Source organism: Variovorax humicola (assembly GCF_037889915.1).
GTDB lineage: Bacteria > Pseudomonadota > Gammaproteobacteria > Burkholderiales > Burkholderiaceae_C > Variovorax > Variovorax humicola.
Genome location: NZ_JBBKZV010000004.1, coordinates 225,470 through 282,168, shown reverse-complemented (window position 1 = coordinate 282,168; position 56,699 = coordinate 225,470). Strand labels below are relative to the sequence as shown.

Below are 56,699 nucleotides of genomic sequence, written 5' to 3'. Positions count from 1 at the left end.
GAAGAACTGACCGACCATGGACGATTCCTCCCAACCGATGCTGGATCTTCCGCCGCCCGACGACGGCAGCGGCATCACGCTGGCCGACTACGCACAGCAGGCCTACCTCGAATACGCGCTGAGCGTGGTCAAGGGCCGTGCGCTGCCCGACGTGTGCGACGGCCAGAAGCCGGTGCAGCGGCGCATTCTCTATTCGATGTCGCGCATGGGGCTCGGCTTCGGCGGCGCCAACGGCACCGTCGGCGCCAAGCCGGTGAAAAGTGCACGCGTGGTCGGCGACGTGCTGGGCCGCTTTCATCCGCACAGCGACCAGGCTGCGTACGACGCGCTGGTGCGCATGGCGCAGGACTTTTCGCAGCGCTATCCGCTGGTCGACGGCCAGGGCAACTTCGGCAGCCGCGACGGCGACGGCGCCGCGGCGATGCGCTACACGGAAGCGCGGCTGGCGCGGATCACGAGCCTGCTGCTCGACGAGATCGACGAAGGCACGGTCGACTTCGTGCCCAATTACGACGGCTCGACCCAGGAGCCGCGGCTGTTGCCGGCGCGGCTGCCGTTCACGCTGCTCAATGGCGCGAGCGGCATCGCGGTGGGCCTGGCCACGGAAATCCCGAGCCACAACCTGCGCGAGATTGCCGATGCCTGCGTGGCATTGATCAAGACCAACGGCAAGCTCAGCGAGGAAGAGCTGTTTGCGATCGTGCCCGGACCGGACTATCCGGGCGGCGCGCAGATCATCAGCAGCCCGATCGACATTGCCGACGCGTATCGCACCGGCCGCGGTTCGCTCAAGGTGCGCGCGCGCTGGAAGATCGAGGACCTGGCACGCGGCCAGTGGCAACTCGTGGTCAACGAGCTCCCGCCCGGCGTCAGCACGCAGAAGGTGCTGGAGGAGATCGAGGAGATCACCAATCCGAAGATCAAGGCCGGCAAGAAGGCCTTGAGCACGGAGCAGACGCAGCTCAAGGCCGCGATGCTGTCCGTGCTGGACGTGGTGCGCGACGAGTCGAGCAAGGACGCGGCGGTGCGCCTGGTGTTCGAGCCGAAGACCTCGCGCATCAGCCAGGAAGAGTTCATCACGACCTTGCTTGCGCAGACCTCGCTGGAAACCTCGTCGCCGATCAACCTCACGATGGTCGGCATCGACGGCAAGCCTACGCAGAAGTCGCTGAGGCAGATGCTCAACGAGTGGATCGCGTTCCGCGAGATCACCGTCGAGAAGCGCTCGCGGCATCGGCTCGACAAGGTGCTGGACCGCATCCACATCCTCGAAGGCCGGCAGCTTGTGCTGCTCAACATCGACGAGGTAATCGCGATCATCCGCGCGGCCGACGACCCGAAGGCGGCGTTGATCGCGCGCTTCGACCTCAGCGAGCGGCAGGCCGAGGACATTCTTGAAATTCGCCTGCGCCAGTTGGCGCGGCTCGAAGCCATCAAGATCGAGCAGGAACTCAAGGGCCTGCGCGAAGAGCAGAAGAAACTCGAGGACATCCTTGGCAGCCCGGCCGCGTTGCGCCGCCTGCTGGTAAAGGAAATCGAACAGGACGCCAAGACTTTCGAAGACCCGCGACGTACGCTGATCCAGGCCGAGAAGCGCGCCGTGGCCGAGGTCCGGGTGGTCGACGAACCGGTGACGGTGATCGTCTCGCAAAAGGGCTGGGTTCGTGCGCAGAAGGGCTGGGCCAGCGAGAAGGCTGCTGGCGCCAACGGAACGCCGGCCGAGTACAGCTTCAAGTCGGGGGACGCACTGTATGGCGCGTTCGAATGCCGTTCGGTCGACACGCTGCTGGTGTTCGGCACCGCCAAGGACAAGGCTGTGCGTGTCTACACCGTGCCGGTCGCTTCGCTGCCGGGGGCCCGCGGGGACGGGCAACCCGTGACGACGCTGCTCGATCTCGAAAGCGGCACGCACGTCGCGCACTACTTCGCCGGCCCGCTCGGCGCGAGCCTGTTGCTCTCGAACACCGGCGGCTACGGCTTCATCGCGACGGTCGAGAACATGACGTCGCGCCAGCGCGGTGGCAAGGCCTTCGTCGACGTGGGTGAGGGCGAGCAACTGTGCCGGCCTTCGCTGGTGGGCGGCGCCAGCGGCGCCGAGCCGATGCCGGCCGCGACGCATGTGGCCTGCGCGTCGACGGGCGGGCGCATCCTCACGTTCGAGATCGGTGAACTGAAGGTGCTGCCCAAGGGCGGCCGCGGGCTCACGCTGATCGACCTCGACGCCAAGGACACGCTCGCGGGCGCCGCGGCCTACACGCGCAGCGTCAGGATCGACGGCATCGGCCGCGGCGGCAAGGAGCGCGACGAAACGCTCGAGATCCGCACGCTGAACAATGCACGCGGGACGCGGGCGCGCAAGGGCAAGGCGGCCGATCTCGGCTTCAAGCCGGCCAGCATCGTGCGCGTGCAGTAGTCGCGCACTCCACGAAAATGACTGGAGACACAATCATGGAAGTCGGAGCCATCGCCATCGGAATTGCCGTTGTCAGCGGCACGGCAAGCTTCTTGATCGGCCGCAAGCTCTCGCGCAATCGGCGCGAGAAGAAGACGCAGCGGGAAGTGGCCGCTGTGCAGGCGAATGAGAGTCGACAGGTGCGCCGCGCGCGCGAGCGGCGGGCAAAGGACTAGATCAACTACCCCCGAAGCGCCTGCGGCGCCTCGCCTTCAAGGGGGCGATACCAGCGGCCCGTCGAAGCCGGTTCCGCAGTATCCCTGGCATCTGACGGTGCCGGTTTCATGCGTCGCGAAACACGCCCCCGCGTCATGGAGCCGATATGAGGCAACCTATTTCAGTCCGGCCCACCAGCGTACATTGGTTCGCGGCTGGCCCACGGTGATCACTTCGCCGATTTCCGGCGTCGCCAGTTCGATCTGCTTCGCTGCCGCCAGGTCGGCGATGCGGTCCATCGGCGCGTGCCAGGTGTGGAAGGCGAGGTCGAAAGTGCTGTTGTGCACCGGCAGCAGCACCTTGGCGCGCAGGTCTTCGAAGGCCTGGATGTCTTGTTCCGGCGTCATGTGCACCGATGGCCACCACTCGTCGTACTGACCGTTTTCGAGCATCGCCAGGTCGAAGCCGCCGAAGCGATCTCCGATTTTCCGGAAACCGTCGGAGTAGCCCGAGTCGCCGCTGTAGTAGATGCGTTGCGGCCCGCTCTGGATCACCCAGGACGCCCACAGCGTCTCGCTGCGGTCGGTCAGGGTGCGGCCCGAGAAATGCTGCGACGGCGTGGCAGTGAGTTGCACATCGCCGCGCGTCGCGGACTGCCACCAGTCGAGCTCGGTGATGCGCTCGGCAGGCACGCCCATCGACCGCAGCCGCCTGCCCACGGCGAGCGGCACGAAGAAGTGAGCCACGCGTTGCGCGAGGTATTCGATGGTCGGGGCGTCGAGGTGGTCGTAATGGTCGTGCGAGATGACCAGGCCGTCGATGGCGGGCAACTGCTGCAACGCGATGGGCGGCGCATGAAAGCGCTTTGGTCCCATGAAGGCGAAGGGCGATGCGCGCTCGCTGAACATCGGGTCGATCAACCAGAACTTGCCGCGCAGCTTGAGCAATGTCGACGAGTGGCCCAGGCGCACGACGTGGTTGGCTTGCCGGTCGAGCGCCTCGAGCTGCGCGGTGGTCAGCGGCCGCACGGGGATGGCATCGACCGGTTCGGTGTCGGTCTTGGTGCCGGCCAGGAAGCGCCACCAGATCCTTGCCGCGTTCGCCGTGGGCTGCGCGTCCGGGTTCGGCGCGTTCACGAAGCCGCAGCCTTTGAACTCGGGCGACGCGGAATACGGGGATTCGCACGCGCCGGTGTTGTCGGAAGCGGTGACGAGGACGAAAGCGGCGGCGAGCAGCAGGCGGGTGGCGATCATCCGCGCGAGCATAGTTCACCCGCCCACCGGCCAATCGTCCCAGTTCCACCACGCTACCGCGTGACCCGCGACGCATGAAACCAGGACGAGCACGGCGAAGTCTGTTCGTGGGCACCCGCGGAACCGGCTTTGCCGGGCCGCCGGGTGCGCCCCCTTGAGGGGCTCCGGCGACGCATGAAACCGGTGCAAGCGTTGCGAGGTCTGTTCGTGGGCACCCGCGGAACCGGCTTCGCCGGGCCGCTGGGTGCGCCCCCTGAGGGGGAGGCGCCGCAGGCGCATCGGGGGGGAGTCATCTACCCGCGGAACCGGCTTTGCCGGGCCGCCGGGTGCGCCCCCTTGAGGGGCTTCGGCGACGCAAAACCGGCGCAAGCACAGCGAGGTCTGTTCGTGGGCACCCGCGGAACCGGCTTTGCCGGGCCGCTGGGTGCGCCCCCTGAGGGGGAGGCGCCGCAGGCGCTTCGGGGGGGAGTCATCTCACATGAACATCACTTCGAAGGGCCATGCCGCGCGGGTGACGGCGCTGTTGCACAGGTTGGGGTCGCCGAGGATCGATGGGACGGACTGCAGTTGGGTCTCGAAGGCTTCCAGCGCGTTGCGCTTGCGGTCCAGCGCCTGGGTATCGAGCGGCAGCCTGCGCGCGCGGCGCCAGGGCAGGCGCACGTCGCCCGGCACGGCCCAGTGCCAGGCGCGCACGGGCGTCTCCACCAGCCGGGCGCCGGAGCGGGCGGCGGCGAACGCGCAGGCATGGCCGGTGGCCTCGTGGTCGGGCGGGCCGTCCATGCGCCAGGTGGTGAACACCACGTCGGTCGGGCGCAGAAGCGGCAGCAGCCGTTCGGCCAGCATGCGGCGCAGGATGTGCAGGCTGCCGTCCGGGAATCCGAGGCGCACCGGCTCGGCCGCCACGCCCAGCCGATGCAGTGCGCGGCGGCTTTCGATGGGGCGCATGCGGGTGCGGTTGTCGAGCGCCGGCGGCCAATGCGGCGAGTCGACCGGGGTGGCGATGCCGTCGGTCACGGCGACGACGCAGATCTCGCGCTCCTGTGCGGCCAGTTGCGCCAGCAGCCCGCCCACCGCCAGTACTTCGTCGTCCGGATGCGGCGCGACCACCACGGCGCGTGCGCCATCGGGCAGGAGTTCGTTGACCGTGGTCGAGGCAATGGCGGCGAGGCCGGGCCAGGCGAGCCAGTCGGTCGCGGCCGTTCCTTCGGCCGGATGGTTCTCGGGCATGGCGGCAGTCAGCATGGATCTCCTCTCGGCCGGTCAGCCGTTTGCGCGCTGCGACCGCCGGGACGGCCATGGTATGCGCGATACCCCGGGCACGGTAGGCGCGAAAGCTGGCCGCTTGCCCTACGCCATGTGCGCTATGGCGGCTGCCGGGTGGCGGCGGCACAGTCGGGCTCGGCCGTGAATGCACGCGGCGCGGTCGCGCCGCGGCGCGCAACACGGAGGTTTCGCCATGACCGACAAGCGCTATCCGATCATCTACGTGCGCGGCTACGCGATGACTGCGACGGAGCGCGACGAGACCACCGCTGACCCGTTCTGCGGCTTCAACGTGGGCTCGACGGTGTACCGGGCCACGGTCGACAAGAAGGCGGCGGCGCAGAAGTTCGTGTTCGAGTCGCCCGTGGTGCGGCTGCTGGCCGACTTCCAGTACATGAGCGTCTACCAGAACGGGCTCGACATCCTCGACGAGGACTGGAAGCCGCCGCCGGACGAGACCGGTGCGGATGTCGAAGGCATTCCATCGGCCTCGGTCATCATCTACCGCTACTACGAGACCGGTTCGGACCTGCTCGGCGACGGGAAGTCGCGCGACATCACCGCCTACGCGAAGGGATTGAACGACCTCATCCTGCGCATAAGGGATCTTGTCGCAAAACGCGAGGGGCCGCCCGGGCCGGAGGGCTTCCGCTGCTACCTGGTCGCGCATTCGATGGGCGGGCTGGTGGTGCGGGCCTTCCTGCAGAACCCGGCGCTCGGCGACGCCGTGGCGCGCCAGTGCGTCGACAAGTTCTTCACCTATGCCACGCCGCACAACGGCATCGACATCGGCGGCGTCAACGTGCCGAGCTGGCTGACGGTGAACGAGATCAACACCTTCAACCGCGACAAGATCGCCGAGTTCCTGGCCACGCCGAAGATCAACGGCCGCGTGGACTACCTGCCCGCCACGGCACTGGCACCCGAGCGCGTGTTCTGCATGGTCGGGTCGAACCGCGGCGACTATGAAGTGGCGATGGGCGCATCGCGCATGTTCGCGGGCCACGGCAGCGACGGACTGGTGCGCGTGGAGAACGCCACGCTGTGCTCGTTCGACAAGGACGGCAAGGAGCGGCCCGTGGCCACGGCCTACACCTACCGCTCGCACTCGGGCTACTTCGGCATCGTCAACTCCGAGGAAGCATTCCAGAACCTGGTGCGCTTCCTGTTCGGCGACGTGCGGGTTGACTTGTGGTTCGACGTCGAGAGCGTGACCTTGCCGCCGGACCTCCCGAAGGATGCGGATGTCGATGCGCTCTACCAGGTCGAGCTGCTGGCCGCGCCGCGCGGCAAGCGCTGGTACCTGAGCCGGCGCGTGGCCGAGGAAGACTCGCCCGCCTGCCGCACGCACAAGGAGCTGACCAACCCTGCAACGCCGGAGAAGCGGTCGATCTATCTGTCGACCGTGTTTCTCTCCAACAAGGCGCGCGTGAAGCAGGACCGGCCCACGCTGGCGTATGCAATGACGCTTGGCGTGCGCGTGCCCGACTACCAGGTCAACAGGAAGTTCTGGGTCGACGGGCACTACGAAGGCAGCTCGCTGTTTCGCGACACGCTGATCATCGAACTCTCGCCGCCCGCCGATGCCGCCTCCGCCGAGTGGAAGGTGAACTACGGCTGGCAAACCGACACCGCCGGCCGCGCCACCTTGCCGACGACGTACAAGGACGTGATCGACGGCAAACTGCAGTTCATCGTGCCCTTGTCGTCGAAGGGCGCAGCGCTTGCCGCGCCCAGCATCACGGGCAAGGTACGGCTCGCGGTGAGCGCCTGGAACTGAGACCGCGCGGCGGGCGCTTCAGCCCGGCGACCGCTGAAGCCGCATCGACACCGAGAACCGGTCGGCCGGATGCACGGTGACCGATGCCTCGAACATTTCGCCGTCCGCGTCGAAGTAGCGGCGAACGATCTTCAGCGCCGGCTCTCCTGGCTCGACCTGCAGCGCGGCCGCCATGTCGCGGTCTTGAAGGGTGAAGGCGCGGACGTCCTGCTGAATCTCCGCGATGTGCCGGTCGTAGCGCTCCTCGATCAATGAGCTGATCAAGGTGTCGGGAGACGCCTTGGCGAGTTCCGCGATGTCGGTGTAGGCGGGGTCGATGTAGACGTCGGTCCAGCCCACCGGCGCGGCGCTTTCGTCGCCGATCAGGCGCAGGCTCGAGACGCGCAACCACGGCGCTCCGTCGGTGCAACCCAGCTCGCTTGCCAGGTTGCCGGTCGCCGTCGTGCGGCCGACGGATTGCACCACCCGCAAATGCTCCGCGCCGAACTGCACGAGGTCATCCACCGATGCGAGCGACGGCCGGAAGCTGGCGCGAGGCTTGGCGGATACGACACGCGTGCCGACATTCTTGCGCCGCGACACCAGGCCGACTTGCTGCAACTCGGTGAGCGCGGCCCGCACGGTGTGCCGGCTGGTGCCGTAGTGCTTGCACAGCTCCAGCTCGGTGGGCAGCAAGGTGCCAACGGCGAAATGGCCGGAGGTGATCGCCTCTGTCAGATGGCGGGCGATGTTCGCGAAGGTGGCCTTCTGCGGTGTGGATTCGAGTGATGCGTCCATGGCCAGGGTAAACCCCAAATTGAAGTTATGTCCGGACATATTAAAGTTTCATATGTCCGGACATATTATCGTCCATCTTCCTCCGACTTCAAGAGGTTCCATGTCAACTCCTTCGCTCCCCATGGCCAGTACGGTCGTCGATTCCATCCTGTTTCGCGATGCCTTCGGCACGCAGAAGATGCGGAAACTGTTCTCCGATGGCGCGCTGATCCAGCGTTACATCGATGCCGAAGTCGCCTTGGCAAAGGCCGAGGCGCGCTGCGGCGTGATCCCTGCGGATGCCGCCGAAGTCATCGCACGCGAATCGAAGATCGAGCGCATCGACTTCGACCACATGCGCGAGGAGACCGACATCGTGGGCTACCCGATCCTTCCGCTCGTGCATCAACTGGTGGCGATGTGCGGCGAAGCGGGCCGGTACGTGCATTGGGGCGCGACCACGCAGGACATCATGGACACCGCCGTGGCACTGCAGGTGCGCGATGCGCTCGACAGCATCGATGGCGACATCCGCGAGCTGCGCGGCATCCTGGCCGCGTTGGCGAAGAAGCATCGCGACACGCCGATGGCCGGCCGCACCCACCTGCAGCAGGCGCTGCCCGTGACCTTCGGCTACAAGGTCGCGATCTGGCTGGCCATGTTCGACCGGCATCAGCAGCGCATTGCCGAACTGCGCCCGCGCGTGGCGGTGGTCGAATTCGCCGGCGCCGCGGGCACGCTGGCTTCGTTGGGTGACAAGGGCTTCGAGGTGCAGAAGGCGATGGCCGAGGAGCTCGGGCTCGGCGTGCCGGCCACGACGTGGCATGTGGCGCGCGACGGATTCGCGGAGGCGGTGAACCTGCTGGCGCTCATCACGGGCTCGCTCGGCAAGATCGCGCTCGACATCATGATCATGGCGTCGACGGAATTTGCCGAGGTGTACGAGCCCTTCGTCAAGGGCCGCGGCGCATCGAGCACGATGCCGCAAAAGCGCAACCCGATCTCCAGCGAGCTGATGCTTGCCGCGTCGAAAGCGGTGCGGCAGCACGCCGGCCTGATGGTGGATGCGATGGTGCAGGACTTCGAGCGCGCGACCGGCCCGTGGCACGCGGAATGGATCGCGATTCCGGAGAGCTTCATCCTCGCGTCGGGTGCACTGCACCAGGCCAAGTTTGCGCTCGGCGGCCTGATCGTCGACGAGGCGCGCATGGCGCACAACCTGGGTATCACGAAGGGGCTGATCGTGGCCGAGGCCGTGATGATGGGCATGGCCCCGCACATCGGCCGGCAGCAGGCGCATGACGTGGTCTACGACGCCTGCCGCACGGTGAACGAGAAGGGCGGCACGCTGGCCGAGGCACTCGCCGCGTTGCCCGACGTCACGCAGCATTTCGACCGCGCCACCATCGACCGCCTTACCGACCCGGCCAACTACCTCGGCCTTGCGCCGCAAATGGTCGATCGCGCGTTGGCGCTGTCCGCCGCAGCCAGCGCCTGAAGCGCGAGGAGACAGAACATGACGAACCCCTCCACCCTCGCACCGGCCGCGCCGGCACCGCTGAAGAAGCTCCCCTGGTACCGCAAGCTGGGCATGCAAGTGCTGGTGTCGCTGGTGCTCGGCATCCTGGTCGGCTTTGCCTTTCCGAAGTTCGCATCGCAACTCAAGCTGCTGGGCGACATGTTCCTGTCGCTCATCAAGGCCGGCGTCGCGCCGCTCGTCTTCCTCACCATCGTGCACGGCATTGCGTCGGCCGGCGACGTGAAGAGTGCGGGGCGCGTGGGATGGCGCTCCATCATCTACTTCGAGGTGATCTCGACGATTGCCCTGTGCGTCGGCATGCTGGCCGGCAACCTGCTGGGGATCGGCAAGGGCATGACCACGGTGGCCGGCGGTGCGGCGGCACCGGTCGTCAAGGCCGCGGCTCCCCAGGGTTTCCTCGAATTCATGATGCACATCGTGCCGGACAACTTCGTCGGCGCGTTCGCCAAGGGCGAGTTGCTGCAAGTCGTGGTGCTCGCCGTGATGGTCGGCATCGGCATCCTGGCGATTCCGGAAGGGCGCCGCGAGAAGATCAACGGTGGGCTCGACTACATCTCCGAAGTGCTGTTCTCGTTCATCAACCTGGTGATGAAGCTGGCACCCATCGGCACCTTCGGCGCGGTGGCTTATTCGGTGGGCAGCAACGGCACGGCCGTGCTGGTGGCACTGGCGCAACTGGTGCTGAGCTTCTATGCCGTCATCGCGATCTTCATCGCCGTGGCGCTCGGCCTCATCGCGAAGATCGCGGGCTTCAGCCTCTGGCGCTTCCTGCGCTACATCAAGGACGAGATCCTGATCGTGCTCGGCACGGCGTCATCCGAAAGCGCATTGCCGCGCCTCCTGATCAAGCTGGAGCGCCTCGGCTGCGCCAAGCAGACGGTCGGCCTGGTCCTGCCCACCGGCTACGCGTTCAACCTCGACGGCACCTCGATCTTCATGGCAATGGGCGTGATGTTCATCTCGCATGCCTACGGCGTGCCGCTGTCGATCGACCAGCAGATCGGCATCCTGCTGCTGATGCTGCTGACCTCCAAGGGCGCGGCCACGGTGTCCAGCGGATCGTTCGTGGTGTTCGCGGCCACCGTGACCTCGACCGGCATCCTTCCGGTCGAGGGACTGGCGGTGATCTTCGGCGTCTATCGCTTCCTGTCGATGGCCATCTCGACCTGCAACACGATCGGCAACAGCGTCGCGGTGGTGGTCGTCGCGAAATGGTCGGGTACCTTCGATTCGAAGGTCGCCGAGCGGCATCTGTATCCGGAGCGCTACCCCGCCACGGCAGTGGCCGACGCGCAGCTCGACGATGGCAACCTGCTGCCCGAAGACATGAAGGACACCAACCCGCATCCGACCGGCATCGACATGCACGCGCCGGCCCCCGCTCGTTGACTCACTTGGGGAACAGGAAGGTCACGACAAACCGAAAGCCCAGGTCCTTCGGCCCCGTGTCGGGGCTTTCGGCCCAGTAGCGCAGGCCGCCGGTCAGGCTGATCGGCCGGTTGCCCACCTTGATGAGCTTGCCCACCGTGACGTTGATGGGCACCGACCATTGCTTGTTCTTCCAGTCGTAGGCGATTCGGTGTTGATGCCATAGGTCCAGGCGTCCTTCGTGGTGTACGAGAGGAAGGGCTGGATGAAGGTGTTGCTGACGTTGGGCCTGGTGGAGTCGCCGCCGCCGGTCCAGATGTGATTGGCCAGCATGCCGACGGTCCATGGGCCGTCCTGCTTCAGCAGCACGGCGGTCGGGCGGCACCCCACTTGCGTGCGCTGAGGGCAGGGTCGGTGCCTGTGGGCAGGAACAGCACCGGGCCCACACCCCAGATCAGGTTGCCCGCACCGGGCTTCCTGGGCGAGAAGAAAAAGCTCTGCGTGATGTCGCCCAGGCCGGACTGGCTGGTGCCCGGCTGGACGTTGGTCTGGCTGATGACTGGCACGATGGTGCGGCTGATGACGTTCCAGTCGGCGTTGAGTTCGATCGGCACGACCGGCTGCACGTTCAGGACGTTCTTGTGGCCCGCATTGTCGGTGCCGTAGCGATGGTCGTAGTTGTATTGCAGCGGGACGCTGATGAGCGCGGAAACCGGGTTCGACAGCTTCTTGGCCAGATCTTCCGAATCCTGGGCTTGCGCCGCGCCGGCGATTGCAAGAAGCGACGCGGCCGTGAGCAAGGCACTGCAAGAAGGAATTGCAGGGCGTGAAAGCATCATTCGTCATCTTCCTCGGGAAAACGGAGCCGGAGAGTCTCGCAGGGCGGCGCGGCTTTGACCAGTCTCTTCAAGGTAGCCTGGGCCGGGTGTCCGTGCTACGGTGATGCTCCTCCAGACAGCCGGGGATCACCATGAAGCGACGCGATGTGTTGGTGCGGCAGAACATTCCGCGCGGCGGCGAGAGCCGCGTGATCGACTTGCGCGGCATGGGCAAACGCAGCATTCGCAGGATCGACTTCTGGTATGACACCAAGGCGTTGGGGGGCGGCAGGGCCGGATGTGACGGTGTTCGGGATGGCTTGAGGCCGATGGCCGAGGACGTCGACATGATCTTTCGCAGCCCCTGGCCCGACATCGAGATTCCCGAGCGGTCCGTCAGCGAATTCGCTTTCGAGCAGACGGCGCAGCGCGCGGGCGCCGTCGCGTTCATCGACGGGCCGAGCGGCCGCATGCTCACCCACGGCCAGGTCCTCGAGATGGCGCGGCGAATGGCCAGCGCGCTCCTGCGCCGCGGCATGCGCAAGGGCGATGTGTTCGCCATCTTCAGCCCGAACCTGCCGGAGTATGTTGTCGCGTTCCACGGGGTCGCCATGGCCGGGGGCGTGGTAACGACAGCAAGCCCGTTGTGCACGGCGGAGACGCTCGCCGAGCAACTCGGCGACAGCCGCGCGCGCTACCTGCTGACGATTCCAGCATTCCTCGGCGTCGCGCTCGAAGCGGCGAAAGCGTCGGGCGTGGAAGAGGTCTTCGTGTTCGGGGAGTCCGAGGGCGCGACCCCGTTTGCGGCGCTGCTGGCCAACGAGGCCGGGCCCATCCGTGTCGACATCGACCCGGCGCGCGACCTGGCCGCGCTCCCGTACTCGAGCGGCACCACTGGCCGCGCCAAAGGCGTGATGCTGACGCACCGGAACATGGTGGCGATGATGTCGCAACTGGAATCCCTCTCGGGCGCTCCCTCCGAAGACATTTCGCTGGCGGTGCTGCCGTTCTTTCACTGCTACGGGCTGCTGGCATTCGTCAGCATGACGGTCCGCCGCGGCCACGCATGCGTAACGATGCCGCGCTTCGACTTCGAGCAGTTCCTGCAACTCATCGAGCGTCATCGCATCACGTCGCTCATGGTCGTCCCGCCGATCGTCCTCGCGCTGGCAAAGCATCCGCTGGTGACGAAGTACGACCTGTCATCCGTGACGTTCATCAACAGCGGGGCCGCGCCGCTGGGCGATGCGTTGCAGATGGAGGCCGGCCAGCGCATGGGTGTCGAGGTTCGGCAGGGCTATGGCATGTCGGAATGCACCCTGGCCGCCACCAGCCGCAAGCGCGACAACGACCCTGCCAAGCCGGGAGCGGTCGGCCGGCTGCTGCCGAACATGGAGGCACGCGTCCTCGACGTGGCCACCGGTGTCGACCTCGGGCCGAACGAGCGCGGCGAACTGCTGGTACGCGGGCCGACCGTCATGCGCGGCTATCTCGGCAATGTGCAGGCGACCGATGCCGCGGTCGATGCGGACGGATGGCTGCACACCGGCGACGTCGTGGTCATCGATGACGACGGCGAGTTCTTCATCGTCGATCGCCTCAAGGAACTGATCAAGGTCAATGCGCATCAGGTCGCGCCGGCGCTTCTCGAATCGTTGCTGCTCACCCATCCGGCCGTGGCCGATGCGGCCGTGATCGGTATTGCGAACGAGGAGACCGGCGAAGCGCCCAAGGCCTTCGTGGTGAAGCGCGGCGACATCAGCGAGGCCGAGGTCATGGCCCATGTGGCGGGCCATGTCGAGCCTTATGCCCGGCTGCGCGCAGTCGAGTTCGTGGACGCGATCCCCAAGTCGCCTGCCGGGAAGATCCTGCGGCGCGAACTGAGGCAGCGGCCGTAGCAGCTTGTTGACCAGGCTCGCTACCGCATTCGGGTGCGAGCGTCGATCTGCTGGCGACGGTCCCGTAGCGACGACTCGGTGTGCGGGAACATCGGCTTTGCGGCGGTCGTATGAATCGGAGCCGCCGTCGCCGCGAGTTTCTCCGCACCTTTCGCCTTGCCGGCGCCCGCGGCAATGCGCCTGAAGGTGGACATCACGGTCTTCCTGTCGTCGTCGAAGTCGCCGTGATGCATGGCCTCCGATGCGCTCAGCGAACCGTCGGGTTCGGTGTTGGGCGTGAGCACGAGTTCGGCGCCGTGCGTGTTGAAGATCTTCCGCAACTCGGTGTCGAAGGCTTTCTCCATGCCCAGGATCGGCACGCCGTCGCGGAACAGCGGAATGCGCACCTTGTCCTCGAAGGCGTTGGAGACGAGGTAGAGCAAGGACTTGTTGTAGATCCTTGCGCAGTCGTCGTCACGCTCGGTCTTGTCCTTGAGCGCATACACCGCCAGCTTGCGCAGCATCTTCGATTCCATCGCCGGCACATAGAACTGCTTGAACAGATCGACCGTGCAGGCCGGCGCCCAGAGGGTGCAGGTCTCGATCGGCAGCCCGCGCGCTGCCAGAAGCTTGACGACCGGGGCGTGCAGGATCGAGCCGGCGCTGTGACCCACGAGATGGATCTCGAAGGCCTGGCCATTCTTCTCGGCGGTCTTCGCCAGTTTCTTCAGGTGGTCGGCGACCATGACCGAAGCGCGTCCTGCATCGGCGGCGCGCAAGGCGTTCTCCTTCATCTCGCTCCAGGCGGCCTTGCCGCTGAGGGCGCGCGCCAGCGGCTCGAGCGCATCGTCGAGCCGGTCCAGCATGAAGTCCTTGGTGGCGTCCAGGGCGCCCTCGGGCCTTCGACGGCTCACCGCATCCTTGAGGATGTTGGAGAAGGTGGTCCAGTAGTCGGTGCGCCAGATGAAGGCCAGCGGGTACACCTCGGCCTTCAGCAGTTCCGGCCGGTATTCCGCGAGACGCTGCACCGCGGATTGCTCGTTCACGAGCCCGCCATGCGCATAGAGAAGGACGCGCAGTTTTTTCCATCGCCCGGTTGCCGCGGGAATGTCCTGCTCGAAGACATGGCGGAGTTCGTCGGGCGTGGCGCCGTAGTCGCCACCCGGCTTCAACACGCCGTCGTTGCCGACGCTCACGATATGGGGCCGCAAGTCCGCGAAGGAATACGCCACGCTCTGGTCGGCGGTCGCCGAGTGCGCCGTTGCGGTGGATTGCTTTGCGCGCAGCGTGACCGGGGCGCCGAGACGCGCGACCCACACGTCGGTGCCGTTGGCGAGCCAGTCGTCGTAGGTGATGCGTGCGAAGCCGCGCCTGCCCCATGTTTCACCCCAGGAGTTCTGCAGCCAGAAGCCCTGGTCGTCATAGGCGACGATCGCGAAGGCATGGCCGCCGGTGATCGCTTCGGACTGCACGATCAGACCGTCGCTGCCGACGTTGTTCCATCCTTCGTGGACCGTGGCGGTTGCGTACAGCGCACCGACCTCGGCGATGGCCGCGTGCATGGCGACCAGGTCCTTGTGGTTGACACGGAAATAAGCGCCGAGCGGCCGACGCACGCTGTCGGCCACGCGCGCATTGGTCATTCCCTTGCGGTCGGCCTTGCCGGGCTTGAAGGGGTAGAGCGCCTCGGCGCAGATGCCGTGCTTGTGCCAGCCCTTCATTGCGCCGCGCGCGCTCGAACCGCTGTAGTCCTCGCCGGGCCATTCGTCGTAGCGGCGCGCGAGGTCGTACAGCATGCGTGGGCTGACCGGCACCTTGTCGGGTACGACCCGCCTGCGCTTCAGCAGGTAGTTCGCGACGGTCGCCAGGCCGAAGCCCGTGCATGCCCCTTCACTGCCCTGGTTCAGGATCGGCACTTCATGTTCCAGGTAGTCGCCCAGCGGGATATGGGTCGGCACTTCGATGAGCGAGGGCGTGTACATGAGGTCGCGGAAGTCGAGCGTGTCGGGCCGCACCGCCAGCGACTCGGGAGGCGGCGGCACGAAGGCCGGTGACGGTGGCTCGAGCCGGATCGCTTCGTCGCCGCGCAGCAATTCGTCCGCTGGTTCCGCGAACTTCGCGGCGGCCTTGGCCTTTGAAGGCGCGGCGCTCGCGGTCGGAAAGTCCGGGGCCAGCACGAGCTTGGCCCTTTCGTAGAAGCGGACGCGCTCGGCGGCGCCGTTCTGGCCGCCATTGATCCTGCGCGTGATCTCGGTGAAGTTGTCCGCGTCGGCGAGTTCGTTGAGACCTTTGCGCTTCCAGTAGAGCCCCGCCGTCTTGAATGCGACCTCCGGTGCGGCCGCCAGCTCCGGATGGTCGACGAGATCGATGCCGAGCAGGTCGCCGAACTTCTGGTAGTTGGCACGGCCGGTCAACTGGATCGGACCTCGGCCCTTGAAGCGCCTGCCATCGCCGGGCTGCGTGTTGCCGAGCGTCCGGGCCAGATCGCTCGGCGGCTCGTATCGCTTCTGCGCGGCCGTCGGGCCCCATATCTCCTCCATGAAATTGAACTCGCCCGACTCATGCGCCAGCTGCGCGATGAAGGCGGCCGATCGTCGCAGGGTGTTGATCTCGAACTCCTGCATCGCCGCGTTCAGCGGATCGAGATACAGGAGACGCTTCTGCTGCGAAGCGTGAAGCATGATCTGCGCGAGTTGAAGATCGGTCAGCATGGGATGCTCCTTTCTTGTGAACTCCCCGGGAGTTGTCTCGTCGCGGATATTGCATCTTGCGCAGGGGGAGGCGAAGAGGGCCTTATACGGTTTCGCATTCAAAGGTACAAGAGGTTGCGCTTGGACTCTGGGTGGGGCCGGGGTTTGGATCGTCGGGATTGTTTTTTTTGCTTGGGCGCGTGCCGCGGCAGAATGGCTACGGCTGAGACCGACGCGCCGGGCTGCCGGCACTCGGCCAAGACCCTTGCCTTGAACTCGGCACTGTGGACCGCTGGACGCTCACAGTACGCCAGCCATGATTTCAGGAGTGTGCTTGGCGAGTACGGCATCACCAGTTCGATGAGTCGCCAGGGCAACTGCTGGGACAACGCCTGCAGGGAGACTCTGTTCGGGTCACTGAAAGTCGAGCGGCTGCACGGACAAGGCTTCAAGACTAGACGCGAGGCCAAGGACGAAACAGTCGCCTGGCTGCTCTGGTACAACCGCACTCGACTTCACTCGACGCTGGCCGACGTCAGCCCGATGCAGTTGGAGCAAAACTGGTTTGCCAATCAACCACGGCAAGTCAACTCATGAGTTCGGCTATGGGATACGGATTCCAGGGGCAAGATCAACCGATGGTTGGCAAGCTCAAGGATCGCGCACGAGCCGAACGCTACAGCGCTCTTGGTGACGCCCTCGAACGCAACCCAGACCTTCTCCTCCCCAACCTCGACAAGGTACTTCCTTTGCCGCCAGCGCAACTGCCCAAGTGGGACGGCAACGAGCAGGCCCTGATCGATGCCGCCAAGGGCCTCGTGCCCGCGACCATCATCCAGCCCACCCCAGGCACCAACCGTACCGGCCGCGCCCACATCCCGGACGGCTACGTACTGCCGAGCAAACCCGTGCCCCTGCCGGAGGAGGACGCCGGCAGGCCCCTGGCGTATCTCGACGTGCCCGCCCAGGCTGAAACGACCGCCGCCCGCTTCACCGGCTACTGGCTCGCGCAACTGCTCGAACCGCGCGAATTCGAGAATGACGGATGGGATCGGGCGCAGGTGCCGCAACGCTACGCCCGGGGCGAAGCCTTCGCGCGCGACCGCGCCGCCATGGGCCTGAGCCCTTCGCACGGACGCATCATGTGGCACTACCTGGGCCTGCCCGAAAAGCGCCCGGCGCCCGGCATCCACCCGCGCATCGCCCAGGGCGTCGCACGCGCCAGCCGCATCCCCGAGCCCTGGGTGACCTGCACGGGCAACGTCCCATGCCCCAAGACCGGCATCTGGCGCGCCGACGTGGGCAAGGACCACCCGCATGCGCGTGTCTACAACCACTGGGCGCAGCAGGCCTATGTGGAGAAGGGCCAGCCCTTCCCCTCTCCGCGGGACCGGCACCTGGACATTTGCAGCGCATCGCGATCAGCGGCTGTACCTTCATCAACTGCACCTTCAACACCGGGCAGTTCAAGTCCAGCAAGCTCAGCGGCTGCACGTTCACCCGGTGCAACTGGATGGCACTGAATTTCGACGCGAGTCACTGGTCGGGCGTGCGCCTGCTCGAATGCACAGGCAGGGGTCTGAGTGCGGTCGATCTGCGCGGCGAGCAGGTGGATTCACCGGAAGCCAATTCGAAGACATGCGGTTCGTCAATGCCAGAATCAACTGATACCTTCAGCGACATGCCTGCCGCGAGAGGCAAAACGGCTCTGCGCGGTGCGAATGGCGCATCCCGCAGCGCAAAACGCACGTTGCCGACCGAACAGAACCAGCACGAGCACGAGCACGAGCACGAGCAGCCCAAGGTCATCCGACTCGCCTCCGAGCCCCCGCGGGATGCGCGCTTCGCCACCATCGAGGCCGCACAGAACCCGCTGCTCGAAGCCGCACAGCCCTTGCTTCAGGCACTGCACATGCCCAAGGAACTCAGCGCCGAGGCCATCGATGTCCTCCACCGCCTTCTGGTGCGCGAAGTCAGCACCTTCCAGATCCTGTGCGCCGAAGCCCAGGTCAGGCACGAGCACATCGTCGCGGCCAGCTATGCGCTGTGCACCGCCATCGACGAAGCGGCCAACCGAACCCCTTGGGGCGGCGGAGAGGGCGGCAACACCGGCATCTGGGCCGGACAGCAGCTCGCCCAGCACTTTCACGAAGACCCCTATGGGGGTGAGAAGGTCTTTCTGCTCATCGGGCGTCTGGCCGCCTCGCAGCAAGAGCATATCGACCTGATCGAACTCATGTTCTTCATCCTGGCCGTGGGCTTCGAAGGCCGCTACCGATCGGAGACCCATGGCCGGCGCCAGCTTGAGATCATCCGGCACCGTCTGTACGACATCGTCACGGCCGCGCGCGGCGAGGTGCCGCGCGACCTCTCCCCACACTGGAAGGGCGTGGGCGCGGGCAAGTTCCGGCTGCTGCGCACCGTGCCGGTGTGGGTCACGGTCTCGTTGCTGTCCCTGGTCCTGCTGGCGCAGTACTCCTGGTCCAAGTACCAGCTCATCCAGGCCAGCGACGAGGTCGAAGCGAGCTTCCGTGAACCTGCTGGGGTCAAAACGTGTCGCGGGCGGTCACTCTGGCGACGATGCGCAAGTCCGGGCCGAGCATCTCGACGGAGCGGAATTCCAATGGGAGCGCGCCTGCGAGTTCGGTCAAGGGGCCGGCTGCGTGAATGTGGCTGGCCATTCCCATGCCGCTGCCGATGAATTTCGGCGCCAGATAGACCAGCAGTTCGTCGACCAGGCCTTCGCGCACCAACGAGCCGTTGAGCTTGTGGCCGGCTTCGACATGCAGTTCGTTGATCTCACGTCGCGCAAGATTGGCCAGCATCGCGGCCAGGTCGACCTTGCCCTGGGTGTTGGGCAGGTGCGTCACCGTGGCGCCACGTGACTTGAGCGCTTCTTCTTTTTCGGGATTCGAGCGTGCGCCGGCATAGATCCAGACGGATCGACCGGGCACGAAAAGACGCGCATCAGGGGGCGTCTGGAGTTGGCTGTCCACGATCACCAGATGGGGCTGGCGCCCGGTTTCGACCAGGCGTACGTCGAGCAAGGGGTTGTCTTCGAGCACCGTACCCACGCCTGTCAGCACCGCGCTGGCGCGTGCGCGCCACGCGTGTCCGTCGGTGCGTGCGGCCTCGCCGGTGATCCATTGGCTGACGCCGTTGTCGAGCGCGGTCTTTCCGTCGAGCGAGGCCGCGACCTTGAGGCGAACCCAGGGCGTCTTGCGGATCATGCGGCTGAAGAAGCCGATGTTCAGTTCGCGCGATTCGGCGGCGCCGAGCCCGACTTCGACGTCAACGCCCGCCGCGCGCAACCGGTCGAATCCCTGGCCTGCGACGAGCGGATTGGGGTCTGCAATCGATGCAACCACCTTCTTGATCCCTGCCGCGATCAACGCATCGCAACAAGGCCCCGTCCGCCCATGATGGGAGCAGGGCTCCAGCGTGACGTACGCGGTAGCGCCGACGACCGAATGTCCGCGCGCCTCCGCATCGCGTAGCGCCATGATTTCGGCGTGTGGGCCACCGACGACCTGTGTGTGGCCCTGGCCGATGATTTCGCCGGCTCGGGTGGCGATGACGCAACCCACTGCAGGGTTCGGCGAGACCCTGGTTTGCGCTGCACGCGCCAGCGCAAGGGCCAGATCCATGGAGTGCTCAGAAAGGGGCATTGGCGAAAGATCGGGATGTGGAGAGGAGGCGGGCAGTTTGCGCTTTCAACGATTCCAGCACTCCGCCGTCAACTCGGCGGCAGCGCTCGGCGAAGACAGCGCGCGCACGCCGGTTTGCGTCAACGTGAACTCGCCACATTCGTCGCCCGCCTGGCCATTCTGCGGAATTGCCTTCAAAGTGTAGCCAGCTCCCGATTCGTCCGTGCCCTCGAGGCTGAGCGCGTAGGTGCGCGAGGGAACGTTCCTGAGCGCCGCGGGGAACGACGTGTCGACCTCGGAGGTCTTCAGGTAGCTGCCTCGCGCAGTGGCTACGCGCTCCAGCCAATGCGCTGCCTGAAGCAAGCCGGTGCGGGCTTCGGCGCGGTTGCCGCGCCGGATGTATTGCTGGTAGGTCGGCAGCGAGATGGCCGCCAGCACCCCGATTACCGCGACGACGAACATGACTTCGATCAGCGTGAAGCCCAGCCGCTGCCGCGTGCCGGGCGCGATGCGAGGACGAGTCATTGCAGTTGCCTCCACGCCGGACGCAGGCCGATATTCCCAAGGCGCTGCCTGTCGTCGCAAGACTGGCCAGACGCGCAAACGCCGATGACATCCCTGTCGGTCTTCAGGCCATGGCGCAATGACGATTCGATGCGGGACGCCGTCTTGCGACTGCCGATGGTGTCGATGATGGCGGAGTACCCGTAAATCTGCGACGTGGGCGCGCTTCCGGTGATGGCGTTCAGCGTGGTGACGTAGCCACGGCCGTTGACCGGAACAGGGCCGCAGGTTTCCGCCGTCGTGTTGCCGTCCGTGGCGGGCACCATGCTCGCCACGTCGACCAACTGTCCGTCGAACCACTCGAGGTTCCCGACGACGCGCTCGCCGGCCACCGGCAAGTCGAAGTACCAACCCTTCCTGGCAGATTTGCCGGTGAATTCGACGCTGTTGGAACTGAGTTTCCAGAGCCGATGGCCCGTTGCATTCGCGGCACCGGCTTCCGTGCCGGCTGTCTGCGCCACCAGCGCGTCGCGCCCGTCCGTGATAGGTGCGCCACCTGAGAATGTGACCTTGTTGAACGCATCGCGAAGAATGACCGTGCTGTCGTGGATGCCGTAGATGCTCTGCGCGGCAGTGTCGCTGCGATCCGCATTGGTCAGGTTGCGACCCGTGCCGAACACCACCATCCTGCCGCCGTTCGGGTGCGGCAGCCAGACTGGCGCCGCGGTGATGGGCTGCGGCTTGCGGGTCGTATCGCGCGCGACGTAGAGCGGCGCTCCATCGAAGGCGACTTTCCAGCCCTCGGGCGTGAGGCTGGTGAGGTCGAACGCCCAGAGATTGCCTTGCAGGTCGCCGGCATAAGCGATGTCGGGCTTCCGGTCTCCATTGAGATCGACGAGCCGCGGCGCGCCGAGGCCGTTGCCGCCGCGCGCGCCCGCGCCGATCTTCACCATGGCCTTGTCGCCATCGAGATACTGGATGACCAGCACCGCCCGCTCATTCGCGCTGTTGTAGCCGTTGCCCGCGATCAAGGCCCAACGACCGTTGTTGAGTAGCGTGATCTGTTGCGTGATTGCGGAATTGGCCCGGTCCATCACCGGCTGGCTGAAGATATGGCCGACATCCGGATCGATCTCCGGGCCGGTCTTGTCCATGACGACCAGGTTGGCGGGCGCGGCCACCGCAAATGCAGTCGGATCCGTGACGTCCAGTACGAAGAAGCCGCGCCCGCCCGCGCCGAGGAAGCCGACCAGGTAGGTCTTCCAGATATCGGCACCGGCCTTGAGATCGCCGGTGAACGGCGACCCGTCCACGTAGTAACGGTGCTCGTAGTTGACGGACGTCAGTTGCGGTAGCGCGGCATGCAGTCCGTTGGGAACATAGGCGATCTTCTCGGTGCCGTCGGCCGCGGCAAAGCCATGCAGCATGCCGTCGTTGGCGCCGACATAGAGCATCGACGGCCTGCCCGAATGGGTGCTTCTGAAGGCTTGGTACGTCGTGTCGACATGGCCGCTGGCCGGCTTGCCCGGCGCGACCCACAGGCTCGAATTCACGATGTCGCCATGGCGAGACTTGCGGTTGCGAAAAGTGCCGCCGTTCACCGCTTCCTTGCCGCGATCGCCTCGCAGGAACGCAAGGCGGTCCTCACCCTTGTGGTCGACGGTCGAGCCGAACGCATGGAGGGCCGACCTCTGCGCGTTCGAGAGATTCGCCCAGGTCCACGCGATGCCGGCCGTGCCGTCATGCGATAGCACGAGACGGTCGGCGGGCATGAAGGGTTCGGCGTCCAGTCGCGCGGCGGTGGAGACCGGTCTGGAAAGCGGGTTGCCGACCGCGGGCGTCGTGGTGCCCCACGCGCCGGCCCTTGAAACTGCACCGGTGGCGGCGGCCACGTTGTAAGCGGTCACGGCCCCTCGCCAACCATCTGCGGAATAGTCCGCCTCGAACGACATGGACGCGGCTCGCGTCGAATTCGAACTCCCCGCGATCGATGTGGGCACGCTGCCCTTCTCTGCGTCGATGGTGTTCAACACGTCCTTGACTGCCACGGCAAGCGAGGTGCCCGTCGGCGCGGGGATGAACTTGCCGCGCGCGTTGAGCGCCGCATGCCACAACTCTGGCATGCGCAATCTGTCGTCGTTGATCGCCCGTGCTTCCAGCGGGTTCGGCCAGTTGGCCGTGCCGAGCAGGAGGCGCTTGTAGTCGTCGCCGCTCCAGGTGTCGCCTGCGAATGCGGACGACGCGAATCGGCCCCCGTCCGCGGCGTCGTTGAAGCCCAGCGTGTACAGCGTCATGTGCTGCCAGGTGGCCGGGTCGTTGCGAGGATTCCAGAACTCGGGGACGGCCCTCGCGAGGGTGCCGTCCGTGATGGTCGCGTCGCCCTCCTGCACGATGTGCGTCGGCACGTTGTTGGGCAACTCCGGCTGAAGGTCGGTCGCCCAGTAGTGGAAGGCCAGGTCCGAGAACGTCGGCAACACGCCCGAGCCACGGCTGTCGGTGTAGAGGTCCGCCCCGAATTTGTCGCGGTAGATTTGCGTGTGCGGCAGCGTGACGTCATACGGGGTCATGCCGTCGCCCAGCAGCCTGGACGTGCCGTCGGCGTTGAGAATCGATGCTCCCGCGGACGGGTTGCTGGCGTTCCAGCGGACGCGGTCGTTCACGTCGCCGGCCTGGTTGCCCAACCGGCTGTTCCATCCGCCGTCCGTCACGAACAGGTTGTACGACCTGCGACAGCCCAGCATGGGCTCCTGTGCCGTGCCCGGCGCGCTGGCCCACGGACTGTTGACCCCAGGCGGCATGCGCAGGTATTCGCCCGCGTTGAACAGCATGCGATGCGAGGGCGTACCCGACCTGGCGTCGAGTGTCGCCACCCATGCCATGAAGTGGCTGCGATGAACGATATCGAGCACGCGCATCCCGTTGTGACCGTTGCAGTCGCCGCCGCTGGGGATCGTGTGGCAGCGCGCCATGGACTGCCACGCCAGGCGGATGGCACCGTCCGGCACATTGGCTTCGGAGAATGTGTCGACCAGCGCATTGCGCAAAGTCCGCATGCCGGTGGGGCCCATGCTGCCTGAATCGTCCACCGAGACGATGAGGTTCGGTGCCGGCTTGCGATAGCCGGTGCCGGCGGGCGCGCTACTGAATGCCAGCGGCGCTGCCAGCGCTTGCGAGAGCGGCAGCATCAGCGCGCCTAGAAGCGCGCTACCCAAGACCCCTCTCATCACGACGCAACCCGTTTCCGGACAAACAGGGCCTGGACAACTGCCAGGCTGTTGGCCTTGAGGCCTTGCGCAACGGCGGTGATCCGGTACACGTGGGGGTTGTCGCCATCGGGCGCGAATTGCTGCGCCGGACCCGCAGTGGTGTTCGCGCCCAGGTTGTAGGGCAGTACTTCGACCCAGTACCACGCCTGCGGCGCCTGGCCTGCTCCCGAGATCAGCAATGGGTTGCTCGCCGCCGTCGCCCTGGCACCGGTGTACGCACCGTAGGTGGCAGCCACGCCGATGCCCGTCATCGCCTTCAGCGTTGCCTTCGACTCCCAGAACTTGTTGTTGCCCACACCGCCAAGCCCGATGCAGATGCCTTGCACGCACGTGCGGGAGGCGCGGCGCAACGCATCGGCAAGATTCTGGAAATCAGTCTCATCGTTCGGAAAGAATATCGCCCCGGCCAACTCCCGGCATCCGACGTATCCGGCATTGGACTTGCAGGCGGTCTTCCCGTCCGCGCGCGTGCCCATGATGTCGAACTCGGCATCGCGCACCATGGCGTGCGCGGCCTCGAACGCGCGCTGGTAGTCGCTGTCAGTGCCCGTCAACATCTCGCTGAAAAGTGCCGTGCGCGAGGCCCAGACCACCAGCAGGCACGAGAGCATCACCATCACCAGCACGACGAAGAGCGATACGCCACGTTGGCGCCGGGCCCGGGTTGCCGCCCTCATGGCATGACGTGTGCTTCGCACCGCGGTGCGAGCGCCTTCGGGAGGCCGGGCGGCGCTCACGTCCCCTGGGTCCGAAGATCGAACACGTTGCGAAACAGTACGCGCGGAAGGCCCTTGCGCGGAACCACCTTGCCGTCGCAGTCGACGTGGGTCGACCGGCCATGGTCGCCCGTTTCGGTGCCTTGCAGGTCGAGGCAGATCTCGACCGACCGCACTGCGTTCCAGAGCTTCGCGTCGTCCACCTCTTCCGCCGTCATTCGTCGAATCGAACTGGGTGAGGTCTTGACCCGATACCAGACCTGGAAATCCGCGACGTTCTCGACGAGCGGCTGCGGGAGGCCGCTGGCACCCTGGCATCTCAGGTTGCCTTTGACGACTGAAAAGGTGCTATCCATTCGCGCGCCCGCGATATTGCCAAGGCAGTCGCGCGCCAGGGCAGTGGAGGGTTGGTTGCTGAAGGACACCGTGTCGGGCGCGCCCCCGATGCCTTCGGTGCCCGACACGGCGACACCCGTGCCGTTGAACCCGGTGAATGTCGAATCGAACGACACGGCACCCAGATCGTTCTCGCCAGTCAGTTCGACGGACCCCGCCTGTCGCGCCTGTGTCCCGAACATGCGCAGCGCAAACGAGCCTTGTTGCTGGAGTTGCGTCATGTCACTGACCGCGGCTGCGGTCGTTCGCGACAGGAGCATGGTCGTGATGGCCGCCGTGACGACCAGCAAGCCGATGACGAGACCGACCAGCAATTCGACAAGCGTGACGCCGTGTTGCCGCCGGCGCGCAGCGATATCACGGTTGCACATAGACGAGGTGGCAGATGAGCCCTGTCGGGCAAGTGGCGCCACCGGTGCCGGTCGACGAGAGCTTGGTCAGTGGCGCGGTGAAGGCTACGTCGTCTGTCCGCTCGTTGGAGCGCCATCCCACCATCACGCCCAACTGGCGTTGGTTGTCGGCTTCTTCATCGGACGAGAGGAACACCTTGGCTTTGCCGAGCGGCAGCCGCTGCGCCACTTCCAGTTGCCATTCGTGGACGTCGCGTGCCGCCAACTGCGCGGCCGTGCAAGCGGCCGCCTTGCAGTCCTGGGCCGGGAGCCCGCTGGATTCCCAGTCGGTGACATAGAGGCCCAACTGCGAGAACCCGCCCGGGTTCGACTTGATGCGCTCGCCCAGATCCTCGATGGCGCGCACGGCCTGTGCGCGGCGAACCGCTGTCTGTGTTTCTGCCAGGGTTCGCACCTGAACCCACAGAATCGCCAGTACTCCGACGACAAGAACAACCATGGAGACAAGGGACTCCAGCAGCGTCACGCCCCGCTGCAGGCTGGCGCTTCGCGTCAGCACGACGCAGCACCGGTAGCCGTGCGGAGCCTGCCGCCCGCGCTGATGCACAGGACCGTGCTCAGCGCGGCATCGGCGCTGTCGGCAGGTACGACCTTGAATCCGAACGCGCCGATGCCGTTGAATTCACCCCAGCGGGTCGTAGTCATGAATTCCACGCCCTTGCTGCTGTTGAAGACGCGGGTTCCCATAGGCACGCGCGATGCCTGCAGGGGCTCTTCGCCTTGATCGAGCCTTCCGTTGCCGTTGTCGTCCGAGAAGACGATCCACCCGCAGCTCCAGTTTTCATCCGCGGGAGCGGCGCAGTTGGCAGCCGAGGCCTTGCGAAGCGTGACCCGGCCGCCGCGTCTGAAGGCCTCTGACCGAGTGAAATAGAGCGTCGCCTTCAGGTCTTCGACAGTCGTGCGCACCCGGTACCGGGCGATGACGGACTTGTAGCTCGGGAGTGCAAGCGCAGCGAGCACGGCCACGACGCTGATGGCAACCAACAGTTCAATTGCTGTGTAACCGGTGGCCCGGCGCCGAGGAGTGAAGTACGCGGGCACTCGCCGGATGCTACAAGCGGTCAGCTCTGGCGGAGGTCCATACGTGCCGGGCGGCGAAGCTGCGCCGACAAACGGCAAAGAAGTGTGCAGTTATGACAATTTAGGATCTTTGTGCGTGCAATTTCACAAAGATGCAGTCGAGTTAACCGAAGTCAACGAGTTAAATGTCCCGGAGCAACTGCCTGAACTCGTCCACGTCCTCGAAGCTCCGGTAGACCGACGCGAAGCGCACATAGGCCACCTTGTCGAGCTTTTTCAGTTCGCGCATCACCAGTTCGCCCACCTTGTTCGATTCGATTTCGCGCAAGCCGGTGGCAAGTAGTTCCTGTTCGATGCGCAAAAGGGCAGCATCGATCTGCTCGATGCCGACAGGCCGCTTGCGCAGCGCCAGCATCATCGACGCGCGGACCTTTGCTGCGTCGAAGTCGGCCCGGCTTCCGTCTTTCTTGACGACGGCAGGGAAATTGACGTCCGGCCGCTCATAAGTGGTGAAGCGCTTTTCGCAAGCGCCGCACTGGCGTCGGCGGCGCACGAAGTCGCCGTCCTCCGAAACGCGGGTCTCGACGACCTGGGTTTCGAGATGGCCGCAGAACGGGCATTTCATGCTGCGGCCCCCAGGTCGTTCCGGTCAGCGATAGACCGGGAAGCGAGTGGTCAGCGCTTCCACCTTGGCACGCACGGCCGCCAGGTTCGCCTCGTCGCGCGGGTTGTCCAGCACGTCGGCGATCAGGTGCGCCGTGGCGCGGGCTTCCTCGTCCTTGAAGCCGCGCGTGGTCATGGCTGGCGTGCCGATACGCACGCCGCTGGTCACCATCGGCTTTTCCGGATCGTTCGGGATCGCGTTCTTGTTGATGGTCATGTGCGCACTGCCGAGCACCGCTTCGGCTTCCTTGCCGGTAATGCCCTTGGGTCGCAGGTCGACCAGCATGACGTGGCTCTCGGTGCGGCCGCTGACGATGCGCAGGCCGCGCTGGGTGAGGGTGTCGGCGACGATCTGGGCGTTCTTGATGACCTGCTGCTGGTAGGTCTTGAACTCCGGCGTCAGCGCTTCCTTGAAGGCGACGGCCTTTGCCGCGATGACGTGCATCAACGGTCCGCCTTGAAGGCCGGGGAAGATGGCGCTGTTGATCGCTTTTTCGTGCTGCGACTTCATCAGGATGATGCCGCCGCGCGGTCCGCGCAGGCTCTTGTGCGTGGTCGACGTGACGACGTCGGCATGTGGCACGGGATTCGGATAGCAGCCTGCGACCACCAGGCCGGCATAGTGGGCGATGTCGACCATGAAGATCGCGCCAACGTCCTTGGCCACCTTGGCGAAGCGTTCGAAGTCGATGTGCAGCGAGTAGGCCGACGCTCCGGCGATGATGAGCTTGGGCATGTGCTCGTGCGCCTTGCGTTCCATCGCGTCGTAGTCGATGGCTTCATTGGCGTCGAGGCCGTAGCTCACCACGTTGAACCATTTGCCGCTCATGTTGAGCGGCATGCCGTGAGTCAGGTGGCCGCCTTCGGCCAGGCTCATGCCCATGATGGTGTCACCAGGCTTCAGGAAGGCCAGCATCACGGCCTCGTTGGCCGAAGCGCCGCAGTGCGGCTGCACATTGGCGGCGTCGGCGCCGAACAATTGCTTGACGCGGTTGATGGCGAGTTGCTCGGCCACGTCCACATGCTCGCAGCCACCGTAGTAGCGCTTGCCGGGATACCCCTCGGCGTATTTGTTGGTGAGTTGCGAACCCTGCGCCGCCATGACGGCGGGCGACGCGTAGTTTTCGCTCGCGATGAGTTCGATGTGCTGTTCCTGGCGTGCGTTTTCGGCCTGGATGGCAGCCCACACTTCGGGATCGGTCTGTTCGACCAGAGTATTGCGTTGGTACATGGCAGTCCTGTGAAGACAAATTTCCTTGTTCATGCAAACAAGGGCTGCCCAGGCGAACGGCGGAACACCCGGTGAACCGGGCGGTACGCTTCCAAGTGGTATCCCACGTCAGCGCATGGTCCCTGCAGGAGGGTTGCGCCTATCGCCAGTCGCGTACCGCGTCAGTGTAGCCGAGGCGGCGCTTGGCTCAGGAGTTGCTGTCCAGCAATGCGACCTTTTGTCCTGCAGCGGACTCGTTCGACTTGTTGCGCTCGACCACCGGCAGCCCTTGGCTGCGGTTCGGGGTCACGGACGGCGTCCTGCCTTGGGCGACCTGCCGAAGTCGTTCGTGCTCGGCCAGGACCTTGCCTGCATATCCGCCGTCGTCCTCCAGGTTGGCAGCGCCGACGTAGTAGCGCAAGCCGCCTTCGAGGGAACCGGCGCGCGAAATGCATTCCTGCAGCACCTTGACGCCGACGCGCATGTTGGTGACGGGGTCGAAGGCCGTCAAAGTGCCGCCGGCGCGTTCGTATTTGTCGCCATGCACGCGGGTCATGACTTGCATCAGGCCCTGGGCGCCCACGTTGCTCTGCGCAAACGGGTTGAAGCTGGATTCCACGGCCATGATGGCCAGGATCAGGGTCGGGTCCAACTTGGTGCGCTTGCCGATGTCATAGGCTTCGGCGACCAGCACGGTCAGTGGTTCCGCTGCAACACGGTACTTCTTGCTGAGCCAGTAGGCCACTGCGGCCTGCTGCTTGGGCAATTCGCTCGGGCTCGCCGCCGTGGTGCGGTCAATCGCATTCGGTTGGAGGTCGGTTGGCTCCGGGACCGGCGCAGGGTTGCGCGACTGGAGCCATCCCATGAGTTGGGCTTCCCCGGTCTCGCGCAGGTCGGGTCGGGCCACGAGCGCCAATGCGGCGAACACGATGGACAGACCGATCAACGCAAAGCCGTTGTGGGTGATTTCGAAGAAGCCGTCTGCCACGTCGGACCAGAAGGTCCGTAGCCCGCGGGCTGTGGCGGCCAAGGCCTGTTTCATCGCTTTTCCTTTCGTCGTCGGCACCGGAGACTCAAGCCACGCATGAAACGGGCCGAGGTCGACGGTGACGTCGCTGGGGTGGTTATCAGGTCCGCGCGAGTTGGTGTTGGAGCGCGGCCGCCTGATAGGGCCGGTGGCAATAGTGCGCGCGGCGGCGGAGTCAGAAGACTTCATGCTGCAAGCGGGCAGCAAGATTGACCGAATTCTAGGGACCGCCAAATAACCGGTCAAGAATAACGATTAGTAGCTTTATTCTAAATATGAACTGTGTAACTTTGCCCACTATGTGGCCATGTAGCGCAAAAGGATGCACTGAAAGCGATTGAAACACCCATTTGCAAAGTCACGTGCACCGTCGTAAAGTGGCTTTGCCTGAACCGTCAGGCGTCACGCCTAAGGCCGAGAACAGAGGGATTTCTCCCCAGTTCGACGTTGGAAGCACCCCCCGGTAGCAATCTCTTGCTGCCAGCAAGGTCGGAACCATTCAACTTCCGGTCAAGCGAAAAGATGGCATGGGTTTTGAACTCGCCATCGAGCCCGGTGACAAGACTTAGCGTCGACTCACCGGGCTTTCTTGTTTCTGGGAACGCACTTAGCTTTGCGGCACACTCCGTCACGATGAATGCAGCTGCGCTGAAACAAAACAAATGGGTGCGACGCGCGGTCGCAGTGGTTCTCACTGTTCTGGTGATCTGGCTGGTGGCCTGGCTGGTGGTCCCGCCGTTGCTCAAGAGCCAGTTGCAATCCATTGCAAGCGCCAAGCTGGGGCGCCAGGTCACTGTCGGCAAGATCGATTTCAAGCCATGGACGCTCGAGCTGGTGCTGAACGACCTGCGTATTGCCACAGCCGACGGCAAGGGTGCCCAACTGCAAATCGCACGCATCTACGTCGATGCGGAGATGGAGTCGATCGTGCGCCTGGCGCCCATCGTGGACGCAGTGACGATCGATCAGCCGACGATCGCCCTGACCCATCTTGGCGATGGCCACTACGACATCGACGACATCGTTGCCAAGCTGGCCGCGCCGACCGACAAGCCGTCCGGGGAGCCGATGCGCTTTGCCATCTACAACATTGCGGTGAATGGCGGTTCGGTCGATTTCGACGACCAGACCGTCCAGCGCAAGCATACGTTGCGCGACTTCGCACTGAATGTGCCTTTCATCAGCAACCTGGCCTCCCAGCGCGAGGTCAAGGTCGAGCCCAAGCTCGCATTCACGTTGAACGGCAGCAAGTTCGACTCTGCCGCCGCCGCCCTGCCGTTCGCGGAGAGCCGCAAGACCGACGCGCAAATCAAGTTCACGGGGCTCGACCTGGTGCCGTACCTTGGCTACGTGCCGAGCGGCATGCCGGTGCAGTTGAAGGCCGGTTCGCTCGATGCCGACGTCAAGATCGATTTCGAACGGGCCGCCACCGCCGGCCTGAAGATTTCCGGCACGGTGGCGACCCACGGCATTCGCGTGGCGGATGGCGAGGGGCGCGAATTGCTCGGCTTCGACAGCCTGACGATCGGCCTGGCCGACATTCGGCCCCTGGAGCGGGTGATTCATCTGGGCGAGATCGCCCTGGTTGCACCCAACCTGGTGGTGGCGCGCGATGCGGCCGGCAAGCTGAACCTCCTGGCGAAGAACCCCGCCACGGGTGCCGTGGAAAAGCCGGCCCAGCAACCCGAGAAGGAGGATGCAGCCGCCGCCCCCAAGGCACCCGATGCATCGCCCTGGAAGATCGCAGTCGACAAGTTTTCGATGAGCGACGGCAAGGTCGGCTGGCACGATGGAACCGTCAAGCCGGTTGCTGTCGTCGACGTGACGGGGCTTGGCGTGCAGGCAAGCGAAATCCAGTGGCCCATGGAAAAACCGGCCACCTTCAGCGGCGGCCTGGCCATTGGCGGGGCAGGACTCAAGTTCGAGGGGCAGGGCACCGACAAGGAAGCGACCGTCAAGGCGCAGGTCGAAGCCTTGCCGCTGTCGCTGGCCGCACCCTATCTGGCGCAAAGCCTCGAACCCACGCTCGACGGCAAGCTCGGCGGTGAAGTCGAGATCGCCTGGGCGAAGCCGGATCTCAAGTTGAAGGCGAACAAGGCCTCGATCGATGGCCTGGCGCTGTCGCAAGGCAAGACGGCGCTGGCCAGCGTTGGCCGGTTCGAGCTGACCGACGCCGTGGTGGACATGACGCAGCACACGCTGGCGATCGGCACCTTCAGCGTCAACCAGCCCAAGTTCCGGGTCGAGCGGGACAAGGACAAGCACTGGATGTACGAGCGCTGGCTCAAGACGCCCGGCGGCAACGGGCAGTCCGACGGGGAACTGGCCAAGGTTGCCGCGCCCAAGCCGCCGGATGCCGGATCGGCGAAGGCAAACCCGAACACCAAGCCCTGGGACCTGACGATCGGCAACTTGCTGGTCGATGGCGGCGCGGTCACATATGCGGACAATGCCACCCTCGCGCCGGTGGCCGTGGAGATCACCGCCCTCAAGGTCAACGCCCAGAAACTGGCACCCAATACCGCCGCGGTGTCGCCGCTGGAGGTGTCGGGCCGCATCGCCGCGGGACGCTCGGACCCCGGCAAGTTCGGCTACAAGGGCAATGTGGTCTTGAAGCCGATGTCGGCGGAAGGCCGGCTGGAAGTCGGAAGCTTCCCCGTACACGCCTTCAAGGCTTATTACTCGGAGGCACTCAACGTCGACGTGCGCCGGGCTTTTGCCAGCTATCGCGGTACGGTGCGGTATGCCCAGATGCCGGCCGGCGTGAGCGCGAAATTGGCTGGCGACCTGGCTGTGGACGACCTTCGTGTCAACAGCGTCGAATTGACCCAGTCTCCCGGATTCGACCGTTCGAACAACCAGCTGCTGAGCTGGAAGACGCTTGGCCTGCGCGGGTTGCAGGTCGTGATGGCGCCTGCCGCGCCGCTGGCGGTCGACGTGCGCGAAACCACGCTGACGGACTTCTTTGCGCGAGTGATCGTCGACCCGACCGGGCGCCTCAATCTGCAGAACCTGACGAAGAAGGGCGAGCAGGAGGGAATTGCGAAGGCGGAGGCCGCCCCGTCACCGCCGACAACGACCAATCGCAAGTTCGGCGGCGTCCGGATCACGTCGAAAGCGGCGCCGGGCGGCCCGGCGGGCGAGGCGCCACCGGCCGAGTTGATGGTCGGCGACGGCGCGCCGGCGCCCGCACAGGCTGCCTCGGCCCCGGTTGCGGCGGCGCAGCCGCAAGACAGCGGCCTGAAGCCGGTCATCAATTTCGGGCCGATGAGCCTGGTCAACGGCAAGATCGACTTCACCGATCTGTTCGTCAAGCCAAACTATTCGGCGGACCTGAGCGAACTCACCGGCAAGCTCAGCGCGTTTTCGTCCAATCCGCCGAAGGGCAGCAGCGGATCGCCCGAACTGGCCGATCTGGAACTGCGGGGCAAGGCCCAGCAGACCGCGTCGCTGGAGATCACGGGCAAGCTCAACCCGCTCGCCAAGCCACTGGAACTCGACATTACTGCAAAGATGCGCGAGCTGGACCTGGCGCCGCTTTCGCCGTACTCGGCCAAATATGCAGGCCATGACATCGAGCGCGGCAAGATGAGCATGGACGTCAACTACAAGGTGGCGCCCGACGGCCAGTTGACCGCAACCAACAAGCTGGTGCTCAACCAACTCCAGTTCGGCGAGGAGATCGCCGGCGCGCCGCGTACCTTGCCGGTCCGCCTCGCCGTGGCCCTGCTGGCCGATCGCAACGGCGTGATCGACGTGGACCTGCCCTTGCGGGGTTCGCTCAACGACCCGCAGTTCAGCATCGGCCCGCTGATCTGGAAGGCCATCGTCAACCTGATCGTGAAAGCTGCGACAGCGCCGTTCAGCCTGATCACGGGCGGTGCCGGGGGCGGCGGCGATTCCAGCGCCATCGTGTTCGATCCAGGCAGTGCGGCATTGAATGCCACCGCGAAGGAGAACCTCGACAAGATCGCGAAGGCGCTGATCGACAAGCCGAGCTTGCGCCTCACGGTGAGCGGATCGGCCAGCCTGGAGCAGGAGCGCATTCCCTATCAGAAGCAGCGCCTGCGCCAGTTGACGCAAGCCGAGAAGCGCCGCGTCGCAGTGCGCGCAGGCAAGGACGCCGCCGAAGCGGAGCCGGTAACTGACGCGGAGTATCCCGACTTGCTCGCGGCCCTCTACAAGCGGGCGGACATCGCCAAGCCGCGCAACATGGTCGGGCTGGCCAAGGACCTTCCCGTGGCCGACATGGAAAACCTGCTCATCACCAATATCCCCGTCGATGAGGAGGTGATCCGCCAGCTCGCCGTGGAGCGCGGCGGCGTGGTTCGGGACTACCTGCTCGCGCAAAAGGTGCCGACCGAGCGTCTTTTCCTGGGCGCAGTGCGCGTCCAGGCCGGCGCGGGCGGTGAGCAGAAGCCGGGCGCCGAACTCAAACTCGACATGCGGTAGGCGCGCGCAAACAGTTGCTCGCAGACAGGCCCCCGCCGGTCGGTGAAAATGCGGGGTTCGCCGGAAATCATTCGACCCGTTGCCGGGTCCGTTTCCGCGCTCCTTTCTTTTAGACAAAGACATCCGTTCCCGTGACCTCAAGCTCCACCAAACCCCTCGACCTCCAGGCCCTCGATACGCTCACCGGTGGCGCCTTTACTGCGCCGACTTCGGGCGAGCGCGCCCAGCGAATTCGCGATTGGCTTGCAGGCCAGCCCACGACCGAGCAATTGCAGGATGTGTTCAAGGAACTCAGCGGGCGCGACAAGGGCGCCGCGCGCCCCGTGCGCGAAAAGCTCGACGAGATCCGTCGCGCCAAGGGGCAGGAGGTCATCGCGGCCGAATGGGCGCACAAGGCCGAAGCGCTTCTGGCCCAGCCCAAGCTCAACATCGCCGATGCACTCGCCTGGCAGCGCGATGCGGCCAAGGCCGGCGCGCCGTTGTCGCGCGAGCCGCTGGCCGGGTTCAAGGCCCGTCTAGCCGACCGAGTGAAGGGTATCGAAGACCTGCAGCACCGTGCGCAGGTGCATCGCGAGGCCGCCGTGTTGCTGGCCCAGCGCTTCGAGGTGCTGTCGACCAAGGGCTGGAAGGACGCACAATCTGCTGAAGAATCGCTGCGCGGCGACGTTTCCCACTGGCAGCAACAGGCCGACGAAATCGCTGCGGACGCCAACTGGACCAGCCTGGACAGCAAGTTTGCGCCGCAACTCGACGCCTCGCGCGCGCAGTTGCTGAGCGTGTCCGATGCCTTCCATGCCGCGCTGGCCCAGGCCATCGCCGCCGCCAGCGATGCCGCCGCGGCCCTGCCGCCGGTGCCTGTCTGGGCCGACGAACTCCGCGCCGCGCGTGGCGAAGTGGTTGTACCGAAGGCAGCAGCGCCCGCCAAGCCGGCCCGTCCGCCGGTCGATCCGGCCGTGCGTGCCACTGCGCAAGAAGCGGTGCAGGCCGCGCTCGCCAAGCTCGAGCAAGAAACCGCCGAAGGCCATGGCAAGGCCAGCGCCGGCGCCGCCACGGCATTGCGTGCGGTGCTCAAGGAGCACGGCAAGCTGGTCGAGTCCGAATTGGAGTCGCGCGTGCATGCGGCGCTTGTCGCTGCAGGCGAACTCGAAGGCTGGCAGCGTTGGAGCGCCGACAAGGTGCGCGAAGACCTCGTGGCCAAGGCCGAAGCCCTGCTCAAGCGCCCCGAAGGCCAGGCCCTCGGCGGACGCAAGATGCAGGAGACCCTGCGCGCCCTGCGCGACCAGTGGAAGCAGTCCGACCAGGGCGGCGTGCCCAACCACGCCCTGTGGAAGCGCTTCGACGAAGCCTGCAACGAAGCGCACAAGGTGGTGGAAGCGTGGCTCGAGAAGGTCCGCGCCGATGCGGCCGAGCACCGCGCCCAGCGCCTCGCGCTGATCGAGGAAGTCAAGAGCTGGGCGGCTGCCCATGCGGATGCGGCGGACCTCAAGGGGCACAACCGCGCCCTGCACCAGTTTGCCGACCGCTGGCGCGATGCCGGCCATGTGGGCGAGAAGGTGTTCGCCGAATTGCAGCCGCAATGGAACGAAGCCTTCGGCGCCGCCCGGGCGCCGTTCGAGGCAGCCCAGAAGGCCAGTGTCGAGCGCCGCCAGGCCATGATCGCCGAGGCCGTGGAGCTCGGGGCCGCGCCGATGCTGCGCATCGACGCCGTCAAGGCGCTGCAACAGCGTTGGCAGGCGGAGGCCCAGAGCGTGCCGCTCGACCGTCGCCAGGAGCAGAAGATGTGGGACGCCTTCCGCGCCCCGATCGACGAGGCCTTCAACCGCAAGACCGCCGAGCGCGAAAAGGTGTCGTCGGCGATGAGCGAGCACGACCGCAATGTGCTGTTGGCATCGAAGGCGCTGGAGGCTGCCAATGCCACCGGCGACGCCCAGAAGATTCGCGCGGCCATGAACCAGCTGGAAGCCGCGATGCGTGGCGAGAAGGTCCAACTCGCGGAACCTGTGGCCAAGGCGGCGCCTTCGGCCACGTCGCATGTGAACACGGCAGAAGATGCATCGCCGGTGCAAGCCGCACAGGCTGCCGAAGCCGAATTCTCCGAAAGCGCGAGCCTGGCCGAATCGTCGGGTGAGGCCGACGAGGCCGCCGCACCCGCAGCCGCCCAGGCACTTGATCTGGTCGCTCCGGCCGGCAGCGCCGATACCGCGGCGAGCGGCGACAGCGATGGTGATGCAGCGCCGGCGCCGGTAGCGCCGCCCGCGGCGGCGCCGAAGCCCGTGGTCGCGATGCGCCGCGCCGACGACCGCCCCGGCATGCGCAAACCCGAGCCGGCAATGGCGGGGCGGGGTGGCCGTCCTGGCGATCGGGGTGACCGCGGTGGCGACCGGCGTGACAGCAGAGGGGCGGGTGGCCCGGGAGGCCGTCCGGACCGCGGCGGCGCGCCGGGCGGTGATCGCGGCGGTCGTTTCGGCGACCGTGGTGCGCCGCGCTTCGAAGACCGTGGACCTCGCCTCGGCGATGCGGCTTTCCGCGCGCAGCGCGACGCGGTCGAGCACGCACAGGCGGCCTTGCGCAAGCTCGCCGCGCAGGCCCACGGCGAGGCATTGACCCAGTTGCTCGGCGCCTGGGAAAAGCGCGACCCCGCAGCCTTGCCCAGCGTGCAGGAACTCGGCCGCGCCGTCTCGCCGGCGGTGCGCGGTGCATGGTCGCAGGCCGTCGGGCAGACGCCGGCCGGCAATCCGCAAGATGCATTGCTACGGCTTGAAATTGCAGCCGAAGTGCCGACGCCCGCCGAACACGTGGATGCTCGTCGTGCCATGCAACTCCAGTTGCTGACCAGGCGTAACGACCCCACGCCCGCGCAGACCTGGGGGCAAGACGCCGCGAAGGTGCTGGCCGGCAGCCATGACGCGGCCACGGCGCGTCGCCTGCAAAACGTGCTCAAGGCGTTGCTCAAGGGATAGCCATGCAACGCAGGCGCTTCGGCCTTTGGCTTCCCATCATCGTGCTGGCAGCGGGGCTGGTTGGCTGTGACCTGTTGAAGCCGAAGCAGGCTGGCGAGGCAGGTGCGCCTCCGCTGACGCCCGAGCAGGAGGCTGCGAAGGCCGCATTGCCCGCGCCGGTGCGCAAGATCACGCCCCAGACGCCAGATGTGCGGGCCTATCGCAAGATCGGTGCGCGGCACATCTACGCCGTCTACAAGACGCGGATCTACAAGGGCAAGATACCGCCGCTGGTCTATGCGGTGGCCACGGTCGAGACGCGCCTCGACGCGAATGGCGAAGTGGAGGCCGTGACCTTCATGCGGGCACCCGAGCACGCGCCCGAGGTCAGCCTGGAGATAGTGGAACTGATCAAGAAAGCCTCGCCGTTGCCAGCGCCGCCCGCAAAGGTCGGTGCGCACACGTACGTCGAAACATGGCTCTGGGACAAGAGCGGGAATTTCCAGCTCGACACGCTGACGCAAGGGCAGCGCAGTCGCTGAGCGTGTTCAGCCCCGCCTGGGCTTGAAGAACTTGTCGAACAGCGCGAGCAAGGGCGCAAAGTCCGCGCCGAAGCGTTGGCGATTCACGAAGTACGCCTCGCATGCCACCGCGAAGAATTCGCCGATCGAGACTGCGCCGTAGTCATCGAGCCACGGCGCCTCGGCGCCGAAGCGGTCGGCAAGGATGGTCTGCTCGCGGAAGTCGTCGTAGGCGGGCTTCAACACCGCGAGCCATGCGGCACGCGCAGCGTTAGCGGATGGCGCGCCGGCAAAGCCGGCGGGCAGGGGCGGGCAGCCGTCCACCGCGCCGTCGCGCATGTCGATCTTGTGAGCGAATTCGTGGATGACGACGTTGTACCCTGTGCCGGCGGTACTGCCGCTGTCCAGCACGGCCTTCCAGCTCAGTGTTACCGGACCGTTCTCCATGGCCTCGCCGGCGATCACCTCGTCGTACTCATGCACCACCTGCGCGGGATCGGTGACGCGCCGGCGCGCGACGACTTCCTCGGCGTGCACCACGATGCCAACGAAATCGTCATACCAGGTCAATCCGCCTCTCAGGTGGAGCACCGGCAGCACGGCCTGCGCGGCAATCGCCAGCGCGACCTCGTCGGTGATCACGAAGCCCTTGGCGCCGTAGAAGCGCTTGTCGCGCAGGAACAGCGCGGTGAGTTCGCGCAGGCGCGCCGCCTCGGGCGCCGGCAGTTCCGCCAGGAAGCGATAGCGCTCGAGTGTGGCTTGCCAGGCCGCATCGGGAATCCGCGGGCCGGCGCGCAAGCTGCGCAGCCAACTGAACATGGCTAGCGCAGGTCGACGCGCTGCGCGCCGGCGACGGACAGGCACAGCACCTGGGCGCGCGGCGGATGCGCGGAGACATCCCAGTCGCTCAGCACGATGCGCCGCAGGCCGTTGCCCAGGTCGTGCGCGGCCGGGCGATGCGTGTGGCCGTGGATCAGCGTGGCGGCATTCGCGCGGCGCAGCCAGTCGCGCGCCGCGTCGGGGTCCACGTCGGCCCACACCATGCCGGGGCTGCGCTTGCGGTCTTCGCTCTGCTCGCGCACCGACCTGGCCAGCGCGCGCCGTTCCTCGAGCGGCCGCGCGAGCACGGCCCGTTGCCACTCGGGGGATCGCACCTGCGCGCGGAACTCGAGGTACTCATGGTCATCGAGGCAAAGTTCGTCGCCGTGGCTCAGCAGCCAGCGCTCCCCATGCAGCACGAGCACGGTGGGGTCGTCCAGCATCGTGACGCCGCTGCGGGCGGCAAAGTCCGCGCCCAGCAGGAAGTCGCGATTGCCGCGCATCACGAAGATCGGCCGGCGCTGCGTGGCCTGGCGCAACACCTCGACGCACTGCGCCTCGAAGCCGGGCAGGTCGGCCACGTCGTCGCCGGGCCACACCTCCAGCAAGTCGCCAAGGATGAAGATGGCGTCGGCGGGCGTGGTCTCGAAGTAGCCGCACCAGGTTGCGAAGGTGGCCGGCTCGTCGGCATGCAGATGCACATCGGAAATCAGGTCGACGGTGCGCCACTCGGGCGGCGCAACGCATTCGGCAAAAGCCGCGTCATGTGTCGTCATGCGGGCCTTGCAACGTCGCTCACTCGGCCGTGACGACGGCCTTTTCGATCACCACGTCTTCGAGCGGCACGTCGTCATGAAAACCCTTGCGGCCGGTCTTCACGCCCTCGATCTTGTCGACCACGTCGCTGCCCGACACCACCTTGCCGAACACCGCGTAACCCCAGCCTTGGGCCGAGGGCGCCGTGTGGTTCAGGAAGCTGTTGTTCGATGCATTGATGAAGAACTGCGCGGTGGCCGAGTGCGGCGCGTTGGTGCGCGCCATGGCGACCGTGTACTTGTCGTTCTTCAGCCCGTTGTTGGCTTCGTTCTCGATCTCGGCGGCGGTCGGCTTTTGCTTCATGCCGGGCTCGAAGCCGCCGCCCTGGACCATGAAGCCGGGGATGACGCGGTGGAACACGGTGTTGTCGTAGTGGCCCTTCTTGACATAGGCCAGGAAGTTCTCGACCGACTTGGGTGCCTTGGCACTGTCGAGTTCGAGCGTGACGACGCCCAGGTTCTTGATGTGGAGTTCGACTTGCGGGTTGCTCATGATGCGGTCCTTGGGTTACTTCGCCACGACGGTGGCGGACTGGATGGTGATGGGTTCGACCGGCACGTCGGACATGCCGCCCTTGGAGCCCGTGCGAGCGGCACGGATCTTGTCGACCACGTCGGCGCCCGATACGACCTTGCCGAACACCGTGTAGCCGAAGCCGTCGGGGCTGGGCGCGTTCAGCATCGCGTTGTCCTTCACGTTGATGAAGAACTGCGAGGTGGCCGAATTCGGGTCGCCGGTGCGGGCCATGGCGATGGTGTACTTGTCGTTCTTCAGGCCGTTGGCGGCTTCGAGCGGAATGGGTGCGCGCGTCTGCTTCTGTTTCATGTCGGTCGTGAAGCCGCCACCCTGGATCATGAAGCCGTCGATCACGCGATGGAACACCGTGCCGTCGTAGTGCTTGTCGTTGACGTACTGCAGGAAGTTGGCCACCGTCTTCGGTGCCTTGGCCGGGTCGAGTTGCACCACGATGTCGCCCATGGATGTGGCGATCTTCACGCGGGGCGCCGCTTCTTGCGCCCAAGCGGCGCCACTCAGCAACGCGACAGTGCCCAGAGCCAATGCGGCGCGGCGGGTCAGGAAGGAAATGTTCAAGGGAGACTCGCTTTCAATGGCGGTGCCGCCGGCACCGCCGGAGCAGCGCCAGTCGGCGAGGTTACTTGCGAATGCCGGGCTTGGTAAGGGCCGGCGCGGCTGGCGGCAATGTACCTGCGGCGCGCTCGCTGGCCGGCGTGAAGATCTGCCGGATCAGCGTGAGCTTGGGTGCGATGCCCGCGTTGGCAGGTTCGAGTTGCTGTGCGCGGGTGTAGGACTGTGCGGCGAGCCTGGCATACACGTCGCCCAGGTTTTCATGCGCGGTGCCGTACGACGGGTTCAGCTTGATCGCCATTTCGAGCGCGGTGCGTGCCTTGTCGAACTGGCTTAGCGACGCATACAGCGCGGCGAGGTTGTTGTACGGCTCGGGCAACTCGGGGAAGTCTTGCGTGAGCTGGGTGAAGGCAACGGTCGCCTCCGGCAGCCTGCCTTGCTCGCTGAGGATCACGCCGCGCAGGAAGCGCATTTGCGGATCGCGCGGCTTGCCGACGATATAGGTCTCGGCCTTGTTGAGGGCTTCGGCCTGCTTGCCTTGGCGCAGCAGCAGGTTGACGTCGGCATACTCGTCCGCATGGGCCGCGCCCAGCAACAGCGTGAAGGCCAGGGCAGAAACAATGCGGGGGAAGATGTGCATGGAAGATGCGGCGTGCTTCATGAAGCCTCTGGAAGAAGAGCGGATGCGGGCACGGACAAACACCCGGAAATGCCCGCCGGCGGCCGTTTATACTTGAAATGAATTGTAGCTGAGGGCCCGCTTTGGAGCCCTTGCCGCTACAACCCCAACACCCCTGAAATCCGCGGCCATTTGTCGGCATTGCATCGGCGATGCTCGAGCGCCAAATGGCGGCCTTCCGAATTCCATGAGTCTGCGCATCTACAACACGCTCTCGCGTGAACTGGAGAATTTTTCTCCGCTGCAACCCGGCCGCGTGCGAATGTACGTTTGCGGCATGACCGTGTATGACCTGTGCCACATCGGCCATGCCCGCATGATGATGGCCTTCGACGTGGTGCAGCGCTGGCTGCGTGCCAGCGGGTTCGACGTGACCTACGTGCGCAACATCACCGACATCGACGACAAGATCATTGCCCGCGCATTGGCGCGCGGGATCACGATCCGCGCGCTCACCGAGGAAGTGGTCGCGGCCATGCACCAGGACATCGGCGCGCTCGGCATCGAGTCGCCCACCATCGAGCCGCGCGCCACCGAGTACGTGCCGCAGATGCTCGGCATCATCGAGACGCTGGAACAGAAGGGCCTGGCCTATCGCTCGAGCAACGGCGATGTGAACTACGCGGTTCGCAAGTTCCCGGGCTACGGCAAACTCTCGGGCAAGTCGCTCGACGAACTGCATGCGGGCGAACGCGTGGCGGTGCTCGACGGCAAGGAAGACCCGCTGGATTTCGTGCTGTGGAAATCCGCGAAGCCGACGGAGCCGGATGACGCGAAGTGGGAAAGCCCGTTTGGCGTCGGCAGGCCAGGCTGGCACATCGAGTGCTCGGCGATGAGCTGTGCGACGCTCGGCGAGACCTTCGACATCCATGGCGGTGGCGCCGACCTTCAATTCCCGCATCACGAGAACGAAATCGCGCAGAGCGAAGGTGCGACCGGCAAGCCGCTTGCGCGCTACTGGGTACACAACGGTTTTGTGCGCGTGGACAACGAGAAGATGTCCAAGAGCCTGGGCAATTTCTTCACCATTCGCGAAGTGCTGCAGAAGTACGACGCGGAGAGCCTGCGGTTCTTCCTGGTGCGCACGCACTATCGCAGTGCGCTGAACTACAGCGACACGCATCTGGACGACGCGCGCAACTCGCTCAAGCGCTTGTACACCGCGTTGGATGGCGTCGCGCCGGCGGACGTCGCGATCGACTGGTCGCAGCCGCATGCGGCTCGCTTCAAGGGCGCGATGGACGAAGACTTCGGCACGCCGGAAGCGATTGCGGTGCTGTTCGACCTGGCAGGCGAAGTCAATCGGACGCGCTCGCCCGAACTGGCCGGACTGCTCAAGGCGCTCGGCGGCACGCTAGGTGTTCTGCAAGGCGACCCGCGGGCCTTCCTGCAGGCCGGCAGCGCACTCGACGACTCGGCCATCCAGTTGCTGATCGCCGAACGCGCCGCGGCCAAGGCCGCGAAGAATTTTGCGGAGGCCGACCGGATCCGCCAGCAACTCCTGGAGCAGGGCATCGTGCTGAAAGATTCACCCACCGGAACAACTTGGGCTTCGGCGCAGTGAATTGAGGATCAGCGTGGCGCCCGTCAAGAAACCAAGCATCGAGATTTTCACGCCCGACTACTGGGAGGAAGCGTGCAAGCACCTGGCCAGGAAAGACCGGGTGATGAAGCGGCTCATTCCGCAGTTCGGCGATGTGCGCCTTGAATCGCGTGGCGATGCGTTCATCACGCTGGCGCGCAGCATCGTGGGCCAGCAGATTTCGGTGAAGGCCGCGCAATCTGTCTGGGACCAGTTCGAAATGCTGCAGCGCAAGATGACGCCGGCCAACGTGCTGAAGCTCAAGGTCGACGACATGCGTGCCTGCGGGCTGTCGGCGCGCAAGGTCGAGTACCTGGTGGATCTCGCGATCCATTTCGATACGCAGGCCGTGCACGTCAATGCCTGGAAAGACATGGCGGACGAACTCATCATCGAGGAACTCGTCGCCATCCGCGGCATCGGTCGCTGGACCGCGGAGATGTTCCTGATTTTCCACCTGATGCGGCCCAATGTGCTGCCGTTGGACGACCCTGGCCTCATTACCGGCATCAGCCAGAACTATTTTTCCGGTGACCCGGTGAGCCGCAGCGATGCGCGTGAAGTCGCCGTCGCGTGGGCACCGTATTGCAGCGTCGCAACTTGGTATATTTGGCGCTCACTCGACCCCGCACCGGTCGTGTACTGAACAAGAAAAGGAGAAGACGTTGGCGAAACGAACCTTCCTCGATTTCGAGCAGCCGATTGCGGAACTCGAAAGCAAGATTGAAGAGCTGCGCTATGTGCAGACCGAATCGGCAGTCGACATCTCTGAAGAGATCGACCAGCTCGGCAAGAAGAGCCAGCAGCTCACAAAGGACATCTACAGCAACCTGACGCCGTGGCAGATCACCAAGATCGCCCGGCATCCTGAACGACCGTACACGCTTGACTACGTCAACGAAATCTTCACGGATTTCGTCGAGCTGCATGGCGACCGCCATTTCTCGGATGACCTCTCGATCGTCGGTGGACTGGCGCGCTTCAACGGCACGCCATGCATGGTGATCGGCCATCAGAAAGGCCGCGACACCAAGGAGCGCACCGCGCGCAACTTCGGCATGAGCAAGCCCGAGGGTTATCGCAAGGCGCTGCGCCTGATGAAGACGGCCGAGAAGTTCAAGCTGCCGGTCTTCACCTTCGTCGACACGCCCGGCGCGTATCCGGGTATCGACGCCGAAGAACGCGGCCAGTCGGAGGCCATCGGCCGCAACATCTTCGAGATGGCGCAGTTGGAGGTGCCGATCATCGTCACCATCATCGGCGAAGGCGGCTCGGGCGGCGCGCTGGCGATTTCGGTGGGCGACCAATTGCTGATGCTGCAGTACTCGATTTATTCGGTGATCAGCCCTGAGGGCTGCGCCTCGATTCTCTGGAAGACCTCCGAGAAGGCGCAGGAAGCCGCGGACGCGCTGGGCATTACGGCGCATCGCCTGAAGGCCCTGGGCCTGGTCGACAAGATCGTGAGCGAGCCGGTGGGCGGTTCGCACCGCGACCACCGCCAGATGGCCGCCTTCCTGAAGCGCGCCCTTGGCGACGCCTTCCGGCAGGTCAGTGACATGAAGGTCAAGGAACTGCTCGACCGACGCTACGAGCGGCTGCAAGGCTACGGCCGGTTCAACGACACCAAGGCTGACAAGTAGTCGGCGCGACTCGCCGCGAGTCGCCATGGTGCCCGCCAAGGGCGCTGCCGCGGCCCGCTCGCGCGGGGCGCGGGCGTCGCACAATCGCCCGATGAATTTCGATCAGGCCATCGCGGCTTTCGAGCCGGCGTTTCCCTTGGCCGTGGCCTACAGCGGCGGCGCCGACTCGACGGCGCTGCTGATGGCGTGCGCCGCGCGCTGGCCGGGGCAGGTCGAAGCTTTTCACGTGCATCACGGGCTGCAGGCTGCGGCCGATGATTTCGAGCAGCATTGCGCCTCGGCTTGCAAGCGGCTGGGCGTGCCGCTGAGAGTGCACCGTGTCGATGCACGGCATGCAGCGGGCGAGAGCCCGGAAGATGCGGCGCGGCGGGCGCGCTACGCATCGTTTGCCGCGCTGGCAGCGGCCGGAGGCACTCGGCCTGCAATTCGATCTATCGCGCTCGCTCAACACGCTGACGACCAGGCGGAGACCGTGCTGCTGGCGCTGTCGCGCGGTGCAGGACTTGCCGGACTGGCTGCGATGCCCGAGGTGGCGCAGCGCGATGGGCTTCAGTACCACCGGCCCTTGCTCGGCGTGCCGGCTGCGGAGATCCGCGCCTGGCTGAAGGCGCGCGAAGTGGCGTGGATCGATGATCCGAGCAACGCCGACGCGCGCTTCACGCGCAATCGCATTCGCGCCGAACTGCTGCCGGCGCTCGATCGTGCATTCCCTCAATTTCGTTCGACCTTTGCCCGCAGCGCGCGGCATGCGGCGCAAGCGCAGGGGCTGCTCGTCGAACTGGCGCAGCAAGACCTCGCCGCCATCGGCACACCGCCCGTTATCGGCGCGCTGCGACAACTTTCGCGCGCCCGCCAGGCCAATGTCTTGCGGCACTGGTTGCTCCAAGCCCATGCCTGCACGCCCAATACGGCACAACTCGATGAACTGCTCGACCAGGTCGAAGCCTGCGCCACGCGGGGCCACAACCTGCACATCAAGATCGGCACCGGCTTCGCCGAACGGAGGGGTGAGCTCCTCCATTGGTACAATCCCTCGCCCCCGACAGAGGCTTCGCGCTGAACGTCAAGGGTGTACCGCCGCTTCAGGGCAATCCCGGGGCCGGTTTCATTTCTTTCCCAAATTTCACCCATGGCATTGATCGTTCACAAATACGGCGGCACGTCGATGGGCTCGACCGAGCGCATCCGCAATGTCGCCAAGCGCGTTGCCAAGTGGGCACGCGCCGGCCACCAGATGGTGGTGGTTCCGAGCGCGATGAGCGGCGAGACCAACCGCCTGCTCGGCCTCGCCAAGGAACTCGCTCCCGGCCGCGCCTCCGACGACTACAACCGCGAACTCGACATGCTCGCGTCGACCGGCGAACAGGCATCTTCGGCATTGCTGGCGATTGCGCTGCAAGCCGAGGGCATGCCTTCGGTCAGCTATGCGGGCTGGCAGGTGTCGGTGCGCACCGACAGCGCCTTCACCAAGGCCCGCATCGAGAGCATCGAGGACGAGCGCGTGCGTGCGGACCTCGACGCCGGCAAGGTGGTGGTCATCACCGGCTTCCAGGGCGTGGACGACTCGGGCAACATCACGACGCTCGGCCGCGGCGGCAGCGACACTTCCGCGGTGGCGATTGCCGCGGCGATGAAGGCGCATGAATGCCTGATCTACACCGACGTCGACGGCGTCTACACGACCGATCCGCGCGTCGAGCCCGATGCACGCCGGCTGACGACGGTGAGCTTCGAGGAAATGCTCGAGATGGCGAGCCTCGGCTCCAAGGTGCTGCAGATTCGCTCGGTGGAATTTGCGGGCAAGTACAAGGTGCCGCTGCGTGTGCTGTCGAGCTTCACGCCGTGGGACATCGACATCAACGAAGAAGCCAAGTCCGGCACGCTGATCACTTTCGAGGAAGACGAAAACATGGAACAAGCCGTCGTATCCGGCATCGCGTTCAACCGTGACGAGGCCAAGGTCTCGGTGCTGGGCGTGCCCGACAAGCCAGGCATCGCATATCACATCCTTGGCGCCGTGGCCGATGCCAACGTCGAGGTCGACGTGATCATCCAGAACCTGAGCAAGGAAGGCAAGACCGACTTCAGCTTCACGGTGCACCGCAACGACTTTGCCAAGTGCATGGACCTGCTGAAGGAAAAAGTCTTGCCGACGCTGGGCGCCGCCGAAGTGGTGGGCGACAGCAAGATCTGCAAGGTCAGCATCGTGGGCATCGGCATGCGCAGCCACGTCGGCGTGGCCAGCAAGATGTTCCGCGTGCTGAGCGAAGAAGGCATCAACATCCAGATGATCTCGACCAGCGAGATCAAGACCTCCGTCGTGATCGACGAGAAGTACATGGAGCTGGCCGTGCGCGCATTGCACAAGGCGTTTGACCTGGACCAGCCACCGGCGTAAAACGCGCCGACAAAGCTGGCATAATTGCGGGTTCCGGAACTGTGACCGAGTGGCCGAAGGTGCTCCCCTGCTAAGGGAGTATGGGGTGTAGAGCCTCATCGAGGGTTCGAATCCCTCCGGTTCCGCCAATACAGGTTTTTGGTCAATCCAAAGCCTTCCGAAAATGCCCCGTAAGTCATTGATTTACGGGGCTTTTTCTTTGGCCGTCTACGACGTTCCGACGTTTTCCAGCGGTTTCCAGTCCAAGCCCGACTCGGGGCGTGTACAGGGCGGGGTAGAGCGCACGCCCTAAGGCTGCGTCGAACCCCCAGTGGTAAAACCCGCGCCAATGGCTCGATACACACTCACGGCACTGGCGCTGAAGGCGCGGCCGACCGAGGCCGCCAAGGTGGCCGCAGAAAACAAGAAGCGCCAGCGCATTGGCGACTGCGTCGGCCGCGAAACCAGGCCGACGGCACCGCGGGAAATCGCGCGGTTGCGCGGCACCCGTCCGCTGATTTCGCGGCGACGCGGCGCGCGCTGCTGGCTGCAATGCCGCCGCCGCAGCAGCAAATGCTCACCGGCTAACCTACCGCGTAGTTCCCGCTGCTGATGTTGCCCGCGCTGAACTCGTTGTACAGCGCATCTTCGAGGTCGGAAGCAAAGTTGTCGACGCCCACGCCGGCCTTTGCCCATTCGATGTGGATGTGCGTGACGTGCCGGTTCACGGCATCGCCGCTGCGCGGAAATTCGAGGCCGGCGCGGTTCCATTCGCGCCCGTTGTAAATGACGGCAATCCAGCCCATCGCCACCCGTTGTGCCAGGAAAACCTGCACGATCCGGTCGGCGAAATCCCTTTCGGTCGGGTCGTTCGCGAAGAGGATGATGTCCAGCGCGCGGCCGGCAGCATGCGGGTCTGTGGACTTGTCCTTGTGCGGCCCGGCGGCTGCCTGCAGCCGGGGCAGCCAGCCGCCTTTTCCCTTGTTGGCAGCCTTGTCCCAGTAGTTCTGTGTGAGCAGGCCGGGCCCGAAGTTGTAGAGGGCCTTTTCAGTTGCGTCGACAGCGCGTCCAGCCATGGCGTTCTCCCTGTAGGGCACCTGTCGCCGGGCTCGATGCCCCTGCGTCAAGCAGCGCCTCCGTTTGCGATAGATCGATGTGTGAACGCCTTGATCTTGCGCACTGCTCGTGCGCTTGTCGTCCCTCATCGGGAGGATCGGTAGCCAGAAGCGGACACTTCCCCGGGCTTCCGCAAAGCGCCAGAATTGCGCTCGGTTCACGAGGCTGCCCATGTCGCTCAAGCATGAATACTGCAAAGCGATATGGCTGGGGATGGGGCGCGCCTTCGTGCTGGCAAGGATGGGCAGTGCTGTCCGCGTACTTCTTTCTGCTGGGATGGATTGCGGTGCTTGTCAGCCCGAGTCGGGAGCCTTTCACTTTTGTCGCGCTTGTCTCGGTCCTGAGCCTCTTCCTCGTCGCCGTCTGCTGGCTGAAGGGAGAGCCCCCGCGGTGGCGATGGGGCAGGGACTGAACGAGACGATCTTCGTGCCGCCCCCACGACCATCACACTGTCCGTCGCCTGCACCAGGCTCTGGTAGCGGTCGTCATCGGCATTGCGCAGATGCCCGACGACCGTGCCCTTGAGAACGCCATACGTGAACAGCGACTTGAAGGTGGGGATCGCAGCCTTGAACTGGAATACCTCGAGCGCGTACCATCGTCCACAAGCGCTGCGGCACTTTGATCACCGGCGATTCAACGGTCCACTTGCACGCCAGGACAATCAGATTTCGATTGGATCGAACAGGCAGCTAACAGGCAGCTAACAGGCAGCTTCGTGCGCCGCCGTTCGCATCTCTTGCTACAGGCTGACATGCAAAGATTCCCGCCGTTGGACCCACCTCACAGCATGGCATTCGGACTCCCGGCGCGCGGGACGGAGGTCCGACCACCATGGATCTGAAGCAACTCCAGCTCCTGGTCGACCTCGTGAAAGCTGGCAGCCTGAGCAAGGTGTGCGCCGCGCGTGGCATCGCCCAATCGGCACTGAGCAAGCAGATTGCCGGGCTGGAGCGCGACTTCGACGCCAAGCTCTTCCATCGCACGGGGCGCGGGCTCGTGTTGACCGAATTCGGGCAGGCGATCATGCCGCGCGTCGGCACCATCCTGTCCGAGGTCGACGCGCTCCGGGACGACATCCGCGCGCATGCCGGGGTGCCCAGCGGACCCGTCCGTCTGGCAATGCAGACGTCGATCACGCAATTCGTGGTCGGTGCGCTGTTCCAGCGCGTGCTCAGGGACTTTCCGCAGGTCGAGCTGCGCCTGATGGAAGGCTTCTCGGGAAGCATCGAGGAGTGGCTGGCCAACGGCCGGGCCGATGTGGGCGTGCTCGCGCGCTATGAAGGCGTCCATGCCGCCCGCACCGACGAAGCGCTGAACACGGCCGGTCTCTACCTGGTCGCGCCGGCAGGTGACCAGCTCACTGCGCAGCCGCAGATACGTTTCGCCGAACTGGCACACCTGCCCCTCGTGCTGCCCGGCATCCCCGACGGACTGCGCTTGATGCTCGCGGAGACGGCCAGGAGGCTCGAAGTCCCGATCAACGTGGCCGTGGAAGTCGACTCCCTCACGGCGATGAAGGAGATCGTGGCCGGCGGATCCGGATACACGATCCTGACGCGGCAGGCCGTCCACTTCGAGTTGGCGCAAAAGCGCTTGCAGGTCTCCCCGATCGTGGAGCCGACCCTCACGCGCACCTTGGTGCTCTCGACGAGCGTGCATCGGCCGATGACGCTGGCAGGCAGGGCAGTGGCCTCGCTCATTCGCGAAATCGGCCGCGAACTGGGACAGGACTGACCCTGGGCTGACGACGCGTGCGGGCTTCAGGCCGCTTCGCTCATCTCTGGCTGCGCGTGGATGCGCGCGTGCTCCGAGCGCTTGAGCAGGTCGAGTGCGACGTCCACGATCATGTCCTCCTGCCCACCGACCATCTTGCGCGCGCCGAGCTCCACCAGGATGTCCACCGTCTTCAGCCGGTACTTTTTCGCGGCCGCTTCGGCATGGCGCAGGAAGCTCGAATACACGCCCGCATAGCCGAGCGCCAGGGTCTCGCGGTCGACCCGCACCGGGCGATCCTGCAGCGGCCGCACCAGGTCGTCCGCCGCGTCCATCAGGCGGTAGAGGTCCGTTCCGTGATGCCAGCCCTGGCGCTCGGCTGCAGCGATGAACACCTCCAGCGGCGCGTTGCCCGCTCCGGCGCCCATGCCTGCCAGGCTCGCGTCGATGCGGTCGCAGCCTTCCTCGACCGCCACGATGGAATTCGCGACGCCAAGGCTCAGGTTGTGGTGCGCATGGATGCCCGTCTGCGTCTGCGGCTTCAGCACCTCCTTGAAGGCACGGAAGCGGTCGCGCACGTCGCTCATGCCCAGCGCACCGCCCGAATCGACCACGTACACGCAGGTCGCGCCGTAGCTTTCCATCAGCAGCGCCTGCTCGGCCAGCTTCCGGGGCGTGGTCATGTGGCTCATCATCAGGAAGCCGACCGGGTCCATGCCGAGTTCGCGCGCGTATTCCAGGTGCTGGCGCGAGACGTCCGCCTCGGTGCAGTGCGTGGCAACGCGCACGATCCGCGCGCCCGCGTCGTAGGCATTGCGCAGGTCGTGCGTGGTGCCGATGCCCGGCAGCAGCAGTGTCGCCACCTTCGCGGTCTTGACCGTCTCGGCGACCGCCGCGATCCACTCGACGTCGGTATGCGCGCCGAAGCCGTAGTTGAAGCTCGAACCCTCGAGCCCGTCGCCGTGCGCGACCTCGATGCTGTCGACACCGGCGGCATCGAGCGCCGCCGAGATCGCCTTCACCTGCGCGATGCTGTACTGGTGGCGGACCGCGTGGCTGCCGTCGCGCAGCGTCACGTCGCTGATGTAGAGCTTGTTCTTTCCCGGATTCATGTCGTCTCCTTCAGGCCGCGGGCGATGCCGCTGGCAATGCGTCGTTGGGCCATCATGTCGCCGCAGGCGAGTGCGGCCGAGGTCATGATGTCGAGGTTGCCGGCATAGGACGGCAGGTAGTGCGCGGCGCCTTCGACTTCCAGGTACACCGAGGTCCTGAGGCCATGGCGCGGCCCGAGCCTGGGCACGTTCAACGGATGCTCGGGCGCGATGACGTCGAACTGCACGCGCTGCTTCAGGCGATAGCCCGGCACGTAGGCCTTCACGCTCGCCACCATCTTCTCGATGCTGGCTTCGACCGCCGCCTGGTCGGCCAGTTCGGACAGCACGAACACCGTGTCGCGCATGATCAGCGGCGGCTCCGCCGGATTCAGCACGATGATGGCCTTGCCGCGTTCGGCGCCGCCGAGCTTCTCGATGGCGGCCTTCGTGGTTTCGGTGAACTCGTCGATGTTGGCCCGCGTGCCGGGCCCGGCGCTCTTGCTGGAGATCGACGCCACGATCTCCGCGTAGTGCACCTTGGCCACGCGCGAGACGGCCGCCACCATCGGGATGGTCGCCTGGCCCCCGCAGGTGACCATGTTCATGTTGCTCGCGTTCTCGCCCTCGAGATTGATGGCCGGGATCACATAGGGACCGATGGCCGCGGGCGTGAGGTCGATCACCTGGACGCCGTGCGCCTGCAGGACCGCGTCGTGGTGCTTGTGGGCGCCGGCCGAGGTGGCATCGAACACGATGTCGATGTCCTCGAAGACACCGAGCCGCACCAGGCCCTCGATGCCTTCGGCCGTCGTCGCGATGCCCAGGCGCTCGGCACGCGCGAGCCCGTCGGACTTGGGGTCGACGCCGACCATCGCACCCATCTCGAGGTGCTTGCTGTTGCGCATGACCTTGATCATCAGGTCGGTGCCGATGTTGCCCGGGCCGATGATCGCGACCTTGAGTTTGTGTGGAGGCATGGGTTGGTTTCCAGAGAGAGAGTGATGGGGGCCTGAGCCTTCAGGCGGCGAACTGCGTGGTGACGGATCCGAGGCCGCCGATGGTGGTGACGACCGAGTCGCCCGGCAGGACGGCAACCATCGGTCCCAGCGCCCCGCTCATGATCACGTCGCCTTCCCTGAGCGGCCTGCCGACCTCGACCATCTTCCTGGCGAGCCACAGCGCGGCGTTGAGGGGGTGGCCGAGGCAGGCGGCGCCCGCGCCGACCGAGACCACTTCGCCGCGCCGCTCCATGACCATGCCGCACAGCCGCAGATCGACCTGGTCGAGCTTGCGGGGCTCGGTGCCGAGCGCATAGAGGCCGGACGAGGCGTTGTCCGCAATCGTGTCGAGCAGGCGGATGTCCCAGTTCTGGATACGGCTGCCGACGATTTCGACGGCAGGCAGCACATAGGCCACGGCGGACATCAGCCTGGACAGCGTCAGGCCCTCGTCCGCCAGATCGCGCTGCAGGACGATGGCGACCTCGGCTTCGACCTTCGGCTGCATCACGCGGCCGAGGGCCACTTCCTGGCCCGCGTCCAGTTCCATGTCGGCGAACAGCATGCCGAAGTCGGGCGCGTCGACCCCCAGTTGCAGTTGCACGGACCTGGAGGTGAGTCCGATCTTGCGACCCACCAGCCGCCGGCCCTGTCCGAGGTGGAACAGGGTGTTGGCTTCCTGGATCTGGTAGGCCGCGTCGGCGCCACCGTCTTTCAGTTCGTCCCGGATGGGCGGGATGGCAATGCCGGTCTGGGCCGCGACCCGAAGGCGGGTGGCGATGTCGGCGATCGATGGAGGCATGGTGGTCATGTGCTGTCGCATTCTTTTCAGGAGGACGCCAGTGCCGCGGAGGCGAGCGGTGGCTGCAAGGCATGGGGGTTGCAGAACACGGAGGTCCAGGGCTTGGTCTGCACCTGTGCGAAGACGCCGCCGGTGAAGAAAGGGTCCTGGCCGACCAGGTGCATGGCGGCGTCCTGATCGGGCGCCTCGTAGACGAACAGCGCACCGCTGCCGTCGGCGAAAGGGCCGGCCAGCACGAGCTTCCCTTGGGCAAGGAGGCTGGCGAGATAGGCGCGGTGTTTCGGACGCAGTTCGGCCACCGTGGCCGCATCGGCGGCGTAAGTGATCCAGCTGGCAAATTTCATGGGAGTTCCTTGAATTGGTGAGGGCGGTCAGCCGAGGAAGCCGATCGAGAACCACGGAAAGACGGCAATCAGGATGGTTCCGGCGAGCAGCGCAAGCATGTAGCCGGCGATCGGCTTGAGGCCTTCGCTGGGGCTGATGCGGCTGATCGCGCAAGCCGCGTAGTAGCCCACGCCGAAGGGCGGTGCAAAGAGGCCGATGCCCATCGAGAGCACCACCACCATCGCGTACTGGACATCGTGGATGCCGAGCTGCTTGGCGATCGGAAACAGCAAGGGCCCGAACAACACGATCGCCGGAATGCCTTCGAGCACGCTGCCAAGCACGATGAACGCAACGATCGAGACCGCGAGGAAGCCCGCGGCGCCCCCCGGAAGATGCGTCATGACGTCGGCCAGCTGCCGCGAGAACCCCGACTGCGTCAGCGCCCACGCCATGCCGGTCGCCGCACCGATGATGAGAAGAATGGCACCCGACAGCGACGCTGTTTCAATCAGCGCGGGACCGACACGGCGCCAGTCGAACTTGCGGTAGATGAACAGGCCGACGCACACCGAGTAGACGATGCCGATGGTCGACACCTCGGTCGCCGTCGCCACGCCTTCGATGACCGCGGCGCGGATCACGAAAGGCAATGCGAGTGCAGGGGCGGCGATGAGCAGGGTCTTGCCGACGACGCGCCATGCCGCCTTGCGGTCGACGGCCTGCGACGACGACCGGTAGCGCCACCACACCACGAGGCTGAGCATGATCGCGAGCACGACGCCGGGGACCAGCCCGCCGGTGAACAGATCCGCAATCGAGATCCCGGTGACCGAGCCGATGGTGATCAGAACCAGGCTGGGCGGAATGGTCTCGGTCTGCGCGCCCGAGGCGGACAGCAGGGCCACCATGTCGCCTTCCTTGGCGCCCCTGCGCTTCATCTCGGGAAACAGGACGGGGGCGACAGCGGCCATATCGGCCGCTTTCGATCCGGAGATCCCCGACACGAGGTACATCGCCGCGATCAGCACGTACGACAGGCCGCCCTTGATGTGCCCCAGCAGGCTGGCCAGGAAGTCGACCATGGCCTTCGCCATGGCGGTCATCTCGATCAGCAGGCCAAGGAACACGAACATCGGAACCGACAGCAGGATCAGGTGCGACATGCCTTCGTCCATGCGTCCGATCACCACGCCGACCGGCGTCGGGGTCGTCAGGCCGATGTAGCCCAGCGTCGCCAAGCCGAATGCGAAGGCGATCGGCACGCCGGAGAACACCAGCAAGCCCACCACACCCACGAAGAAAATCAGCAGGTTGAGGTTGCCCAGGCTCGCCAGCACCGGCTGCAGCGCGATCAGCGCGCCGACCAGCAGGGCGACCGCCAGGATCATCGACGCCGCCAGCTTGCGGTCGGCAAAGCTGGCCAGCCGCAGCAGTGCCATCGCCATGATCAGGACGACGCCGACGGGGATGGCCGCTGCACGCCAGACGTTCGAGATGTCCATGGCCGGCAGCGTCACCATCATCTCGTCCACTGCGAATTCATAGGCGGGATGCGCGATCAGCACGAGATAGGTCAGTGCCGCGACGACCGCGAGCAAGTCGAGGCGGGAGCGGGTGCCCGGCGAGGCCTTGTCCACGAAGGCCGTCATCCGCATGTGACTGCCACGCCGGAACGCGACGACGGCGCCGAACATGGCCAGCCAGAGGAAGAGCAGGGAGGCCAGCTCATCCGCCCAGATGATGGGCGTGTGGAACAGGTAGCGGCTCGTGACGCCGGCGAAGAGCACGCAGATCTCTGCCAGCACGAGCAGCGCCGCGGGGATCTCGGTGAGATAGCCGAGGAACTTCTCGCACTGGGCGAGCCACGATGTGGGTGACGCGGCCCGGCCCGGGAATTCCGGGATGGGCGCAACGATGGCCTGCGGTTGGCTGTGCATGGTGCCTCCTGGGTGTGTCTTGGGCCGAGCGGCGAGCGCGGTGCTCACTGGTGGCCCGGCAGGCCGAGCACGTTCGCTCCGATGGCCGGGTCGACGAAGCGCTCGAATTTCTCTGGGTGCAGCAGCACGGTGATCTCCGAGGAGCCCGTGCCGACCGTCAGGCCGAGCAGGTGCCCGCCGCTCGCCATGAACGTGCCGTCGGTGATCAGTCCATGCGCATGGATGGAAGGCTTGCCCTCTTTCCATGCGATGGTGCCGGTGAGGTTGGCAATCTCCACGTTGTTGAAGGTCTTGGGGTCGAAGGCCTTGCGGCTGAAGTCGTAGAAGCCGAAGGTCGCCTCACGCATGAAGCCGATGCCGACGAAGCTGGCGCTCGGAATCTTCTCCACGACGGCCAGCCGTTCGAGGTGCGCGACGACGTCGTCGCCGTTGCGCAGCACCATCAGGTAGCCCGTAGGCGTCTTGACGTACTTGCCCTTGAGGTCCTGGGCCTTTGCCTCGCCTGCATGAAGGGTGGTCGCGAAGAGCGCAGCCACGGCCGCTGCGAGGCCGAAGAGTCGGATCGATTTCATATGCATGTCTCGTTTCTGTGTGGGTTGATGGCGCACGCTCCCGCCGACGGGGTGCCCGCAGGCACCTCGTCGACGAACGTACCGTTGAGGTGAATCAGGACAGGTTGCCGGCGTACTTCTCGAGCGTGGCCCAGGCTTCCGGGCCGAACTTCTTCTTCCAGTCGGCATAGAAGCCTGACTTCTTGAGTTCCTGGCGGAAAGGCGCGAGCTCGGGCGTGTTGAAGGTCATGCCCTTGCTCTTGAGCTCATCGGCCAGCCGGACGTTGAGAGCGCGCACGGCCTGGCGCTGGCGCAGCGCCTGCGCGTCGAAGGTGGTGGAAGCCAGCTGGCGCAGGTCTTCGGGCAGCGCGTTCCACTTGCGCAGGTTGGCGACGAGCCAGAAGCCGTCCCACACGTGCGACGTCATGGAGCAGTACTTCTGCACTTCGTACAGCTTGGCGGTCTCCACGATGGTCAGCGGATTTTCCTGGCCGTCGACGATCTTGGTCTGCAGCGAGGTGTAGACCTCTGCCATGTTGATGCCCGCCGGCGCGGCGCCGAACGCCTTGAAGAGCGAGGTCAGCGCCGGGCTGGGCGGCACCCGCAGCTTGAAGCCGGCGAGGTCCTGCGGCGTCTTGATCTGCCGCGTGCTGCTGGTCACCTGGCGAAAGCCATGGTCCCAGATCTTCGCCTGCGGCAGCAGGCCGGCCTTGGCGAAACCCGAGCGGATCTGAGCGCCCAACTCGCCGTCCATCGCGTTGAAGACAGCGTCGTAGTCGGGGAAGGCAAAGCCGACGCCGCTGATCGATGCGCCGGGAATCAGCGTGCCCCAGATCAGGCCGGCCGTGCTCACGAAATCGATGGCGCCCGACCTGACCTGGGAGATCATGTCGGTGTCGCTCCCCAACTGGCTGTTCGGGAACACCTCGATCGCCAGCCGCCCCTTGGATTCGCGCAGGATCGTGGCACAGGCCTCCTGCAATCCGGCTGTCGTCGGATGCGACGGCGCCAGGGCGATGCCGAGCTTGTACGAGAACTCCGCGCCTGCGGCGTGAGCCGTCGAAGGCTTCAGGAGCAGCGGCGGCGCGAGCGCCGCGGCACCGAGTGCAGCGAACCGCTTGAGCGAATGACGCCTTGAAGGCGACGACAGGCCCCCGTGTGCCACCGTGTCAGAGGAGGGTGCAAGAAGGGACGCTGGGCTTGTGTTTGTCTGGGTCACGGTGTTGTCTCCGTCGAATTCGTTGTCGGGGTTGTCGGCTGCGCATCGCCAGGATCGGCAGCCGACGGCTTACTTGCCGTTCAGGTGCGCCGCGAAAGAGCGGGCGCCGGCCCAGTTCTGGACCAGCGTCAACTTGCGACGCAGGAACAGCCCCTCGGCCACGCGTTCCGCGAACGCTTCGTAGGTCTTCGTCGGGTCGTCGATCTCGAAGACGAAATAGACCTTGGCCTCTTCGTTGGAAAGCCAGGGGCCTGCAAGGAGCTTGAGGTCCTCCGGCAAGTTGTGCGGCTTGACGCCTTCACGCAGCTTGCCGAGGAAATCGGTCACGCCCTTCATGACGGGAGGACTCATGTCCTTCAGCCAAACTTCATTGAAAAAAACCGGCATTGAATTTCTCCTTGGATACGGGGAAAGAACTAGATCGCGTTGACGCGGTCGGAATAGGCTTTCATGCCTTCCCAGCTGGAAAGCAGCGTGAGCTTGCGGTGCGAAAAGAGGCCGCTGACCACGCGTTCCGCGTAAGCGTCGAACATGTCCGACGGGTCGTTGATCTCGAAGACGAACATCACCTTGGTCTCTTCGGCCGAGAGCCACGGACCCGCCACCATCCGCAGATCGTTGGGCAGGTTGTCGGGCTTGGACCCGACGCTCAGGTTGCCGAAAAACTCCACGGCTTCGGCCATGACCGATGGCGTCATGTCGCCCAGCCAAACTTCATTCAGAAACAACGGCATTGGATGTCCTCATTCATGTGATTTGCGGCCGGCACATTCGGCCTTGCCGCTGCAACTTCGACCTATTCGAAATTGACGGGCCAAGCTTAGAAACTGCGCGCCCCGCGAGGAAGCATCGAACGGAGATATCAGCCATTCCGCGAGCGCCAAAGGACGAAGGGAAAACACTGATGGACCCGGCGTGCGCGTAGCCGAAGTCCTGGGTCCGCACTTGACCTGGACGCAGCGGCGTGGGCATGATTTGGCTTCGCCGCCTCCCACTTCGAGGGCGGCTCCAAGATGCGAGGTGCGTCATGATTGGACGTCGTCGACTCATCTCCGGTGCCGCATGTGCCGTCGGGACGGTGGCATTGGCCCAGGTTCCGGGACGCACGTATCGCATTGCCTACTTCGGGTTCACGGCAAAAAATTCAGCCGACGATGACCGGATCGTGGCGGCGTTCATTGGTCGACTCCGTGAACTCGGCTTCGTGGAAGGAAGA

49 protein-coding genes, 1 tRNA gene, 2 pseudogenes and 1 riboswitch (1 of these 53 cut by a window edge) are annotated in these 56,699 nt (G+C 65.4%); of the genes and pseudogenes, 21 read left to right on the top strand and 31 right to left on the bottom strand.

Annotation, left to right across the window (positions count from 1 at the left end):
* Positions 1–16 precede the first annotated feature (16 nt).
* Both parC and WKW80_RS10045 read left to right on the top strand, forming a co-directional pair.
* A complete protein-coding gene (gene parC, locus WKW80_RS10050; RefSeq protein ID WP_340363423.1) occupies positions 17–2,413 on the top strand; it encodes a DNA topoisomerase IV subunit A in 2,397 nt (798 codons plus the stop codon).
* Between the two features lie 35 nt (positions 2,414–2,448).
* Positions 2,449–2,628, top strand: coding sequence for a hypothetical protein (locus WKW80_RS10045; RefSeq protein ID WP_340363422.1), 180 nt, complete (start codon positions 2,449–2,451; stop codon positions 2,626–2,628).
* A 156-nt stretch (positions 2,629–2,784) separates the two neighbouring features.
* Here the strand turns inward: WKW80_RS10045 and WKW80_RS10040 are convergent, their stop codons facing one another.
* On the bottom strand, positions 2,785–3,861 hold the full coding sequence (locus tag WKW80_RS10040; RefSeq protein ID WP_340363421.1) for an MBL fold metallo-hydrolase: 1,077 nt from the start codon (positions 3,859–3,861) through the stop codon (positions 2,785–2,787).
* 474 nt (positions 3,862–4,335) lie between these two features.
* On the bottom strand, positions 4,336–5,103 hold the full coding sequence (locus WKW80_RS10035) for a PIG-L deacetylase family protein (RefSeq protein ID WP_340363420.1): 768 nt from the start codon (positions 5,101–5,103) through the stop codon (positions 4,336–4,338).
* A gap of 214 nt (positions 5,104–5,317) precedes the next feature.
* Here WKW80_RS10035 and WKW80_RS10030 point away from each other — a divergent pair, with 214 nt between their 5' ends.
* Positions 5,318–6,904 (top strand): PGAP1-like alpha/beta domain-containing protein, encoded by a 1,587-nt coding sequence (locus WKW80_RS10030; RefSeq protein ID WP_340363419.1) that lies wholly within the window; start codon positions 5,318–5,320, stop codon positions 6,902–6,904.
* Between the two features lie 18 nt (positions 6,905–6,922).
* On the opposite strand, the gene WKW80_RS10025 is transcribed toward WKW80_RS10030, so the two are convergent.
* Positions 6,923–7,681: a GntR family transcriptional regulator gene (locus WKW80_RS10025; protein WP_340363418.1), complete on the bottom strand. Its 759-nt coding sequence runs from the start codon at positions 7,679–7,681 to the stop codon at positions 6,923–6,925.
* Between the two features lie 121 nt (positions 7,682–7,802).
* Here WKW80_RS10025 and WKW80_RS10020 point away from each other — a divergent pair, with 121 nt between their 5' ends.
* Together WKW80_RS10020 and WKW80_RS10015 are read left to right on the top strand one after the other, a co-directional pair.
* On the top strand, positions 7,803–9,158 hold the full coding sequence (locus tag WKW80_RS10020) for a class-II fumarase/aspartase family protein (protein WP_422822881.1): 1,356 nt from the start codon (positions 7,803–7,805) through the stop codon (positions 9,156–9,158).
* Positions 9,159–9,176: 18 nt separating this feature from the next.
* The gene (locus WKW80_RS10015) at positions 9,177–10,589 is read left to right on the top strand and encodes a cation:dicarboxylate symporter family transporter (RefSeq protein WP_340363416.1); all 1,413 of its coding nucleotides are present in this window, start codon (positions 9,177–9,179) and stop codon (positions 10,587–10,589) included.
* A 1-nt stretch (position 10,590) separates the two neighbouring features.
* Here WKW80_RS10015 and WKW80_RS10010 read toward each other — a convergent pair whose 3' ends face one another.
* A complete protein-coding gene (locus WKW80_RS10010; protein ID WP_340363415.1) occupies positions 10,591–10,743 on the bottom strand; it encodes a hypothetical protein in 153 nt (50 codons plus the stop codon).
* A 184-nt stretch (positions 10,744–10,927) separates the two neighbouring features.
* The gene (locus WKW80_RS10005; RefSeq protein ID WP_340363414.1) at positions 10,928–11,407 is read right to left on the bottom strand and encodes a hypothetical protein; all 480 of its coding nucleotides are present in this window, start codon (positions 11,405–11,407) and stop codon (positions 10,928–10,930) included.
* Positions 11,408–11,538: 131 nt separating this feature from the next.
* Between WKW80_RS10005 and WKW80_RS10000 the strand changes: the two genes are divergently transcribed.
* Positions 11,539–13,284 carry an AMP-binding protein gene (locus WKW80_RS10000; RefSeq protein ID WP_340363413.1) on the top strand — a complete coding sequence of 582 codons (1,746 nt, stop codon included), beginning with the start codon at positions 11,539–11,541 and terminating at the stop codon, positions 13,282–13,284.
* A 20-nt stretch (positions 13,285–13,304) separates the two neighbouring features.
* Here WKW80_RS10000 and WKW80_RS09995 read toward each other — a convergent pair whose 3' ends face one another.
* Positions 13,305–15,974: a C1 family peptidase gene (locus WKW80_RS09995; protein ID WP_340363412.1), complete on the bottom strand. Its 2,670-nt coding sequence runs from the start codon at positions 15,972–15,974 to the stop codon at positions 13,305–13,307.
* Between the two features lie 279 nt (positions 15,975–16,253).
* On the opposite strand from WKW80_RS09995, the pseudogene WKW80_RS09990 reads away from it, so the two are divergent.
* The 3 genes and pseudogenes from WKW80_RS09990 to icmH all read left to right on the top strand — a co-directional run.
* Positions 16,254–16,550 (top strand): annotated as a pseudogene (locus WKW80_RS09990) (integrase core domain-containing protein); the annotation flags it as partial.
* A gap of 8 nt (positions 16,551–16,558) precedes the next feature.
* Positions 16,559–17,476 carry a DUF6396 domain-containing protein gene (locus WKW80_RS09985; RefSeq protein WP_340363411.1) on the top strand — a complete coding sequence of 306 codons (918 nt, stop codon included), beginning with the start codon at positions 16,559–16,561 and terminating at the stop codon, positions 17,474–17,476.
* Positions 17,467–18,465 (top strand): annotated as a pseudogene (icmH, locus tag WKW80_RS09980) (type IVB secretion system protein IcmH/DotU); the annotation flags it as partial. The gene WKW80_RS09985 and the pseudogene icmH, both read left to right, overlap by 10 nt.
* Before the next feature lie 34 nt (positions 18,466–18,499).
* On the opposite strand, the gene ribD reads toward icmH, so the two are convergent.
* From ribD to WKW80_RS09930, 10 genes are all read right to left on the bottom strand, one after another.
* Positions 18,500–19,600 carry a bifunctional diaminohydroxyphosphoribosylaminopyrimidine deaminase/5-amino-6-(5-phosphoribosylamino)uracil reductase RibD gene (ribD, locus tag WKW80_RS09975; protein WP_340363410.1) on the bottom strand — a complete coding sequence of 367 codons (1,101 nt, stop codon included), beginning with the start codon at positions 19,598–19,600 and terminating at the stop codon, positions 18,500–18,502.
* Between the two features lie 66 nt (positions 19,601–19,666).
* On the bottom strand, positions 19,667–20,125 hold the full coding sequence (locus WKW80_RS09970; RefSeq protein ID WP_340363409.1) for a type IV pilin protein: 459 nt from the start codon (positions 20,123–20,125) through the stop codon (positions 19,667–19,669).
* Positions 20,122–23,316: a pilus assembly protein gene (locus tag WKW80_RS09965; RefSeq protein ID WP_340363408.1), complete on the bottom strand. Its 3,195-nt coding sequence runs from the start codon at positions 23,314–23,316 to the stop codon at positions 20,122–20,124. The genes WKW80_RS09970 and WKW80_RS09965 overlap by 4 nt, the downstream gene beginning before the upstream one ends.
* An 11-nt stretch (positions 23,317–23,327) precedes the next feature.
* Positions 23,328–24,047, bottom strand: coding sequence for a pilus assembly PilX family protein (locus tag WKW80_RS09960; RefSeq protein ID WP_340363407.1), 720 nt, complete (start codon positions 24,045–24,047; stop codon positions 23,328–23,330).
* Positions 24,048–24,103: 56 nt separating this feature from the next.
* The gene (locus WKW80_RS09955) at positions 24,104–24,853 is read right to left on the bottom strand and encodes a prepilin-type N-terminal cleavage/methylation domain-containing protein (protein WP_340363406.1); all 750 of its coding nucleotides are present in this window, start codon (positions 24,851–24,853) and stop codon (positions 24,104–24,106) included.
* Positions 24,840–25,391: a type IV pilus modification protein PilV gene (pilV, locus tag WKW80_RS09950; protein WP_340363405.1), complete on the bottom strand. Its 552-nt coding sequence runs from the start codon at positions 25,389–25,391 to the stop codon at positions 24,840–24,842. Before pilV ends, WKW80_RS09955 begins: the two co-directional genes overlap by 14 nt.
* A complete protein-coding gene (locus tag WKW80_RS09945; protein WP_340363404.1) occupies positions 25,385–25,933 on the bottom strand; it encodes a GspH/FimT family pseudopilin in 549 nt (182 codons plus the stop codon). Before WKW80_RS09945 ends, pilV begins: the two co-directional genes overlap by 7 nt.
* Before the next feature lie 160 nt (positions 25,934–26,093).
* The gene (gene nrdR, locus WKW80_RS09940) at positions 26,094–26,537 is read right to left on the bottom strand and encodes a transcriptional regulator NrdR (RefSeq protein ID WP_340363403.1); all 444 of its coding nucleotides are present in this window, start codon (positions 26,535–26,537) and stop codon (positions 26,094–26,096) included.
* 24 nt (positions 26,538–26,561) lie between these two features.
* Positions 26,562–27,806 carry a serine hydroxymethyltransferase gene (gene glyA, locus WKW80_RS09935; RefSeq protein ID WP_340363402.1) on the bottom strand — a complete coding sequence of 415 codons (1,245 nt, stop codon included), beginning with the start codon at positions 27,804–27,806 and terminating at the stop codon, positions 26,562–26,564.
* 39 nt (positions 27,807–27,845) lie between these two features.
* Positions 27,846–27,969, bottom strand: a riboswitch (ZMP/ZTP riboswitch).
* Between the two features lie 24 nt (positions 27,970–27,993).
* A complete protein-coding gene (locus WKW80_RS09930) occupies positions 27,994–28,827 on the bottom strand; it encodes a lytic transglycosylase domain-containing protein (protein WP_340363401.1) in 834 nt (277 codons plus the stop codon).
* A gap of 618 nt (positions 28,828–29,445) precedes the next feature.
* Between WKW80_RS09930 and WKW80_RS09925 the strand changes: the two genes are divergently transcribed.
* The 3 genes from WKW80_RS09925 (at position 29,446) to WKW80_RS09915 (ending at position 36,745) form a co-directional block, all read left to right on the top strand.
* Positions 29,446–33,264 (top strand): DUF748 domain-containing protein, encoded by a 3,819-nt coding sequence (locus tag WKW80_RS09925; RefSeq protein ID WP_340363400.1) that lies wholly within the window; start codon positions 29,446–29,448, stop codon positions 33,262–33,264.
* Between the two features lie 131 nt (positions 33,265–33,395).
* Positions 33,396–36,224: a DUF349 domain-containing protein gene (locus WKW80_RS09920; RefSeq protein ID WP_340363399.1), complete on the top strand. Its 2,829-nt coding sequence runs from the start codon at positions 33,396–33,398 to the stop codon at positions 36,222–36,224.
* A gap of 2 nt (positions 36,225–36,226) precedes the next feature.
* Positions 36,227–36,745 carry a hypothetical protein gene (locus tag WKW80_RS09915; protein ID WP_340363398.1) on the top strand — a complete coding sequence of 173 codons (519 nt, stop codon included), beginning with the start codon at positions 36,227–36,229 and terminating at the stop codon, positions 36,743–36,745.
* 6 nt (positions 36,746–36,751) lie between these two features.
* Here WKW80_RS09915 and WKW80_RS09910 read toward each other — a convergent pair whose 3' ends face one another.
* From WKW80_RS09910 to WKW80_RS09890, 5 genes are all read right to left on the bottom strand, one after another.
* Entirely contained in the window at positions 36,752–37,543 is a 792-nt protein-coding gene (locus WKW80_RS09910) for a M90 family metallopeptidase (RefSeq protein ID WP_340363397.1), read from the bottom strand.
* A 2-nt stretch (positions 37,544–37,545) separates the two neighbouring features.
* Entirely contained in the window at positions 37,546–38,319 is a 774-nt protein-coding gene (locus tag WKW80_RS09905; protein WP_340363396.1) for a UDP-2,3-diacylglucosamine diphosphatase, read from the bottom strand.
* 19 nt (positions 38,320–38,338) lie between these two features.
* Positions 38,339–38,851 (bottom strand): peptidylprolyl isomerase, encoded by a 513-nt coding sequence (locus tag WKW80_RS09900; protein WP_340363395.1) that lies wholly within the window; start codon positions 38,849–38,851, stop codon positions 38,339–38,341.
* A 15-nt stretch (positions 38,852–38,866) separates the two neighbouring features.
* Positions 38,867–39,436 (bottom strand): peptidylprolyl isomerase, encoded by a 570-nt coding sequence (locus WKW80_RS09895; RefSeq protein ID WP_422822887.1) that lies wholly within the window; start codon positions 39,434–39,436, stop codon positions 38,867–38,869.
* A 76-nt stretch (positions 39,437–39,512) separates the two neighbouring features.
* The gene (locus WKW80_RS09890) at positions 39,513–40,085 is read right to left on the bottom strand and encodes a tetratricopeptide repeat protein (RefSeq protein ID WP_340363394.1); all 573 of its coding nucleotides are present in this window, start codon (positions 40,083–40,085) and stop codon (positions 39,513–39,515) included.
* 226 nt (positions 40,086–40,311) lie between these two features.
* On the opposite strand from WKW80_RS09890, the gene cysS reads away from it, so the two are divergent.
* The 6 genes from cysS to WKW80_RS09860 all read left to right on the top strand — a co-directional run bounded on the left by cysS (position 40,312) and on the right by WKW80_RS09860 (position 45,872).
* A complete protein-coding gene (gene cysS / locus WKW80_RS09885; protein ID WP_340363393.1) occupies positions 40,312–41,688 on the top strand; it encodes a cysteine--tRNA ligase in 1,377 nt (458 codons plus the stop codon).
* 13 nt (positions 41,689–41,701) lie between these two features.
* Complete coding sequence (locus WKW80_RS09880) at positions 41,702–42,352, top strand: DNA-3-methyladenine glycosylase family protein (protein ID WP_340363392.1); 651 nt, start codon at positions 41,702–41,704, stop codon at positions 42,350–42,352.
* 19 nt (positions 42,353–42,371) lie between these two features.
* Positions 42,372–43,346, top strand: a complete 975-nt coding sequence (locus WKW80_RS09875; protein WP_340363391.1) for an acetyl-CoA carboxylase carboxyltransferase subunit alpha — start codon at positions 42,372–42,374, stop codon at positions 43,344–43,346.
* Between the two features lie 91 nt (positions 43,347–43,437).
* Positions 43,438–44,406 carry a tRNA lysidine(34) synthetase TilS gene (gene tilS, locus WKW80_RS09870; protein ID WP_340363390.1) on the top strand — a complete coding sequence of 323 codons (969 nt, stop codon included), beginning with the start codon at positions 43,438–43,440 and terminating at the stop codon, positions 44,404–44,406.
* A 69-nt stretch (positions 44,407–44,475) separates the two neighbouring features.
* Positions 44,476–45,744: an aspartate kinase gene (locus WKW80_RS09865; RefSeq protein ID WP_340363389.1), complete on the top strand. Its 1,269-nt coding sequence runs from the start codon at positions 44,476–44,478 to the stop codon at positions 45,742–45,744.
* Positions 45,745–45,779: 35 nt separating this feature from the next.
* Positions 45,780–45,872: transfer RNA gene (locus WKW80_RS09860), tRNA-Ser, on the top strand.
* A gap of 435 nt (positions 45,873–46,307) precedes the next feature.
* Here the strand turns inward: WKW80_RS09860 and WKW80_RS09855 are convergent.
* Positions 46,308–46,799 (bottom strand): hypothetical protein, encoded by a 492-nt coding sequence (locus tag WKW80_RS09855; RefSeq protein ID WP_340363388.1) that lies wholly within the window; start codon positions 46,797–46,799, stop codon positions 46,308–46,310.
* A gap of 224 nt (positions 46,800–47,023) precedes the next feature.
* Between WKW80_RS09855 and WKW80_RS09850 the strand changes: the two genes are divergently transcribed.
* Both WKW80_RS09850 and WKW80_RS09845 read left to right on the top strand, forming a co-directional pair.
* Positions 47,024–47,251: a hypothetical protein gene (locus WKW80_RS09850; protein WP_340363387.1), complete on the top strand. Its 228-nt coding sequence runs from the start codon at positions 47,024–47,026 to the stop codon at positions 47,249–47,251.
* A 422-nt stretch (positions 47,252–47,673) separates the two neighbouring features.
* Positions 47,674–48,576 (top strand): LysR family transcriptional regulator, encoded by a 903-nt coding sequence (locus WKW80_RS09845; RefSeq protein WP_340363386.1) that lies wholly within the window; start codon positions 47,674–47,676, stop codon positions 48,574–48,576.
* Positions 48,577–48,602: 26 nt separating this feature from the next.
* On the opposite strand, the gene dmpG is transcribed toward WKW80_RS09845, so the two are convergent.
* The 9 genes from dmpG to WKW80_RS09800 form a co-directional block, all read right to left on the bottom strand.
* Positions 48,603–49,667: a 4-hydroxy-2-oxovalerate aldolase gene (gene dmpG / locus WKW80_RS09840; protein ID WP_340363385.1), complete on the bottom strand. Its 1,065-nt coding sequence runs from the start codon at positions 49,665–49,667 to the stop codon at positions 48,603–48,605.
* Positions 49,664–50,626, bottom strand: a complete 963-nt coding sequence (locus tag WKW80_RS09835) for an acetaldehyde dehydrogenase (acetylating) (protein WP_340363384.1) — start codon at positions 50,624–50,626, stop codon at positions 49,664–49,666. The genes dmpG and WKW80_RS09835 overlap by 4 nt, the downstream gene beginning before the upstream one ends.
* Positions 50,627–50,666: 40 nt before the next feature.
* On the bottom strand, positions 50,667–51,458 hold the full coding sequence (locus WKW80_RS09830; RefSeq protein ID WP_340363383.1) for a fumarylacetoacetate hydrolase family protein: 792 nt from the start codon (positions 51,456–51,458) through the stop codon (positions 50,667–50,669).
* Between the two features lie 17 nt (positions 51,459–51,475).
* Positions 51,476–51,793 (bottom strand): YciI family protein, encoded by a 318-nt coding sequence (locus WKW80_RS09825; protein ID WP_340363382.1) that lies wholly within the window; start codon positions 51,791–51,793, stop codon positions 51,476–51,478.
* A 27-nt stretch (positions 51,794–51,820) separates the two neighbouring features.
* A complete protein-coding gene (locus tag WKW80_RS09820) occupies positions 51,821–53,713 on the bottom strand; it encodes a TRAP transporter large permease (RefSeq protein ID WP_340363381.1) in 1,893 nt (630 codons plus the stop codon).
* A gap of 44 nt (positions 53,714–53,757) precedes the next feature.
* Positions 53,758–54,285, bottom strand: coding sequence for a PPC domain-containing DNA-binding protein (locus WKW80_RS09815; protein WP_340363380.1), 528 nt, complete (start codon positions 54,283–54,285; stop codon positions 53,758–53,760).
* 94 nt (positions 54,286–54,379) lie between these two features.
* On the bottom strand, positions 54,380–55,414 hold the full coding sequence (locus WKW80_RS09810; RefSeq protein WP_422822886.1) for a TRAP transporter substrate-binding protein: 1,035 nt from the start codon (positions 55,412–55,414) through the stop codon (positions 54,380–54,382).
* Positions 55,415–55,552: 138 nt separating this feature from the next.
* The gene (locus WKW80_RS09805; RefSeq protein WP_340363379.1) at positions 55,553–55,834 is read right to left on the bottom strand and encodes a hypothetical protein; all 282 of its coding nucleotides are present in this window, start codon (positions 55,832–55,834) and stop codon (positions 55,553–55,555) included.
* A gap of 65 nt (positions 55,835–55,899) precedes the next feature.
* The gene (locus tag WKW80_RS09800) at positions 55,900–56,217 is read right to left on the bottom strand and encodes a hypothetical protein (protein WP_213954373.1); all 318 of its coding nucleotides are present in this window, start codon (positions 56,215–56,217) and stop codon (positions 55,900–55,902) included.
* Positions 56,218–56,510: 293 nt separating this feature from the next.
* Between WKW80_RS09800 and WKW80_RS09795 the strand changes: the two genes are divergently transcribed.
* Positions 56,511–56,699 carry the 5' portion of an ABC transporter substrate-binding protein gene (locus WKW80_RS09795; RefSeq protein ID WP_340363378.1) on the top strand. Its footprint extends 810 nt past the window's final position, so only the first 189 of its 999 coding nucleotides appear in the window; it begins with the start codon at positions 56,511–56,513; its stop codon lies off the right edge, out of view.

What these genes read in the sequence shown, in the direction of transcription:
- nrdR (WP_340363403.1), bottom strand. Translation starts at nt 26,537, where the DNA reads ATGAAATGCCCGTTCTGCGGCCATCTCGAAACCCAGGTCGTCGAGACC.
- WKW80_RS09955 (WP_340363406.1), bottom strand. Translation starts at nt 24,853, where the DNA reads ATGTGCAACCGTGATATCGCTGCGCGCCGGCGGCAACACGGCGTCACG.
- ribD (WP_340363410.1), bottom strand. Translation starts at nt 19,600, where the DNA reads ATGGATCTGGCCCTTGCGCTGGCGCGTGCAGCGCAAACCAGGGTCTCG.
- WKW80_RS10035 (WP_340363420.1), bottom strand. Translation starts at nt 5,103, where the DNA reads ATGCTGACTGCCGCCATGCCCGAGAACCATCCGGCCGAAGGAACGGCC.
- WKW80_RS10005 (WP_340363414.1), bottom strand. Translation starts at nt 11,407, where the DNA reads ATGATGCTTTCACGCCCTGCAATTCCTTCTTGCAGTGCCTTGCTCACG.
- WKW80_RS09825 (WP_340363382.1), bottom strand. Translation starts at nt 51,793, where the DNA reads ATGAAATTTGCCAGCTGGATCACTTACGCCGCCGATGCGGCCACGGTG.
- WKW80_RS09835 (WP_340363384.1), bottom strand. Translation starts at nt 50,626, where the DNA reads ATGCCTCCACACAAACTCAAGGTCGCGATCATCGGCCCGGGCAACATC.
- tilS (WP_340363390.1), top strand. Translation starts at nt 43,438, where the DNA reads ATGAATTTCGATCAGGCCATCGCGGCTTTCGAGCCGGCGTTTCCCTTG.
- WKW80_RS10030 (WP_340363419.1), top strand. Translation starts at nt 5,318, where the DNA reads ATGACCGACAAGCGCTATCCGATCATCTACGTGCGCGGCTACGCGATG.
- WKW80_RS09960 (WP_340363407.1), bottom strand. Translation starts at nt 24,047, where the DNA reads ATGAGGGCGGCAACCCGGGCCCGGCGCCAACGTGGCGTATCGCTCTTC.
- WKW80_RS09805 (WP_340363379.1), bottom strand. Translation starts at nt 55,834, where the DNA reads ATGAGTCCTCCCGTCATGAAGGGCGTGACCGATTTCCTCGGCAAGCTG.
- WKW80_RS09845 (WP_340363386.1), top strand. Translation starts at nt 47,674, where the DNA reads ATGGATCTGAAGCAACTCCAGCTCCTGGTCGACCTCGTGAAAGCTGGC.
- WKW80_RS09910 (WP_340363397.1), bottom strand. Translation starts at nt 37,543, where the DNA reads ATGTTCAGTTGGCTGCGCAGCTTGCGCGCCGGCCCGCGGATTCCCGAT.
- WKW80_RS09820 (WP_340363381.1), bottom strand. Translation starts at nt 53,713, where the DNA reads ATGCACAGCCAACCGCAGGCCATCGTTGCGCCCATCCCGGAATTCCCG.
- cysS (WP_340363393.1), top strand. Translation starts at nt 40,312, where the DNA reads ATGAGTCTGCGCATCTACAACACGCTCTCGCGTGAACTGGAGAATTTT.
- WKW80_RS10045 (WP_340363422.1), top strand. Translation starts at nt 2,449, where the DNA reads ATGGAAGTCGGAGCCATCGCCATCGGAATTGCCGTTGTCAGCGGCACG.
- WKW80_RS09905 (WP_340363396.1), bottom strand. Translation starts at nt 38,319, where the DNA reads ATGACGACACATGACGCGGCTTTTGCCGAATGCGTTGCGCCGCCCGAG.
- WKW80_RS09970 (WP_340363409.1), bottom strand. Translation starts at nt 20,125, where the DNA reads ATGACTCGTCCTCGCATCGCGCCCGGCACGCGGCAGCGGCTGGGCTTC.
- WKW80_RS09930 (WP_340363401.1), bottom strand. Translation starts at nt 28,827, where the DNA reads ATGAAACAGGCCTTGGCCGCCACAGCCCGCGGGCTACGGACCTTCTGG.
- WKW80_RS09830 (WP_340363383.1), bottom strand. Translation starts at nt 51,458, where the DNA reads ATGACCACCATGCCTCCATCGATCGCCGACATCGCCACCCGCCTTCGG.
- WKW80_RS09985 (WP_340363411.1), top strand. Translation starts at nt 16,559, where the DNA reads ATGGGATACGGATTCCAGGGGCAAGATCAACCGATGGTTGGCAAGCTC.
- WKW80_RS10040 (WP_340363421.1), bottom strand. Translation starts at nt 3,861, where the DNA reads ATGATCGCCACCCGCCTGCTGCTCGCCGCCGCTTTCGTCCTCGTCACC.
- WKW80_RS10025 (WP_340363418.1), bottom strand. Translation starts at nt 7,681, where the DNA reads ATGGACGCATCACTCGAATCCACACCGCAGAAGGCCACCTTCGCGAAC.
- WKW80_RS09915 (WP_340363398.1), top strand. Translation starts at nt 36,227, where the DNA reads ATGCAACGCAGGCGCTTCGGCCTTTGGCTTCCCATCATCGTGCTGGCA.
- WKW80_RS09800 (WP_213954373.1), bottom strand. Translation starts at nt 56,217, where the DNA reads ATGCCGTTGTTTCTGAATGAAGTTTGGCTGGGCGACATGACGCCATCG.
- WKW80_RS10000 (WP_340363413.1), top strand. Translation starts at nt 11,539, where the DNA reads ATGAAGCGACGCGATGTGTTGGTGCGGCAGAACATTCCGCGCGGCGGC.
- WKW80_RS09900 (WP_340363395.1), bottom strand. Translation starts at nt 38,851, where the DNA reads ATGAGCAACCCGCAAGTCGAACTCCACATCAAGAACCTGGGCGTCGTC.
- WKW80_RS10015 (WP_340363416.1), top strand. Translation starts at nt 9,177, where the DNA reads ATGACGAACCCCTCCACCCTCGCACCGGCCGCGCCGGCACCGCTGAAG.
- WKW80_RS09850 (WP_340363387.1), top strand. Translation starts at nt 47,024, where the DNA reads ATGAATACTGCAAAGCGATATGGCTGGGGATGGGGCGCGCCTTCGTGC.
- WKW80_RS09995 (WP_340363412.1), bottom strand. Translation starts at nt 15,974, where the DNA reads ATGCTGACCGATCTTCAACTCGCGCAGATCATGCTTCACGCTTCGCAG.
- parC (WP_340363423.1), top strand. Translation starts at nt 17, where the DNA reads ATGGACGATTCCTCCCAACCGATGCTGGATCTTCCGCCGCCCGACGAC.
- WKW80_RS10020 (WP_422822881.1), top strand. Translation starts at nt 7,803, where the DNA reads ATGGCCAGTACGGTCGTCGATTCCATCCTGTTTCGCGATGCCTTCGGC.
- WKW80_RS09855 (WP_340363388.1), bottom strand. Translation starts at nt 46,799, where the DNA reads ATGGCTGGACGCGCTGTCGACGCAACTGAAAAGGCCCTCTACAACTTC.
- glyA (WP_340363402.1), bottom strand. Translation starts at nt 27,806, where the DNA reads ATGTACCAACGCAATACTCTGGTCGAACAGACCGATCCCGAAGTGTGG.
- WKW80_RS09890 (WP_340363394.1), bottom strand. Translation starts at nt 40,085, where the DNA reads ATGCACATCTTCCCCCGCATTGTTTCTGCCCTGGCCTTCACGCTGTTG.
- WKW80_RS09925 (WP_340363400.1), top strand. Translation starts at nt 29,446, where the DNA reads ATGAATGCAGCTGCGCTGAAACAAAACAAATGGGTGCGACGCGCGGTC.
- dmpG (WP_340363385.1), bottom strand. Translation starts at nt 49,667, where the DNA reads ATGAATCCGGGAAAGAACAAGCTCTACATCAGCGACGTGACGCTGCGC.
- WKW80_RS09815 (WP_340363380.1), bottom strand. Translation starts at nt 54,285, where the DNA reads ATGAAATCGATCCGACTCTTCGGCCTCGCAGCGGCCGTGGCTGCGCTC.
- WKW80_RS09865 (WP_340363389.1), top strand. Translation starts at nt 44,476, where the DNA reads ATGGCATTGATCGTTCACAAATACGGCGGCACGTCGATGGGCTCGACC.